This is a genomic window from Streptomyces sp. NPDC014870 (genome assembly GCF_043081505.1).
GTDB lineage: Bacteria > Actinomycetota > Actinomycetes > Streptomycetales > Streptomycetaceae > Streptomyces.
Window position 1 is genome coordinate 393070 of sequence record NZ_JBIBWQ010000005.1, and the last position, 57337, is coordinate 450406.

General features: G+C 71.0%; 49 protein-coding genes, 1 tRNA gene and 1 pseudogene (1 of these 51 cut by a window edge). 17 read left to right on the forward strand and 34 right to left on the reverse strand.

Features of this window, described 5'->3' with window-relative positions; genetic code table 11:
- Nucleotides 1-151: 151 nt before the first annotated feature.
- Nucleotides 152-1108, reverse strand: a complete 957-nt coding sequence (gene meaB / locus ACF09C_RS17355; protein ID WP_392092286.1) for a methylmalonyl Co-A mutase-associated GTPase MeaB — start codon at nucleotides 1106-1108, stop codon at nucleotides 152-154.
- Between the two features lie 35 nt (nucleotides 1109-1143).
- Entirely contained in the window at nucleotides 1144-2340 is a 1197-nt protein-coding gene (locus ACF09C_RS17360) for an acetyl-CoA C-acetyltransferase (RefSeq protein WP_392092287.1), read from the reverse strand.
- A gap of 137 nt (nucleotides 2341-2477) precedes the next feature.
- On the opposite strand from ACF09C_RS17360, the gene mce reads away from it, so the two are divergent.
- The 7 genes from mce (at nucleotide 2478) to ACF09C_RS17395 (ending at nucleotide 12489) form a co-directional block, all read left to right on the forward strand.
- Entirely contained in the window at nucleotides 2478-2930 is a 453-nt protein-coding gene (gene mce / locus ACF09C_RS17365) for a methylmalonyl-CoA epimerase (RefSeq protein WP_392092288.1), read from the forward strand.
- A gap of 213 nt (nucleotides 2931-3143) precedes the next feature.
- Nucleotides 3144-7424: a polarized growth protein Scy gene (gene scy, locus ACF09C_RS17370; protein WP_392092289.1), complete on the forward strand. Its 4281-nt coding sequence runs from the start codon at nucleotides 3144-3146 to the stop codon at nucleotides 7422-7424.
- Between the two features lie 114 nt (nucleotides 7425-7538).
- Complete coding sequence (locus ACF09C_RS17375) at nucleotides 7539-8477, forward strand: cellulose-binding protein (RefSeq protein ID WP_392092290.1); 939 nt, start codon at nucleotides 7539-7541, stop codon at nucleotides 8475-8477.
- A gap of 146 nt (nucleotides 8478-8623) precedes the next feature.
- Entirely contained in the window at nucleotides 8624-9589 is a 966-nt protein-coding gene (locus tag ACF09C_RS17380; protein WP_392092291.1) for an ABC transporter ATP-binding protein, read from the forward strand.
- 3 nt (nucleotides 9590-9592) lie between these two features.
- On the forward strand, nucleotides 9593-10372 hold the full coding sequence (locus ACF09C_RS17385; protein WP_392092292.1) for an ABC transporter permease subunit: 780 nt from the start codon (nucleotides 9593-9595) through the stop codon (nucleotides 10370-10372).
- A 132-nt stretch (nucleotides 10373-10504) separates the two neighbouring features.
- Complete coding sequence (locus ACF09C_RS17390; RefSeq protein WP_392092293.1) at nucleotides 10505-11638, forward strand: ATP-binding cassette domain-containing protein; 1134 nt, start codon at nucleotides 10505-10507, stop codon at nucleotides 11636-11638.
- Nucleotides 11635-12489 carry an ABC transporter permease gene (locus tag ACF09C_RS17395; RefSeq protein WP_392092294.1) on the forward strand — a complete coding sequence of 285 codons (855 nt, stop codon included), beginning with the start codon at nucleotides 11635-11637 and terminating at the stop codon, nucleotides 12487-12489. Before ACF09C_RS17390 ends, ACF09C_RS17395 begins: the two co-directional genes overlap by 4 nt.
- Before the next feature lie 18 nt (nucleotides 12490-12507).
- Here the strand turns inward: ACF09C_RS17395 and ACF09C_RS17400 are convergent, their stop codons facing one another.
- Complete coding sequence (locus tag ACF09C_RS17400) at nucleotides 12508-12834, reverse strand: ATP/GTP-binding protein (RefSeq protein WP_392092295.1); 327 nt, start codon at nucleotides 12832-12834, stop codon at nucleotides 12508-12510.
- 197 nt (nucleotides 12835-13031) lie between these two features.
- Here ACF09C_RS17400 and ACF09C_RS17405 point away from each other — a divergent pair, with 197 nt between their 5' ends.
- Entirely contained in the window at nucleotides 13032-14066 is a 1035-nt protein-coding gene (locus ACF09C_RS17405) for an LLM class flavin-dependent oxidoreductase (protein ID WP_392092296.1), read from the forward strand.
- A 134-nt stretch (nucleotides 14067-14200) separates the two neighbouring features.
- Here the strand turns inward: ACF09C_RS17405 and ACF09C_RS17410 are convergent, their stop codons facing one another.
- Nucleotides 14201-14593: an SCO5389 family protein gene (locus ACF09C_RS17410; protein ID WP_017236120.1), complete on the reverse strand. Its 393-nt coding sequence runs from the start codon at nucleotides 14591-14593 to the stop codon at nucleotides 14201-14203.
- Between the two features lie 228 nt (nucleotides 14594-14821).
- Here ACF09C_RS17410 and nucS point away from each other — a divergent pair, with 228 nt between their 5' ends.
- Nucleotides 14822-15493 carry an endonuclease NucS gene (gene nucS / locus ACF09C_RS17415; RefSeq protein ID WP_392092297.1) on the forward strand — a complete coding sequence of 224 codons (672 nt, stop codon included), beginning with the start codon at nucleotides 14822-14824 and terminating at the stop codon, nucleotides 15491-15493.
- Between the two features lie 72 nt (nucleotides 15494-15565).
- Here nucS and ACF09C_RS17420 read toward each other — a convergent pair whose 3' ends face one another.
- The 3 genes from ACF09C_RS17420 to ACF09C_RS17430 all read right to left on the reverse strand — a co-directional run bounded on the left by ACF09C_RS17420 (nucleotide 15566) and on the right by ACF09C_RS17430 (nucleotide 19689).
- Entirely contained in the window at nucleotides 15566-18139 is a 2574-nt protein-coding gene (locus ACF09C_RS17420) for an ATP-binding protein (protein WP_392092298.1), read from the reverse strand.
- A 251-nt stretch (nucleotides 18140-18390) separates the two neighbouring features.
- A complete protein-coding gene (locus ACF09C_RS17425) occupies nucleotides 18391-18714 on the reverse strand; it encodes an STAS domain-containing protein (protein ID WP_024761898.1) in 324 nt (107 codons plus the stop codon).
- A gap of 126 nt (nucleotides 18715-18840) precedes the next feature.
- On the reverse strand, nucleotides 18841-19689 hold the full coding sequence (locus tag ACF09C_RS17430) for a 3-hydroxyacyl-CoA dehydrogenase family protein (protein WP_392092299.1): 849 nt from the start codon (nucleotides 19687-19689) through the stop codon (nucleotides 18841-18843).
- A gap of 216 nt (nucleotides 19690-19905) precedes the next feature.
- Here ACF09C_RS17430 and ACF09C_RS17435 point away from each other — a divergent pair, with 216 nt between their 5' ends.
- Nucleotides 19906-20478: a cob(I)yrinic acid a,c-diamide adenosyltransferase gene (locus ACF09C_RS17435; protein WP_392092300.1), complete on the forward strand. Its 573-nt coding sequence runs from the start codon at nucleotides 19906-19908 to the stop codon at nucleotides 20476-20478.
- On the opposite strand, the gene ACF09C_RS17440 is transcribed toward ACF09C_RS17435, so the two are convergent.
- Nucleotides 20395-21039, reverse strand: a complete 645-nt coding sequence (locus ACF09C_RS17440; protein ID WP_392092301.1) for a hypothetical protein — start codon at nucleotides 21037-21039, stop codon at nucleotides 20395-20397. The two genes, ACF09C_RS17435 and ACF09C_RS17440, sit on opposite strands and share 84 nt — an antisense overlap.
- Nucleotides 21040-21195: 156 nt before the next feature.
- Here ACF09C_RS17440 and ACF09C_RS17445 point away from each other — a divergent pair, with 156 nt between their 5' ends.
- From ACF09C_RS17445 to ACF09C_RS17455, 3 genes are all read left to right on the forward strand, one after another.
- The gene (locus ACF09C_RS17445; protein ID WP_392092302.1) at nucleotides 21196-22413 is read left to right on the forward strand and encodes a sensor histidine kinase; all 1218 of its coding nucleotides are present in this window, start codon (nucleotides 21196-21198) and stop codon (nucleotides 22411-22413) included.
- On the forward strand, nucleotides 22401-23054 hold the full coding sequence (locus tag ACF09C_RS17450; protein ID WP_392092303.1) for a response regulator: 654 nt from the start codon (nucleotides 22401-22403) through the stop codon (nucleotides 23052-23054). The genes ACF09C_RS17445 and ACF09C_RS17450 overlap by 13 nt, the downstream gene beginning before the upstream one ends.
- Before the next feature lie 133 nt (nucleotides 23055-23187).
- The gene (locus tag ACF09C_RS17455) at nucleotides 23188-25035 is read left to right on the forward strand and encodes a glycosyl hydrolase family 18 protein (RefSeq protein WP_392092304.1); all 1848 of its coding nucleotides are present in this window, start codon (nucleotides 23188-23190) and stop codon (nucleotides 25033-25035) included.
- A gap of 114 nt (nucleotides 25036-25149) precedes the next feature.
- Here the strand turns inward: ACF09C_RS17455 and ACF09C_RS17460 are convergent, their stop codons facing one another.
- The 25 genes and pseudogenes from ACF09C_RS17460 to ACF09C_RS17580 form a co-directional block, all read right to left on the reverse strand.
- On the reverse strand, nucleotides 25150-25596 hold the full coding sequence (locus ACF09C_RS17460) for a DUF2550 domain-containing protein (protein WP_362003797.1): 447 nt from the start codon (nucleotides 25594-25596) through the stop codon (nucleotides 25150-25152).
- A gap of 144 nt (nucleotides 25597-25740) precedes the next feature.
- The gene (locus ACF09C_RS17465) at nucleotides 25741-26115 is read right to left on the reverse strand and encodes a F0F1 ATP synthase subunit epsilon (RefSeq protein ID WP_362419437.1); all 375 of its coding nucleotides are present in this window, start codon (nucleotides 26113-26115) and stop codon (nucleotides 25741-25743) included.
- 124 nt (nucleotides 26116-26239) lie between these two features.
- Complete coding sequence (atpD, locus tag ACF09C_RS17470; RefSeq protein ID WP_362358263.1) at nucleotides 26240-27682, reverse strand: F0F1 ATP synthase subunit beta; 1443 nt, start codon at nucleotides 27680-27682, stop codon at nucleotides 26240-26242.
- A complete protein-coding gene (locus ACF09C_RS17475; protein ID WP_362419434.1) occupies nucleotides 27682-28599 on the reverse strand; it encodes a F0F1 ATP synthase subunit gamma in 918 nt (305 codons plus the stop codon). Before ACF09C_RS17475 ends, atpD begins: the two co-directional genes overlap by 1 nt.
- Before the next feature lie 20 nt (nucleotides 28600-28619).
- Nucleotides 28620-30218 (reverse strand): F0F1 ATP synthase subunit alpha, encoded by a 1599-nt coding sequence (gene atpA, locus ACF09C_RS17480; RefSeq protein WP_362419431.1) that lies wholly within the window; start codon nucleotides 30216-30218, stop codon nucleotides 28620-28622.
- Between the two features lie 131 nt (nucleotides 30219-30349).
- Entirely contained in the window at nucleotides 30350-31165 is an 816-nt protein-coding gene (locus tag ACF09C_RS17485; RefSeq protein ID WP_392092305.1) for a F0F1 ATP synthase subunit delta, read from the reverse strand.
- On the reverse strand, nucleotides 31162-31704 hold the full coding sequence (locus tag ACF09C_RS17490) for a F0F1 ATP synthase subunit B (RefSeq protein WP_362419425.1): 543 nt from the start codon (nucleotides 31702-31704) through the stop codon (nucleotides 31162-31164). Before ACF09C_RS17490 ends, ACF09C_RS17485 begins: the two co-directional genes overlap by 4 nt.
- Before the next feature lie 41 nt (nucleotides 31705-31745).
- Nucleotides 31746-32012 carry an ATP synthase F0 subunit C gene (gene atpE / locus ACF09C_RS17495; RefSeq protein ID WP_024761915.1) on the reverse strand — a complete coding sequence of 89 codons (267 nt, stop codon included), beginning with the start codon at nucleotides 32010-32012 and terminating at the stop codon, nucleotides 31746-31748.
- Between the two features lie 96 nt (nucleotides 32013-32108).
- Nucleotides 32109-32918 (reverse strand): F0F1 ATP synthase subunit A, encoded by an 810-nt coding sequence (gene atpB / locus ACF09C_RS17500; RefSeq protein WP_362419421.1) that lies wholly within the window; start codon nucleotides 32916-32918, stop codon nucleotides 32109-32111.
- 225 nt (nucleotides 32919-33143) lie between these two features.
- The gene (locus ACF09C_RS17505) at nucleotides 33144-33560 is read right to left on the reverse strand and encodes a hypothetical protein (RefSeq protein ID WP_362419418.1); all 417 of its coding nucleotides are present in this window, start codon (nucleotides 33558-33560) and stop codon (nucleotides 33144-33146) included.
- Between the two features lie 263 nt (nucleotides 33561-33823).
- Nucleotides 33824-35161 carry an MraY family glycosyltransferase gene (locus ACF09C_RS17510; RefSeq protein WP_392092306.1) on the reverse strand — a complete coding sequence of 446 codons (1338 nt, stop codon included), beginning with the start codon at nucleotides 35159-35161 and terminating at the stop codon, nucleotides 33824-33826.
- Between the two features lie 106 nt (nucleotides 35162-35267).
- The gene (gene glyA / locus ACF09C_RS17515; RefSeq protein ID WP_392092307.1) at nucleotides 35268-36515 is read right to left on the reverse strand and encodes a serine hydroxymethyltransferase; all 1248 of its coding nucleotides are present in this window, start codon (nucleotides 36513-36515) and stop codon (nucleotides 35268-35270) included.
- 115 nt (nucleotides 36516-36630) lie between these two features.
- Nucleotides 36631-37275 (reverse strand): protein-tyrosine-phosphatase, encoded by a 645-nt coding sequence (locus ACF09C_RS17520; protein ID WP_392092308.1) that lies wholly within the window; start codon nucleotides 37273-37275, stop codon nucleotides 36631-36633.
- Nucleotides 37272-37919: an L-threonylcarbamoyladenylate synthase gene (locus ACF09C_RS17525; RefSeq protein WP_362419406.1), complete on the reverse strand. Its 648-nt coding sequence runs from the start codon at nucleotides 37917-37919 to the stop codon at nucleotides 37272-37274. Before ACF09C_RS17525 ends, ACF09C_RS17520 begins: the two co-directional genes overlap by 4 nt.
- Nucleotides 37920-37968: 49 nt before the next feature.
- Complete coding sequence (prmC, locus tag ACF09C_RS17530) at nucleotides 37969-38814, reverse strand: peptide chain release factor N(5)-glutamine methyltransferase (RefSeq protein WP_392092309.1); 846 nt, start codon at nucleotides 38812-38814, stop codon at nucleotides 37969-37971.
- 38 nt (nucleotides 38815-38852) lie between these two features.
- The gene (gene prfA / locus ACF09C_RS17535) at nucleotides 38853-39929 is read right to left on the reverse strand and encodes a peptide chain release factor 1 (protein WP_392092310.1); all 1077 of its coding nucleotides are present in this window, start codon (nucleotides 39927-39929) and stop codon (nucleotides 38853-38855) included.
- Between the two features lie 99 nt (nucleotides 39930-40028).
- On the reverse strand, nucleotides 40029-40247 hold the full coding sequence (gene rpmE / locus ACF09C_RS17540; protein WP_046909139.1) for a 50S ribosomal protein L31: 219 nt from the start codon (nucleotides 40245-40247) through the stop codon (nucleotides 40029-40031).
- A 155-nt stretch (nucleotides 40248-40402) separates the two neighbouring features.
- Nucleotides 40403-41494 carry an LCP family protein gene (locus ACF09C_RS17545; protein WP_392092311.1) on the reverse strand — a complete coding sequence of 364 codons (1092 nt, stop codon included), beginning with the start codon at nucleotides 41492-41494 and terminating at the stop codon, nucleotides 40403-40405.
- A 202-nt stretch (nucleotides 41495-41696) separates the two neighbouring features.
- On the reverse strand, nucleotides 41697-43736 hold the full coding sequence (rho, locus tag ACF09C_RS17550) for a transcription termination factor Rho (protein ID WP_392092312.1): 2040 nt from the start codon (nucleotides 43734-43736) through the stop codon (nucleotides 41697-41699).
- Nucleotides 43737-44121: 385 nt separating this feature from the next.
- Nucleotides 44122-45039 (reverse strand): homoserine kinase, encoded by a 918-nt coding sequence (gene thrB / locus ACF09C_RS17555; protein ID WP_362419392.1) that lies wholly within the window; start codon nucleotides 45037-45039, stop codon nucleotides 44122-44124.
- A gap of 270 nt (nucleotides 45040-45309) precedes the next feature.
- Entirely contained in the window at nucleotides 45310-46380 is a 1071-nt protein-coding gene (gene thrC / locus ACF09C_RS17560) for a threonine synthase (protein WP_361672536.1), read from the reverse strand.
- A 6-nt stretch (nucleotides 46381-46386) separates the two neighbouring features.
- Entirely contained in the window at nucleotides 46387-47685 is a 1299-nt protein-coding gene (locus ACF09C_RS17565) for a homoserine dehydrogenase (protein WP_362004041.1), read from the reverse strand.
- A 140-nt stretch (nucleotides 47686-47825) separates the two neighbouring features.
- Nucleotides 47826-49217, reverse strand: a complete 1392-nt coding sequence (lysA, locus tag ACF09C_RS17570; RefSeq protein ID WP_392092313.1) for a diaminopimelate decarboxylase — start codon at nucleotides 49215-49217, stop codon at nucleotides 47826-47828.
- A gap of 10 nt (nucleotides 49218-49227) precedes the next feature.
- Complete coding sequence (gene nrtL / locus ACF09C_RS17575; RefSeq protein ID WP_392092314.1) at nucleotides 49228-50277, reverse strand: ArgS-related anticodon-binding protein NrtL; 1050 nt, start codon at nucleotides 50275-50277, stop codon at nucleotides 49228-49230.
- 394 nt (nucleotides 50278-50671) lie between these two features.
- A pseudogene (locus tag ACF09C_RS17580) lies at nucleotides 50672-51106 on the reverse strand (response regulator); the annotation flags it as partial.
- Nucleotides 51107-51274: 168 nt separating this feature from the next.
- Between ACF09C_RS17580 and ACF09C_RS17585 the strand changes: the two are divergent.
- From ACF09C_RS17585 to ACF09C_RS17595, 3 genes are all read left to right on the forward strand, one after another.
- Nucleotides 51275-51346: transfer RNA gene (locus ACF09C_RS17585), tRNA-Arg, on the forward strand.
- Between the two features lie 260 nt (nucleotides 51347-51606).
- Nucleotides 51607-52395 carry an alpha/beta fold hydrolase gene (locus ACF09C_RS17590; protein ID WP_392092315.1) on the forward strand — a complete coding sequence of 263 codons (789 nt, stop codon included), beginning with the start codon at nucleotides 51607-51609 and terminating at the stop codon, nucleotides 52393-52395.
- A gap of 198 nt (nucleotides 52396-52593) precedes the next feature.
- Entirely contained in the window at nucleotides 52594-54138 is a 1545-nt protein-coding gene (locus tag ACF09C_RS17595; RefSeq protein ID WP_392092316.1) for a right-handed parallel beta-helix repeat-containing protein, read from the forward strand.
- A 30-nt stretch (nucleotides 54139-54168) separates the two neighbouring features.
- Here the strand turns inward: ACF09C_RS17595 and ACF09C_RS17600 are convergent, their stop codons facing one another.
- Nucleotides 54169-56778, reverse strand: a complete 2610-nt coding sequence (locus tag ACF09C_RS17600) for a DUF262 domain-containing protein (protein ID WP_392092317.1) — start codon at nucleotides 56776-56778, stop codon at nucleotides 54169-54171.
- A 158-nt stretch (nucleotides 56779-56936) separates the two neighbouring features.
- Between ACF09C_RS17600 and ACF09C_RS17605 the strand changes: the two genes are divergently transcribed.
- On the forward strand, nucleotides 56937-57337 hold the start of the coding sequence (locus tag ACF09C_RS17605; protein ID WP_392092318.1) for a DUF5954 family protein. It continues 610 nt past the right edge of the window; only the first 401 of its 1011 coding nucleotides appear in the window; its start codon is at nucleotides 56937-56939; the stop codon falls past the right edge of the window.

The following is a 57337-nucleotide window of genomic DNA, read 5'->3' on the forward strand; positions in this document are numbered from 1 at the left end:
GGGCCGCCCCCCCCCCCCCCCCCCCCCCCGCCGCGCCGCCCCCCCCCCCCCCCCCCCCGCCGGCCCCCCCCGGGGGGGGGGCCCCCCCCCCCCCGGGGGGGGCCGGGGGGGCCCCCCCCCCCCCGGGGGCCCCCGTCCTTCGTTGCTCGCGTCAGGCGCGGGTCAGGTCCGCCACGAGCTGGTCGGCCGCCGCGTACGGATCCAGTTCGCCGGCCACGATGCGCTCCGCCAGGGCGTCCAGACGGCGGTCGCCGTGCAGGTCGCCGATGCGCTCGCGCAGCGCCGTGACCGCGATCGTCTCGACCTCGCGCGCCGAGCGCGCCCGGCGGCGCTCGGCCAGGACGCCGTGCTCCTCCATCCACGCCCGGTGCTTCTCCAGCGCCTCGACGACCTCGTCGATGCCCTCGCCGCGCGCCGCGACCGTCTTCACGATCGGCGGCCGCCAGTCGCCGGGACCACGCGCCTCGCCCAGGCCCAGCATGTGGTTCAGCTCGCGGGCCGTCGCGTCCGCGCCGTCCCGGTCCGCCTTGTTCACCACGTACAGGTCGCCGATCTCCAGGATGCCCGCCTTCGCGGCCTGGATCCCGTCGCCCATGCCGGGCGCGAGGAGCACCACCGACGTGTCGGCCTGGGAGGCGATCTCCACCTCCGACTGACCGACTCCGACGGTCTCCACGAGGATCACGTCGCAGCCCGCCGCGTCCAGGACGCGGATCGCCTGCGGCGCCGACCAGGCGAGCCCGCCCAGGTGCCCGCGGGTGGCCATCGAGCGGATGTAGACGCCCGGGTCCGAGGCGTGCTCCGACATCCGGACCCGGTCACCGAGCAGCGCTCCCCCGCTGAACGGGGAGGAGGGGTCGACCGCGAGCACGCCGACCCGCTTGCCCGCCCGCCGGTAGGCCGCGACCAGCGCCGACGTCGAAGTGGACTTGCCCACGCCGGGCGAACCCGTCAGGCCCACCACGTACGCGCCGCCCGTCAGCGGGGCCAGCGCCGCCATCACCTCGCGCAGTTGCGGGGACGCCCCCTCCACGAGCGAGATCAGCCGGGCCACCGCACGCGGCCGGCCCTCCCGTGCCTGGGCGACCAGTTCGGGGACGTCCACCATGTGCCGTAACTCCTTACTCGCCGGAACGCGTGTGCCTACGGAACGCGGATGATCAGAGCGTCGCCCTGACCGCCGCCGCCGCACAGCGCCGCCACGCCGGTCCCGCCGCCGCGCCGCTTCAGCTCCAGCGCCAGGTGCAGCACCACACGGGCGCCGGACATGCCGATGGGGTGGCCGAGCGCGATCGCACCGCCGTTGACGTTCACCTTTTCCGGGGTCACGCCGAGGTCCTTCATTGACTGCACGGCGACCGCGGCGAACGCCTCGTTGATCTCGATCAGGTCGAGGTCCTCGACGCCCAGGCCCGCCTTCTTCAGGGCGTGCTGGATCGCGTTGGAGGGCTGCGACTGCAGCGAGTTGTCCGGTCCCGCCACGTTGCCGTGGGCGCCGATCTCGGCGATCCACTCCAGGCCCAGCTCCTCGGCCTTCGCCTTGCTCATCACGACGACGGCGGCGGCGCCGTCGGAGATCTGCGAGGAGGTGCCGGCGGTGATGGTGCCGTCCTTGGCGAAGGCCGGACGGAGCTTGCCGAGCGACTCGACGGTGGTCTCCGGGCGGATGCCCTCGTCCTTCGAGAAGACGACCGGGTCGCCCTTGCGCTGCGGGATCTCGACCGGGGTGATCTCGGCCTCGAAGACGCCGTTCTTCTGCGCGGCGGCGGCCCGCTGGTGCGAGAGCGCGGCGATCTCGTCCTGCTCGGGGCGCTGGATGCCCAGGCGGGTGTTGTGCTTCTCGGTCGACTCGCCCATGGCGATCTTCTCGAAGGGGTCGGTCAGACCGTCGTACGCCATCGCGTCGAGCATCTCGATCGCGCCGTACTTGAAGCCCTCGCGGGACTTCGGCAGGACGTGCGGGGCGTTGGTCATCGACTCCTGGCCACCGGCGACGACGACGTCGAACTCGCCCGCGCGGATCAGCTGGTCGGCCAGCGCGATGGCGTCGAGACCGGACAGGCAGACCTTGTTGATGGTCAGCGCCGGCACGTTCATCGGGATGCCGGCCTTGACCGCCGCCTGACGCGCCGGGATCTGACCGGCGCCCGCCTGGAGCACCTGGCCCATGATCACGTACTGCACCTGGTCGCCGCCGATGCCGGCCCGGTCGAGCGCGGCCTTGATGGCGAAGCCGCCCAGGTCGGCGCCGGAGAAGGAGGAGAGGGAGCCGAGCAGGCGGCCCATGGGCGTGCGGGCGCCCGCGACGATCACTGAGGTGGTACCGGTCGTTCCAGACATGAGGCACGGCCCCTAGGGATGAGGAGTGAACGAGGGTTTACCTTCAATGTACTGAGCGGTCACGCACACGGTCACCGGCCAGTCGGTGTGACGGCGCGCACGTTGCGTAACCAACCCCGTGGCGCTGCACTGGAGGAATGCTGACGCGAATCGACCACATCGGGATCGCCTGCTTCGACCTCGACAAGACCATCGAGTTCTACCGCGCGACCTACGGTTTCGAGGTGTTCCACTCCGAGGAGAACGAGGAGCAGGGCGTCCGCGAGGCCATGCTCAAGATCAACGACACCTCCGACGGCGGCGCCTCGTACCTCCAGCTCCTGGAGCCCACCCGGGAGGACTCCGCGGTGGGCAAATGGCTGGCCAAGAACGGTGAGGGCGTGCACCACATCGCCTTCGGCACCGCCGATGTCGACGGCGACGCCGAGGCCATCGGCTCCAAGGGCATCCGGGTCCTCTACGACGAGCCCAGGATCGGCTCCATGGGCTCCCGCATCACCTTCCTGCACCCCAAGGACTGCCACGGCGTCCTGACCGAACTGGTCACCTCCGCCGAGCCGTCGGACGACCACTCCTCAGCGGAGCACTGACCTCCGGATTCCTGGCCCGGTAGAGTGGGCGACTCCGGGCCGGGGCCGGTCGGGGCCGCATGCCATGCGGCGTCGAAGTCGGGGTATCCGATCTGCCACGATTCCCGGGGGGCCGTTCTCCGGTGAACGGTGCTCGTTGGAGTGTTGCGACCAGGGTTGGGGTCCTCCCCTGCTCGACCGGGTCGAGAGCTCGGGGAAGGATGGGACCGCGCAGTGCGGGGCTACGAACGCCAGGAGAGCCACCGAGCTGAAGACGACCATCTCTCGCGGTTCGAAGCCGAGATGGACCGGCTGAAGACCGAGCGGGAGAAGGCCGTCCAGCACGCCGAGGACCTCGGTTACCAGGTCGAGGTGTTGCGCGCCAAGCTCCACGAGGCGCGCCGCACCATCGCGTCCCGTCCCGCGTACGACAGCGCGGACATCGGCTACCAGGCCGAGCAGATGCTGCGCAACGCGCAGGTCCAGGCCGACCAGCTGCGCCAGGACGCCGAGCGCGAGCTGCGCGACGCCCGCGCCCAGACCCAGCGCATCCTGCAGGAGCACGCCGAGCACCAGGCCCGGCTCCAGGCCGAGCTGCACGCGGAGGCCGTCCAGCGCCGGCAGCGCCTCGACCAGGAGCTCGCCGAGCGCCGGCAGACCGTCGAGGCACACGTCAACGAGAACGTGGCCTGGGCCGAGCAGCTGCGCGCCCGCACCGAGTCGCAGGCCCGCCGCCTCATGGAGGAGTCCCGCGCCGAGGCCGAGCAGTCGCTCGCCGGCGCCCGCGCCGAGGCCACCCGGCTCGCCGAGGAGACCCGCCACCGGGTGGGCACCGAGGCAGAGGCGGCCCGTGCCGAGGCCGAAGCGATTCTGCTGCGCGCCCGCAAGGACGCCGAGCGGCTCCTGAACGCCGCGTCCACGCAGGCCCAGGAGGCCACCAGCCACGCCGAGCAGCTGCGTTCCTCCACCACCGCCGAGACCGAGCAGGCCCGTCAGCAGGCCGCCGAGCTGTCCCGCGCCGCCGAGCAGCGGATGCAGGAGGCCGAGGCCCGGCTCCGCGAGGCCCGCGCGGAGGCCGAGAAGGCGCTCACCGAGGCCAAGGAGGCGGCGGCCAAGCAGCTGTCGTCCGCGGAGTCCGTCAACGAGCAGCGCACCCGTACGGCGAAGGCGGAGATCGCCCGGCTCGTCTCCGAGGCGACCAAGGAGGCCGAGACCCTCAAGGGGGCGGCCGAGGAGAAGCTCCGCGAGGCCACCGCCGCGGCCGAGAAGGTGCTCTCGGAGGCGTCCGACAAGGCCCGTACGGTCGCGGCCGAGGACTCCGCCGCCGCGCTCGCCAAGGCCGCGCGGACCGCCGAGGAGGTCCTGACCAAGGCCTCCGAGGACGCCCAGGAGACCACCCGCAAGGCCTCCGAGGAGGCCGAGCGGATCCGCCGCGAGGCCGAGACCGAGGCCGACCGGACGCGGACGCAGGCCGAGGAGCAGGCCGACGAGCTGCTCGGTTCGGCCAAGGACGACACCAAGGAGTACCGCGCCAAGACCGTCGAGCTCCAGGAGGAGGCGCGCCGGCTGCGCGGCGAGGCCGAGGGGCTGCGGGCCGAGGCGATCGCCGAGGGCGAGAAGATCCGCGGCGAGGCCCGGCGCGAGGCCGTCGGCCAGATCGAGGAGGCGGCCGGCGCCGCCGAGGAGCTGCTGACCAAGGCCCGTACGGACGCCGAGGAGATGCGCGCGAGCGCGGGCGCCGAGGGCGAGCGGGTGCGGGCCGAGGCGATGGAGCGCGCGCAGACGCTGCGTACGCAGGCCGAGGAGACCCTGGAGCGCACCCGCGCCGAGGCCGAGCGGATGCGGACGGAGGCCGAGGAGCAGGCCGACTCCGTCAAGGAGGCGGCCGAGCGCGCCGCGACCGAGCTGCGCGAGGAGGCCGAGCGGGCCGCCGCCGCCCGCCGCGAGGAGGCGGCCGAGGAGCTCACCCGGCTGCACACCGAGGCCGAGACCCGGGTGGAATCCGCCGAGCAGGCGCTGACCGACGCCCGCGCCGAGAGCGAGCGGCTGCGCCGCGAGGCCGCCGAGGAGACCGACCGGCTCCGCACCGAGGCCGCCGAGCGCATCCGTACGCTCCAGGCGCAGGCCGAGCAGGAGGCCGAGCGGCTGCGCACGGAGGCGGCGTCGGACGCGTCGGCCTCGCGCGCCGAGGCGGAGGCCGTGGCCGTACGGCTGCGTACGGAGGCGTCGACGGAGGCCGAGCGGCTGAAGTCGGAGGCCCAGGAGACCGCCGACCGCGTGCGGGCCGAGGCCGCGGCCGCCGCCGAGCGGGTGGCCACCGAGGCCGCCGAGGCGCTGGCCGCCGCGCAGGAGGAGGCCAACCGGCGGCGCCGGGAGGCCGAGGAGACGCTGGAGTCGGCCCGTTCCGAGGCCGACCGTGAGCGCGAGCACGCCCGCGAGCAGTCCGAGGAGCTGCTCGCCTCCGCCCGCAGGCGGGTGGAGGAGGCGCAGACCGAGGCGCAGCGCCTGGTCGAGGAGGCGGACCGGCGGGCGACCGAGATGGTCTCCGCAGCCGAGCAGACCGCCAAGGAGGTCCGCGACGCCGTGGCCGGCCTGCACGAGCAGGCCGAGGAGGAGATCTCCGGGCTGCGCAGCGCGGCCGAGCACGCGGCGGAGCGCACCCGCACCGAGGCGCAGGAGGAGGCGGACCGGGTCCGCGCCGACGCGTACGAGGAGCGGGAGCGGGCGACCGAGGACGCGAACCGGGTCAGGGCGCGCGCCCAGGAGGAGACCGAGGCCGCGAAGTCGCTGGCCGAGCGGACGGTCGCGGACGCGCTCGCCGAGTCGGAGAAGCTGCGCGCGGACACCGCCGAGTACGCCCAGCGGGTACGGACGGAGGCGTCGGACGCGCTCGGCTCGGCCGAGCAGGACGCGGCCCGTACGCGTGCCGACGCCCGCGAGGACGCCAACCGGATCCGTTCCGAGGCGGCCGCCGAGTCCGAGCGGCTCACCGCCGAGGCGGAGGAGCTGGTCACGCTCGCCCGCACGGAGGGCGAGCAGATCCTGGACGAGGCCCGCAAGTCGGCCGACAAGCGGCGCGCGGACGCCGCCGAGCAGGCGGACACCCTCATCACGGAGGCCTCGGGCGAGGCCGAGCGGCTCACCACCGAGGCGGAGGCGCTGCGTGCCGAGGGCGAGCAGCTGAGGACGGACGGCGAGGCGCACGCCCAGGCGCTGCGGGTCGCCGCGCTCGCCGACGCCGAGCGGGTCCTCGACGACGCGCGCAAGGCCGCCGACAAGCGGCGTTCGGACGCCGCCGAGCAGGCCGACGCGATCACCGCGGAGGCGGTGGCGCTCCTGGAGTCCACCGAGCAGGACGCGCAGCGGCTGCGCGCCGAGGCCGAGCAGGTCAAGGCGGCGGGCGAGGCCGAGGCGGAGGCCCTGCGGGCCGCCGCCCGCGCGGACGGCGAGCAGGTCCTCGACGAGGCCCGCAAGGCCGCCGACAAGCGGCGCGCGGACGCGGCCGAGCAGGCGGACTCGCTGATCACGGAGGCCGCCGGCGAGGCGGAGCGGATCACCGGCGAGGCCGGCGACGAGGCGGAGCGGCTGCGCGCCGAGGGCGCGGAGAACGTGCTCCAGGCCCAGCAGGCCGCCGAGCGGATCCGGGCGGAGGCCGAGCGGGTCAAGGCGGACGCCGAGGCGGCCGCCGAGCAGATGCGCTCCGAGGCCCGCGAGGAGGCCGACCGTACGCTCGACGAGGCGCGCGAGGCCGGTGCCAAGCGCCGCTCGGACGCGGCCGAGCAGGCCGACCAGCTGATGGCGAAGGCCCAGGAGGAGGCGCTGCGCGCCACCACCGAGGCCGAGTCGCAGGCCGACACGATGGTCGGCGCGGCCCGCAAGGAGGCCGACCGGATCGTGGCCGAGGCGACCGTCGAGGGCAACTCGCTGGTGGAGAAGGCCCGTACGGACGCGGACGAGCTCCTGGTGGGCGCGCGCAGCGACGCGACGGCCATAAGGGAGCGGGCGGAGGAGCTGCGGGCCCGGATCGAGGGCGAGATCGAGGAGCTGCACGAGCGGGCGCGGCGCGAGACGGCCGAGCAGATGAAGACGGCCGGCGAGCGGGTCGACAAGCTGGTGAAGGCCGCCGAGGAGCAGTCGGCCGAGGCCGCGGAGAAGGCCAAGGAGCTGCTCTCCGACGCGAGTTCGGAGGCGAGCAAGGTCCGGATCGCCGCGGTGAAGAAGGCCGAGGCGCTTCTGAAGGAGGCCGAGCAGAAGAAGGCCTCGCTGGTCGCGGAGGCGGAGAAGGTCAGGTCGGAGGCCGAGCAGGAGGCCGAGACGATGATCTCCGAGGGCAAGCGCGAGCTGGATGTGCTGGTGCGCCGTCGCGAGGACATCAACGCCGAGATCTCCCGTGTCCAGGACGTCCTCGAAGCGTTGGAGTCTTTCGAGGCGCCGACCGCTGGCACGAAGGATGGCGTGAAGGCGGGTGTTCCGGCGGGGGCAACACGTTCGAGTGGCAAGTCGTCAGACGGCTAGCCACTCAAAAGGCTGGACATTCTCCATATCAAACGGGCATCCGCTCGATGACACGCCGCTTCGGCCCCTAGGATTCCCCCTAACACCTCACCGGTCTCATTCGACAGGAACCCCATGAGCGACACTTCCTCCCCCTTCGGCTTCGAGCTCGTGCGGCGTGGTTACGACCGCGGTCAGGTGGACGACCGCATTACCAAGCTCGTCGCCGACCGTGACAGTGCTCTAGGACGCATCACCTCTCTGGAAAAGCGCATCGAGGAGCTCCACCTCGAGACGCAGAACGCCCAGGCCCAGGTCACCGACGCCGAGCCGTCGTACGCCGGCCTCGGCGCGCGTGTCGAGAAGATCCTCCGCCTCGCCGAGGAGGAGGCGAAGGACCTGCGCGAGGAGGCCCGTCGCGCCGCCGAGCAGCACCGCGAGCTGGCCGAGTCGGCCGCCCAGCAGGTGCGCAACGACGCCGAGTCGTTCTCCGCGGAGCGCAAGGCGAAGGCCGAGGACGAGGGCGTCCGGATCGTCGAGAAGGCGCAGGGCGAGGCCAACTCGCTGCGTGCCGAGGCGCAGAAGGACGCGCAGTCCAAGCGCGAGGAGGCGGACGCCCTCTTCGAGGAGACCCGCGCCAAGGCCGCCCAGGCCGCCGCGGACTTCGAGACCAACCTGGCCAAGCGCCGGGAGCAGTCGGAGCGCGACCTGGCCTCGCGTCAGGCCAAGGCCGAGAAGCGCCTCGCCGAGATCGAGCACCGCGCCGAGCAGCTCCGTCTGGAGGCCGAGAAGCTGCGTACGGACGCGGAGCGCCGGGCGCGTCAGACGGTGGAGACCGCGCAGCGCCAGGCCGAGGACATCGTGGCCGACGCGAACGCCAAGGCCGACCGGATCCGCTCGGAATCGGAGCGCGAGCTCGCGGCGCTGACGAACCGCCGCGACTCGATCAACGCCCAGCTGACCAACGTCCGCGAGATGCTGGCCACGCTGACCGGTGCCGCCGTGGCGGCCGCCGGCTCGCCGATCGACGACGAGCCCGCCACCCGTGGTGTCCCGGCCCAGCAGACCCGCTGAGCCGCGCTGAGCAGACTCTGACGGTCCGCCGGGCGGGCGGGCTCGCACCCCCGTGACGAGCCCGCCCGGTGACGCGCCGGAGAAGTGCCCGAAAACCCTCTGTCATTCCGGTGGCGGAGGGTTTTTCGCGCCCGTAGGTTGTACGCATGATCGAGCTCGAGGGCCTGACGAAACGGTTCGGATCGAAGATCGCGGTCGACCATCTCTCCTTCCAGGTGCGTCCCGGCGTGGTGACCGGCTTCCTGGGGCCCAACGGCGCGGGCAAGTCGACGACCATGCGGATGATGCTCGATCTGGACAACCCGACGAGCGGAACGGTCCGGATCGACGGCAAGCACTACCGGGAGCTCCAGGAGCCGCTGAAGTACATCGGGGCGCTCCTGGACGCGAAGGCGATGCACGGCGGCCGGTCGGCGTACAACAATCTGCTCTGCCTCGCGCAGTCGAACCGTATTCCGGCGAGCCGGGTCGGTGAGGTCCTCGACCTGGTCGGGCTGACCTCGGTGGCGAAGAAGAAGTCGAAGGGCTTCTCGCTCGGCATGGGCCAGCGGCTCGGAATCGCGTCGGCGCTGCTCGGTGATCCCGAGATCCTGATGTTCGACGAACCCGTCAATGGTCTGGACCCCGAGGGAATTCACTGGATCCGCAATCTGATGAAGGCGCTCGCCGCCGAGGGCCGGACGATCTTCGTTTCCAGTCATCTGATGAGCGAAATGGCCCTGACGGCCGATCATCTCATCGTCATCGGGCAGGGAAAGCTGCTGGCCGACACGTCGATGGCGGATTTCATCCACCAGAATTCGCGGAGTTACGTACGGCTGCGCTCGCCGCAGCAGGAGCGGCTGCGGGACGTCCTGCGCGAGGCCGGCTTCACGCCCGTCGAGGCGGGCAACGGCACGCTGGAGGTGGACGGCGCGACGACCGAGAAGCTCGGTGAGCTGGCGGCCGAGCACCGGCTCGTCCTGCACGAGCTGAGCGCGCAGCGCGCCTCCCTCGAAGAGGCGTTCATGCAGATGACGGCCGGCGCGGTGGAGTACCACGCGCACGGCACGGACGTACACGCGGCGGACGCGCCGGGCCCCCGCTGGGGCGAGACCACCAAGGGAGCCTGAACGATGGCAGCGGTTTCGGCGGTCCTCCAGTCGGAGTGGACCAAGATCCGGACGGTCTCGTCGACGGTCTGGACCCTGGCGAGCGCGCTGCTGGTGACGGTGGCGATGGGCGCCGCCATCTCGGCGCTGGTGAAGGCGACCTTCAGCGATCTGAACGAGGCCGAGCAGGCGACCTTCGACCCGACCTTCGTCAGCTTCTCCGGGATGGTCCTCGGCCAGCTGGCGATGGTGGTCTTCGGCGTCCTCGTGGTCGGCACCGAGTACAGCTCGGGCATGATCCGCACCTCGCTCGCCGCCGTCCCGCAGCGGGCGACCTTCCTCTTCTCCAAGATCGCGGTGGCCGGGGCGCTCGCGCTCGGCGTCGGTCTGGTGACCAGCTTCCTGTCGTTCTTCCTCGGGCAGGGCCTCCTCGGCGAGCACCGGACGACCCTGGGCGCGGACAACGTGCTGCGCGCCGTGGTCGGCGCCGGGCTCTACATGGGCCTGATCGCGCTCTTCTCGATGGGCGTGGCGACGATGCTGCGCTCGTCGATCCTGTCGCTCGGCATCCTGGTGCCGTTCCTCCTCCTGGTCTCGAACATCCTCTCGGCGGTCCCGAAGGCCAAGGAGGTCGCCCAGTACTTCCCCGACCAGGCGGGCTCCAAGATCATGCAGGTCGTTCCCGACGCCCTGAACACGGAGGAGGCGCCGTACGGCCCCTGGGGCGGCCTGGGGATCATGGTGCTCTGGGTGGCGGCCGCGTTGCTCGGCGGCTATCTGGTCATGAAGAAGCGGGACGCGTAGCACGGCACGGTCTCTTGGTCACGATTTCGACTTGGCCGGAACCGTCAACCCCTGGATAAGCTCCTAGCTCATACGGGGGCCCCGGCCGTCGGCCACGGCCCCGACGACCTGACCTGTCGATGGGGCTGGAGAATGATCGAGGCAGTCGGCCTGACGAAGCGCTACGGCGCCAAGACAGCCGTGTACAACCTTTCCTTCCAGGTGCGGCCGGGGACCGTCACCGGCTTCCTCGGCCCCAACGGCTCCGGCAAGTCGACCACGATGCGCATGATCCTCGGGCTCGACCGGCCCACCTCGGGGCATGTCACGATCGGCGGCCACCCCTTCCGGCAGCTGCCGAACGCGCCCCGCCAGGTCGGCGCGCTGCTCGACGCCAAGGCCGTGCACGGCGGCCGGAGCGCCCGCAACCATCTGCTGTCGCTCGCGCAGCTCGCCGGCATCCCGGCGCAGCGCGTCGACGAGGTGCTCGGGGTCGTCGGCCTCCAGGACGTCGCCAAGCGGCGCTCGAAGGGCTTCTCGCTGGGCATGGGGCAGCGGCTCGGCATCGCCGCGGCGCTGCTCGGCGACCCGCAGGTGCTGCTCTTCGACGAGCCGGTCAACGGCCTCGACCCGGAGGGCATCCTCTGGGTCCGCAACCTCATGAAGAAGCTGGCCGCCGAGGGCCGGACCGTCTTCGTCTCCAGCCACCTCATGAGCGAGATGGCGCTGACCGCCGACCACCTCATCGTGATCGGCCGCGGCCAGCTGATGGCGGACATGAGCGTCAAGGACTTCATCTCGGCGAACTCCGCCGACTTCGCCCGGGTCCGCACCCCGCAGGCGGAGCCGCAGCAGCGGGAGAAGCTGACGGCGACGCTGATCGAGGCCGGCGGGCGGGTGATGTCCGAGCCGGACGGCGCGCTGCGGGTGACCGGTCTGCCGCTGCCCCGGATCAGCGACCTGGCGCACGACGCGGACGTCCGGCTCTGGGAGCTCTCCCCGCACCAGGCCTCGCTGGAGGAGGCGTACATGCGGATGACGCAGGGCGCCGTGGACTACCGCTCCACCGACGACCAGCTGGCCCACCTCCAGCAGCCGCAGCCGCCGCACCACTTCCAGCAGCAGGCCCAGCCGGTGGTGCCGGACGTGCCGCAGCAGGGCTGGTACGCACCGCCGCCGCCCGGCCAGAACCCGTACGCGACGCAGGGCGAGCCCGCTCCGAACGCCGCGCCCGCAGCGCCCGCCCAGCCCACCGGTGACGCCAAGAACGCCGAGGACGCCCGATGACCGCCCCCACCCCCTCCCCCGCGCCGGCTCCGGCCCCGGTTCCCGCGCCGTACGCGTACGTCTCCCCCATCCCGGTGCGCAAGGCGCACCTCGGGGACGCGCTGGCCTCGGAGTGGACGAAGATCCGTTCCCTGCGCTCCACGATGTGGACGCTGGGTGTGATGGTGCTGCTGATGCTGGTCATCGGCCTCGGCGTGGCCGCGGTCGTGTCCAACGCCGACGTGCCGGCCGATCAGGAGTCGGCGCTGGCGCTCGGCTTCTTCGGCGTGCTCCTCGGCTCGATCTGCGTGATCACGCTCGGCGTGCTGACGATCGCCTCCGAGTACGGCACCGGCATGATCCGTACGACCCTGACGGCCTGCCCGACCCGCGGCCGGGTCCTGGGGGCCAAGGCCGTCGTCTTCTTCCTGCTCGTCTTCACGATCACCACGGTCACGGCGGCGGTGGTGGGCGCGGTGCAGGTGGCGATGGTGCCCGGGGCCGCCGAGCCCACCTCGGCCGAGTGGCTGCGGGCGACGGTCGGTGTCGGCCTGTTCCTGGCGCTGCTCGGCCTGCTCTCGCTGGCCATCGGCGCGATCATCCGGCACTCGGCGGGCGCGATCACGATCATGATCGGGGTGCTGCTGCTGCCGCTGGTGGCGGCCATGTTCATGTTCTCGGAGTCGCTCGCCAAGGTCCAGGAGTTCCTGCTCGACTACGCGGTCCCGAGCCAGCTCATCGCGCTCTACGCGGGCAAGTCGACGATCGGCCAGTCCGGCCCCTCGGGCTGGGACCCGGTCTGGATCATGGCGGTCGTCACGGCCGCCGTGATGGGCGGCGCGTACGCCCTGCTGAACAGCCGGGACGTCTGAGACGTCGGCCGACGGGCCCTAGTACTTCGGCGCGTTACGGGACCGCTGCACCCTGGAGGTGCGGCGGTCCTTCGCGTTCCAGCAGGCCTTGTGCCAGTGGCGGCGGTCGTCGACGCCGCCGTACTCGGGCCAGGCCACCACGTGCGGGGCGCCGCCCGGGATCTCCTGGTCGCAGCCCGGGCAGCGGTAGCGCTTGCCGGGTGCGCTGGCGCCGGCCACGTGCCGGACGAACCACTCCTCGCCCTGCCAGCTCTCGCTGCGCTGCGCTCCGCCGTACCGGTCGCCGGATTCAGCCTGATGCTCGGGCTTCTCGCCGCCCTGCGGGCGGTTGCGACGCGGGGACACCTGATCACCTCACGGGTCCGGGGACACAGAACGTTCTCTCCAGCCTACGGGCCGCGACGGAGTGACCTTCCCACCCGCCAAGCCGAATCAGCGGAAAATCGCAACAACTTCATCGGAGGCCGTGCCTTTGGCACGTGTCAGACGTTGTTGCCAGTACGAGGGGGAGAACCGCGTCGGCCGCAAGGAGGCAGAAGGCGATGCGCGTGGGTACGTTTGTGCTGGCCGCCCAGTTCCCTGGGCAGGGCCAGGGCGAGGCACTGCACCGGGCGGTACGGACCGCCGAAGTGGCCGAGGAGGCGGGGCTCGACTCCGTCTGGCTCGCCGAACACCACTTCGTCCCGTACGGAGTCTGTCCGTCGGCCGTGACCCTGGCGGGGGTCCTGCTGGGCCGGACCCGCCGGCTGCGGGTCGGCACGGCCGTCAGCGTCCTGCCGACGGTCCATCCGGTCGCCCTGGGCGAGCAGGCCGCCCTGCTCCATCTGCTCTCCGGCGGCCGCTTCACGCTCGGCGTGGGCAGGGGCGGTCCGTGGATCGACCTGGAAGTGTTCGGCGCGGGCCTGGAGGCGTACGACAAGGGCTTCCCCGAATCCCTCGACCTGCTGCTGCGCTGGCTCACCGAGCCCCGGGTCTCCGCCGAGGGAGAACGATTCGCCTTCCGCGAGGTGGCCGTCGTCCCCCGCCCGGGCGAGCTGATCGGCGGGGACGCCTCGCCCGAGGTGGTCGTCGCCTGCACCTCCCCCAAGAGCGTCGAACTGGCCGCCCGGCGCGGGCTGCCGATGCTGCTGGGGATGCACTGCGGCGACGAGGAGAAGGCCGAGATGGTGGCCGCGTGGGAACGTTTCTCCCGGGACGCGGGCCGCACTCCGGACGAGATCGCGCGGATCGGCGCGCACCATGTCTCGGCGGGCGTCGCCCAGCTCGCCGACGGTACGCGCGAGGCGGCCGAGGCGCTCGTGAAGGCGATGCCCGGCTGGCTGAAGCAGGGGCTGGACGCGCATGTGACCGTGGACGGCAGGCACCGCGCGATGCGGGACCCCGTCGCGTACACCGAGTTGCTGTGCGGGCTGCACCCCGTGGGCACGCCACGGCTCGCGGCGGACCGGCTCGCGGCGACCTCGGAGCGCACCGGCATCACGCGCTTCGCGCTGCTCGCCGAAGGCACCGGCGACCTCGCGGCCACCGAGGAGAACGTACGACGGCTCGGCGCCGAGGTACTCCCCCAGCTGGTCTGAGTCCGGGGGCAGGGGTGCGACGTCATGGGCGGACAGGCCGCGGTCGCGCTGGGGCTCGGGGCGATGCCGCCGCTCCGGCACCTCTCGCATCGTTCACGTCTCCCGCGATGCGGAGCGGCGGCACCCGCCGTGCCTCAGCAGTCCCGCAGCTCCGGCGACTGGTTGAGCAGCTGACCCCGTACGGAGGTGAAGCGGGCGAGCCGCTCGTCGACCGCCGGGTCGAGCGGGAACACCGCGACGCGGTGGCAGTTCTGGAAGGCCAGACGCACCCCGAAGTGCCGCTGCAGCGCACCACGGATGGCATCACTCGCGAGTGCACGCAACAGCTGACCACGTGCCTGCTCGTTCGGCGGCGGCGTCTGGTTGTCGGCGAACTCGCCGCCGTCGACCTTCAGCTGAGCCACCAGAGAACTGATCATCTCCCATGCGTAGGGCAGGGAGGTCCGGACGCAGTCGACGAAGTCGGCTTCGTCGACCTCGCCTCGCTCGGCCTGTTCCAACAGCGCCGGTGAGACGTCGAGCGACATGGGTTCTCCTCTCGCGACCCCGACGGGCGGGGTCTTACGGGCAGGGATGAAGGACCCCCGTGCGACACGCTGCGTGCACGGACGGCGACCTCCTGCTTCCACGGTAAGCGCGCAGTCCGAAGCACACCAGGAGATTGGGAACACAACCGGCCAATAAGTGACCCTGGTCCAGCGGGCGTTAAGAGCCGAATCGCGCGGAAGAGCGTCCGTCTTGTAGCGTTGCCGACCATGCGTCTCGTCATCGCCCGCTGTTCCGTGGACTACGCGGGCCGGCTCACGGCCCACCTGCCCTCCGCTCCCCGTCTGATCCTGGTCAAGGCAGACGGCAGCGTCTCCATCCACGCGGACGACCGGGCGTACAAACCGCTCAACTGGATGTCGCCGCCGTGCACCCTCAAGGAGGGTGCCGACGGCGAGGCCGGCATCTGGACCGTGGTGAACAAAGCGGGCGAGAAACTGATCATCACGATGGAGGAGGTCCTCCACGACTCCTCGCACGAGCTGGGCGTGGACCCGGGCCTCATCAAGGACGGCGTGGAAGCGCACCTCCAGGAGCTGCTCGCGGACCGCATCGAGACCCTCGGCGAGGGCCACACGCTGATCCGCCGCGAGTACCCGACCGCGATCGGCCCGGTGGACATCCTGTGCCGGGACGCCGACGGGGCGACGGTGGCGGTGGAGATCAAGCGGCGCGGCGAGATCGACGGCGTGGAGCAGCTGACCCGCTATCTGGAGCTGCTCAACCGCGACCCGCACCTCGCGCCGGTGAAGGGCGTCTTCGCGGCGCAGGAGATCAAGCCCCAGGCGCGGGTCCTCGCGACGGACCGCGGGATCGACTGCGTGGTGCTCGACTACGACGCCCTGCGCGGCATCGAGGACGACAAGCTGCGGCTGTTCTGACCCTTCGTACGGACGTACACGTACGGCCCCGGGTGCGATGAGCGCACTCGGGGCCGTCGTGTGTTCCGGGGGTCAGGCGGGGTTTCCGGTCGGGGTGGTGTCGCCGGAGGCGGAGTTGCTGGCGGGCGGCGACGTGTCCGTGGGCGCCGTCGTCGGCGGCGTGGTGGGCGGGGTCGTCGGCGGGGTCGTCGACGGCGACGGGCTGGTCGTCGTCGGCGTCGGCCTGGTCGTCCGCGTCGGGCTCGTCGTCGGGCGCGGCGGTGTCGTCGTCGGCACCGGGGAGCCGGTCGCGGGCGGGGTCGTGCCCGGGGAGCCGGACGGCGCGCCGGACGGGGAGCCGGAGGCGGTGGGCGCGCCCGGGCTCGTCGAGCCGGACGGGGTGGGCGAGGCGCTGCCCGAGGGGCGGTCCGTCTCGCCCTCGGTCGGCTCGTCGGCGTCCAGGACGGTGTCGCCGGTCTCCTCGTCGGCCGTGCGGTCGGAGGTGACGCGCCCCGTGCCCGGGTCCTCGGTCTCGCCCGAGGTGGCCCCGATGGTCACGACGGTGCCGAGCACGGCGGCCAGGAGCGCTCCGGTGGAGACGGCGACCACGTTACGCCGGGCCCCGGCGAGGAGGCCGGCGCGGCGGCTCCGCTTCGTACCGGCGTCGCTGGTGAGGGTGTCCGGGCGGGTGATGAGCGTGGGGCCCTCGTCCACGAAGTCCGGGAAGGGCGGGACGACCGGGGCCGCCTTGGCCTTCGGGAAGGCCGGGGGCGGGGTGGCGGCCGGCCGGGAGGCCGCCGGGAGGGCCGCCTTCGGGACGCCGCGCGGCGGGGAGAGGGGGCCCTCGCGGTGCGCCGCGGCCGGCTCGTCGCCGTGCGGCGTCCCGGAGCGGTCGGCGACCAGGGCGAGCGCCCGGCGGCCCGCGACCGTGCCGCGCTTGTCGGCGAGGACGCCACGCATGCCGATGGAGGCCTCCAGCTCGGCGCGGGCCCGGTCCAGGTTCCCCGCGCAGAGCGCGAGGACGCCCAACTCGTGGTGGAAGTACGCCTCTTCGGCGACCTCGCCGGCCAGTCGGGCGGCCTCCTGGCCACCGCGCAGGACCCGCTCCCAGGCCCCCCAGTGGAGTCCGGCGGCGAAGGCGGGCGCGGCGCTGCGGGCGAGCAGGACGGCGGTGGCGGAGTGCTCGGGGCTCTCGCCGGGCACGAGCACGGCCAGGGCGGCCAGGACGGCGTCGGCCTCGGCGACGGCGCGGGCGGGCGTGACGGAGGGGTGTCCGGCCCACCAGGCGTAGTGCTGGGCGACGGTGTGGGCGCGGGCCGTGGCGTCCTCGCCGTAGCCGTGGGCGAGGAGCTGGGTGAGGATCCCGGCGGCGAGGCGGTAGCGGGTGCCGACCGGGGAGAGCAGGCCGCAGGCCATCAGCTCGCCGACGGCGGCGTCCGCGTGGGTGTCGCCGACGAGCGCGGGCAGGTGGGCCTGGTGCGGCACCTCGCCGCCGAGGGCGACGGCGAACCGCAGGGTGTCCTGGGCGGAGCGGCTGAGCCGGGAGGCGAGCAGGGCGGCGGGGGCGGCGCCCTCGCCGAGGCTCGGCAGCGGTATCTCGCGCAGCTCGATGTCGGCGGGGTCCGGCTGCGCCTCGGCGGCGGGGGCGACGGGGGCCTCTCCGGCCGGGCCGAAGGCCTCGTCGAGGGCGCCGAAGGCGTCGAACTCGGAGGGGACGGCGTCCTCCTGGCCGGCCGCCCCGAAGGCGTCGAACTCGGCCGGGGTGACCCGGAGCCGGTCGCGCTGCCGGAGCAGGGCGCCCGCCTGGACGAAGCGCAGCGGCAGGCCCTCGGACTCGAACCAGAGGTCGCCCGCCCAGTTGGCCTCGTCGTCGGTGAGCGGCCGGTCGACGGCGCGCTCCAGGAGTTCGAGGGAGGCGGCGCGACCGAGGCCGGCGAGCGGGACCTCGTCGAGGTGGGCGTCGGCCGAGGGGGCCTGGACGTCGGGGGTCGCGGCGAGCAGGAAGGCGCACTCGGGCGCGGCGGAGAGCAGCTCGTCCAGGGTCGCGCCGCCGCACTCCAGGTCGTCGACGAGGACGACGGCGCCGATGTCGCGGACCAGGGCGAGCAGGGCCGGGCGGTCGGGGCGCTGGTCGGGGGCGTGCTGGACGGCGCCGAGGAGCTCGTGCAGCAGCTCGGTGGGGGTCCGGTGGTGGCCGGAGAGGCGGACGACGCCGTCGGGCGCGAGGCCGGCGCAGTCGGCGGCGACCGCGTCCAGGAGGGCGGTGCGGCCGGAGCCGGCGGGGCCGGTGACGCGGACGGAGCGGCCGCGGGCGAGGAGCTGGACGAGGCGCTCGTGCTCCTCCTGCCGTTCGAGCAGGGGCAGCCGCGGGGCGGCGGGTCCGGCCGGCCGGGGCGGGGTGGCCGCGCGGGCGGCCTCGGCGCGCTCCTGGGCGGTGCGCCGGCGCGAGGGCTCGGGCTGCTCTCCGGGCGGGCAGGCCTCGATCTCGCTGCCGTCGACGGGGTTGACGGTGAGCAGCAGGTCGCCGGAGACCACGCGGGCGGTGCGGGCGCGGGTGGGTGCTGCGGCCGGTCCGCGGTCGGGGGCGGGAAGGCCGCGTCCGTCGCGGACGTCGTCGCCCTCGGTGTCGTGGCCGAAGTCTTCCGGCCCCCGGTTCATCGGGTCCATGGTCAAAGCCCCCCAAAAGCGGTTGCGTGCGGAAGCCCCTCCGGCCGATCTGCACGCTCGCTGTCGCTTCTGGTCCGGTGCCCGCCGGGTGGGTGCGTCAATGGGCGGGCGAGCCGAACCCTAGACCTTCTTCGAGTATCCGGGAACAGCCGGGGTGCCACCCCGACCAAGACGTCACGGTCCGTCGAGGATTGGGGCGGGTCGCCGGTTTCACACAGCGGCTTCACAACCGGGCCCGCCCGGGGGGCGGCTCAGACGCGGGGCAGCGACTCCGCGGCGAGCCCGCCCTCGATGGCGAGGATCCGGTGCAGCCGGGTGGCGACGAGCAGGCGCTGCATCTGGGGCGGCACCCCGCGCAGCACGAGCCGCCGGCCGCAGCGGCCCGCCCGTCGGTGCGCGCCCATGATGACCCCGAGTCCGGTGGCGTCCCAGGAGTCGAGACCGGTCAGGTCGAGCACGAGGTCGCCGACTCCGTCGTCGACGGCCGAGTGCAGGACCGTACGGGCGTCCGCCGCGCTCCGGACGTCGAGGCGGCCCCCGACGACCAGCTCGACATGGTCGCCCCTGATGTGCATATGCGCTCCCCGGGAGTGCTCCGTCTTTGCAACAACTGACTGCCGTCGGCGCAGAAGCGTTGCGCCTTGTAAGCGAACTGATACCGAATTCACCCGATGGGGTGCGGACCGAACATCCGTCGGTGATCAGTGCTCGTAGAACCCCTGCCCGCTCTTGCGGCCGATGTCACCGGCGTCCACCATCCGGCGCATCAGCTCCGGCGGCGCGAACTTCTCGTCCTGCGACTCCGTGTAGATGTTGGAGGTGGCGTTCACGAGGATGTCGATACCCGTGAGGTCCGCGGTGGCGAGCGGCCCCATGGCGTGACCGAAGCCCAGCTTGCAGGCGATGTCGATGTCCTCGGCGGAGGCGACGCCCGACTCGTAGAGCTTGGCCGCCTCGACGACCAGGGCCGAGATGAGGCGGGTGGTGACGAAGCCGGCGACGTCGCGGTTGACGACGATGCAGGTCTTGCCGACCGACTCGGCGAACTCCCGCGCGGCGGCGAGGGTGGCGTCGCTGGTCTTGTAGCCGCGGACGAGCTCGCAGAGCTGCATCATCGGCACCGGCGAGAAGAAGTGGGTGCCGACGACGGCCTCCGGGCGCTCCGTGACCGCGGCGATCTTGGTGATCGGGATGGCGGAGGTGTTGGAGGCGAGGACCGCGCCGTCCTTGGCGATCTTGTCGAGGGAGCGGAAGATCTCGTGCTTGACCTCGAGCTTCTCGAAGACGGCCTCCACGACGACGTCGGCGTCGGCCACCGCTTCCAGCTCGGTGGTGGCGGTGATCCGGCCGAGGGCGGCTTCGGCGTCCTCCGCGGTCAGCTTGCCCTTGGCGACGAAACGGTCGTACGACGCCTTGATGCCGTCGGTGCCGCGGGTCAGCGCGGCGTCGGTGACGTCACGCAGGACGACGTCCCAGCCCGCCTGGGCCGAGACCTGCGCGATGCCCGACCCCATGAGACCGGCTCCGATGACAGCGAGCTTCCTGGCCACTTCTTCCACCCCTCCACGCCTGTTCCTGTCTGGCTTCTCCGGCGGAGATTAGCGGGCGGGGAGCGGGAAGTGACCGTGAAGTAACGCGCGTCACGCCCGGTTTGACGGACGTCACACTCACGACAGGGCGGCTACCCCCGTACGGCGTACGTCGGCCCGCCGTGACGGTCGGCACACGGGCGTACGGCACGGCCCGGCCGTCACTACGCTGGAGCCATGGTCAATCTGACGCGCATCTACACCCGTACCGGCGACCAGGGCACCACGGCCCTCGGCGACATGAGCCGGACCGCCAAGACGGATCTGCGGATCTCGGCGTACGCCGACGCCAACGAGGCCAACGCCGTCGTCGGCACGGCCATCGCCCTCGGGCAGCTGGACGACGAGGTCGTCACGGTCCTCGTCCGGGTCCAGAACGACCTGTTCGACGTGGGCGCCGACCTGTCCACCCCGGTGGTCGAGAACCCCAAGTACCCGCCGCTGCGGGTCGAGCAGAGCTACGTCGACAAGCTGGAGGCGGACTGCGACCGCTTCCTGGAGCGGCTCGACAAGCTGCGCTCCTTCATCCTGCCGGGCGGCACGCCCGGCGCGGCCCTGCTGCACCAGGCGTGCACGGTGGTCCGCCGCGCCGAGCGCTCCACGTGGGCGGCGATCGAGGTCCACGGCGAGACCATGAACCCGCTGACGGCGACCTACCTCAACCGTCTATCGGATCTGCTTTTCATCCTTGCCAGGACCGCCAACAAGGAGGTCGGGGACGTCCTCTGGGTCCCCGGCGGAGACCGCTGAGGTCTCGGCCGAGGCGTCGGCTCCGCCCTCCGGGCCCTTCTTCGGCCAGATCGCGTAGCTGAGCGCGATCAGGCCGTGGATGCCCGCCGCCCGCCAGGCGACGTAGATCCAGCTCTGCAGGGAGTCGGTGTTGCCGTCGTCTCCGACGTACCAGCTCGCGAGGAGCAGCAGCCCGGACGCCACGGCCGCGGCCGTCACCGAGCCGAGCCAGACCTTGCCCTCGTGGCGGGCGCGCGCCATGCCGTAGCGGGGCGGCTTCACCGGCGGCGGCCCGCCGCCGAGGCGGTGGGCGGCATGGCCGTCGAGCCACTTCACGGTGCGGTGGCCGTGGCCGACGGTGTAGCCGATGTACACGGCGGCGAGCCCGTGGCGCCAGCTCGGCTCGGCCCCGTCCTTGAGGTCGATCGCGGTGACGACGAGCAGCAGGACCTCCAGGAGCGGCTCGCACAGCAGCAGCGCGAGTCCGGTCCTGGGCATCTTCAGCAGATAGCGGGTGGCGAGACCGGCGGCCAGCAGGACCCAGAAGCCGACCTCGCAGATCACGATCAGCGTGACGATCACGGCGGTACTCCCCTTTCGTACGTCTCTCCCAGCGTCGCCCGCCGCCGGGCGCGGATCGTCGTCGCCAGTGACGAAGTGCGCCTACATCCTTCGACGGAGGGGCGGATCGGCCCGGACGTCGAGGCCCGGCGGCCTCCTCACGTGTTGGATGGACACGTGACACTCCCCCGCCCGCACCGCCACGACCTGCTGATCGCCGCCGGCGGCCTCGCCATAGGCCTGCTGATGTGGGCCTTCGGTCTGCACGTCCAGAACGAACGGCTGATCGGGGACCGATGGGCGACCCTCATCCCGCTGTTCGTCATGGCCGCCATGGAGACCGTGCGCCGCGCGCTGCCGCAGACCGCTCTGATCGTCGGCACGCTCGCCCTCGTGGCGGACCAGTTCACCTACGGCAGCCTCGTCACCGCGCTGATGTTCACGGACGTGGTCTACGCGGCGGTGGTCTACGGATCACCGGCCGCCGCCCGCCGCATCCCGTACACGACCGGGCTGATCACGATCGGTGTGACGATCGGCTTCCTCGTCTGGTGGCAGAACGCCGTCGCGATCCTGGTCGGCGTGATCACGGGCATGGTGTCGTTCCTGCCCGCGGTGACGGGAGCGGTGGTACGCAACCACCGCCAGGCGGCCGACGCCGCGCGGCTGCGCGCCGAACAGACCGCGCTGCTCGCGGAGATGGACCGGACGCACGCGGTGGTGGCCGAGCGGGCCCGGATGGCGCGCGAGCTGCACGACATGGTCGCCAACCACCTCTCCGCCATCGCGATCCACTCCACGGCCGCGCTGTCCCTGGACGACGCGGCCACCACCCGGCAGGCGCTGACCGTGATCCGGGAGAACAGCGTGGAGGGTCTCGCGGAGATGCGCCGGCTGATCGGGCTGCTCCGGGACAGCAGCGGGGACGCCGAACCGGCGGCCGCGCCGACCCTCGACGGCCTGGACGCCCTGGTGGGCCAGGCCTCGGCCAGTGGGGAGCCGAGCGGGCTCACGTTCACTCTCGACGACGCCCGTCCACCGAAGGGCGCGCCGCTGCCGGCGCCGGTCGAGCTGGCCGCGTACCGGATCGTGCAGGAGTCGCTGACCAACGCCCTCAAGCACGCGGCGCCGGGCGAGGTACGGGTGGAGCTCGGCCGCCGCGCGGACGGGGCGCTGACCGTCCTGGTGACCAGTGCGCTCGGCGGGGAGCGGCCCGGGCCGCGCGCGCCCGGCTCGGGGGCGGGTCTGGTGGGGATGGAGGAACGGGTGGCGCTGCTCGCCGGGGAGTTCGAGTCCGGCCCGGTGACGGCGGAGGACGGCCGGAAAGAATGGCGGGTACGGGCGGCCCTGCCCGTACGGACGAGCGACAAGGAGCCGACGGCATGGTTCGGGTGATCGTGGCCGAGGACCAGAGCGCGGTCAGGGCGGGACTGGTCCTGATCCTGGGCAGCGCACCGGACATCGAGGTGGTCGGGGAGGCGGCGGACGGCGAGCGCGCGGTGGAGCTGGCGCGTGAGCTGCGTCCTGACCTGGTCCTGATGGATGTTCAGATGCCGCGGATGGACGGGGTGACGGCGACCCGGCACGTGGTGTCCGAGGGGCTCGCCGACGTCCTCGTACTGACCACCTTCGACCTGGACGAGTACGTCTTCGGCGCCCTGCGGGCCGGGGCGGCGGGGTTCCTGCTGAAGAACACCGAGGCCAAGGACCTGATCGAGGCGGTACGGACGGTGGCGCGCGGCGAGGGCCTGATCGCCCCGGCCGTGACCCGGCGGCTGATCGCCGAGTTCGCTTCACCGCGACGCGGCCCCGAGCGCGCGCCGGGCGGCGCGGACCCGTCCGTACTGGACGGGTTGACGCCGCGCGAGCGGGAGGTGTTGGGGGCGTTGGCGCAGGGTCTGTCGAACGCGGAGATCGCGGGGCGGCTCGACATGGCGGAGGCGACGGTGAAGACGCACGTCTCCAAGGTGCTGGGGAAGCTCAAAGTCCGCAGCAGAGCCCAAGCTGCGGTGCTGGCACGGGAGTTGGGTGTCTGAACCACACACCACCAACGTTGGTCTGGACCTCTTGACGATTGGTCCAGACCTTCCTACGCTCGCGGGGCGCGCGCACGTTCACGGACCACCCCCCTCATCTCTCGTTCGTCCGTCCGCAACTTGAGGAGCACCGTTGAGCACTCAAGCACCGACGCGCAGAACAGGGTTCAGACACCGGGCCGCCGCCGGTCTGACCGCCCTGATCCTGCCCCTGGCCGCCATGGTCGGCCTCGCAGCACCCGCGGAGGCCGCCGAGTCGGCCACCGCCACGTACACCAAGGTCTCCGACTGGGGCACCGGCTTCGAGGGCAAGTGGACGGTGAAGAACACCGGCACCACCACGCTCTCCTCCTGGACCGTCGAGTGGGACTACCCCGCCGGCACCGCGGTCACCTCCGCCTGGGACGCCACCGTCACCAGCTCCGGCACCCACTGGACCGCGAAGAACGTCGGCTGGAACGGCACCCTCGCCCCCGGCGCCACCATCTCCTTCGGCTTCAACGGCACCGGCTCCGGCGCCCCGACCGGCTGCAAGGTCAACGGCGGCTCCTGCGACGGCACCACCCAGCCCGGCGACAACGCGCCCTCCGCCCCCGGCACCCCGGTCGCCTCCGACATCACCAACACCTCGGTGAAGCTGACCTGGACCGCCGCGACCGACGACAAGGGCATCAAGAACTACGACGTCAAGCGGAACGGCGCCACGATCGCCACGGTCACCGGCCTGACGTACACCAACACCGGTCTCACCGCGGGCACCGACTACAGCTACACGGTCGTCGCCCGCGACACCATCGACCAGACCGGCCCCGCCAGCGGCGCCGCGAACGTCCGCACCACGGGCGGTGACCCGCCGCCGCCTCCCGGCAACACGGTGAAGCTCGGCTACTTCACCAACTGGGGCGTCTACGGCCGGAACTACCACGTCAAGAACATCGTGACGTCGGGCTCCGCGTCCAAGATCACCCACATCAACTACGCCTTCGGCAACGTCCAGGGCGGCCGGTGCACCATCGGCGACGCCTACGCCGACTACGACAAGGCGTACACCGCCGACCAGTCCGTCGACGGCAAGGCCGACACCTGGGACCAGCCGCTGCGCGGCAACTTCAACCAGCTGCGCAAGCTGAAGGCCCAGTACCCGCACATCAAGGTGCTGTGGTCGTTCGGCGGCTGGACCTGGTCCGGCGGCTTCGGCCAGGCCGTGCAGAACCCGACCGCCTTCGCGCAGTCCTGCTACGACCTGGTGGAGGACCCGCGCTGGGCCGATGTCTTCGACGGCATCGACCTGGACTGGGAGTACCCGAACGCCTGCGGTCTGTCCTGCGACACCAGCGGCCCGGCCTCCTTCAAGAACATGATGCAGGCCATGCGCGCCAAGTTCGGCAGCAACAACCTGGTCACCGCGGCCGTCACGGCCGACGCCTCCAGCGGCGGCAAGATCGACGCCGCCGACTACGCGGGCGCCGCGCAGTACATGAACTGGTTCAACGTGATGACGTACGACTTCTTCGGCGCCTGGGCGGCGCAGGGCCCGACGGCCCCGCACTCCCCGCTCACCTCGTACGCCGGCATCCCGCAGGCGGGCTTCAACTCCGCCGAGGCGATCGCCAAGTTCAAGGCGAAGGGCGTCCCGGCCAACAAGCTGCTGCTCGGCATCGGCTTCTACGGCCGCGGCTGGACCGGCGTCACCCAGTCCGCCCCCGGCGGCACGGCGACGGGCCCGGCGACCGGCACGTACGAGCAGGGCATCGAGGACTACAAGGTCCTGAAGAACTCCTGCCCGGCCAACGGCACGATCGCCGGTACGGCGTACGCGCACTGCGGCTCCAACTGGTGGAGCTACGACACCCCGGCCACGGTCACGTCCAAGATGAGCTGGGCGAAGAACCAGGGCCTGGGCGGCGCGTTCTTCTGGGAGTTCAGCGGCGACAGCGGCAACGGCGAGCTGGTCGGCGCGATCAACAGCGGTCTGAACTGACGATCTGAACCGAGGATCTGAACTGAGGATCTGAACCGAGGATCTGAGCAGGCCAGGAACGAAACAGCGGCGGGGACGGTGCAGCACACCGTCCCCGCCGTCGTACGCGTTCCGTCACGCCACGTTGACCCTCTGCCCGGGGGGCGCCGCCTCCAGCCACGCGAGAAAGCCGGTGAGAGCGTCCTCGCTCATCGCCAGCTCCAATCGGACCCCCCGGTGCATACAGCCCTGGATCACGGCGTCGGAGAGCAGCGCGAGCTCCTCCTCGCCCTCGGGCATCCGGCGCTCCAGGACCTCGATGGCCGAGCGCTCCAGGACGCGGCGGGGGCGCGGGGCGTACGAGAAGACCCGGAACCAGGCGATCTCGTCACCGCTGTAGCGGGCGACGCCGTACACCCAGCCCTTGCCGGACGGGTCCGGCTCCTCGGGCACGTTCCAGCGCAGGGAACAGTCGAAGGTGCCGCCGGCGCGCTGGATCAGCCTGCGTCGCAAGCCGAAGACGAAGAGCCCGATCACCACCAGTGCGACGACCAGGCCGCTCAGGAGCAGAGCGAGGAACATCTTCACCGACCTCCTCGCTGCGTCCCGTGACCGGCTTCGCCGGCGTAACCGAATACGACCTGCATCTGCATCGCCTCAGCCGCGACACGGTCTGGAAAATTCCAGCCGTGCCGCGGCTGAGGGCACAACTCTCGGCGCGGTCCGCTAGCGAACCGCTACCGCGCGCAACCGGACGTCGGCGCGGCGCTCGGCGCCGGCGTCCGAATCCGCCTTCGCGCGCTCCAGCGCACGCTCGGCGCGCTGGGCGTCGATCTCGTCCGCCAGCTCGGCGATCTCCGCGAGCAGAGACAGCTTGTCGTCGGCGAACGAGATGAATCCACCGTGGACGGCGGCGACGACGGTCGCGCCCTCACTGGTACGGATGGTCACCGGGCCCGACTCCAGCACACCGAGCAGCGGCTGGTGGCCGGGCATGACGCCGATGTCGCCGGAGGTGGTACGCGCGATGACCAGGGTGGCCTCGCCGGACCAGACACTCCGGTCCGCGGCGACCAGCTCGACGTGCAGCTCAGCAGCCAAGGGTGGCTCCTCGGGTCACCACCCGGCGGTACTGCCGGGTGTTGGGGTCAATTCTAGTAGGCGTGGAGAGAGGGGCGGGACCGGCCCGCGCGGGGCTGCCCCGCCCCTCTCATGAGCACGGGGCTCAGGAGACGCCGAGCTCCTTGGCGTTCTTCTTGAGGTCCTCGAGACCACCACACATGAAGAAGGCCTGCTCCGGGAAGTGGTCGTACTCACCGTCGCAGATCGCGTTGAACGCGGCGATCGACTCGTCGAGCGGAACGTCCGAACCGTCCACACCGGTGAACTGCTTCGCCGCGTGGGTGTTCTGGGACAGGAAGCGCTCGACACGGCGGGCGCGGTGGACAACGAGCTTGTCCTCCTCGCTCAGCTCGTCGATACCGAGGATCGCGATGATGTCCTGGAGGTCCTTGTACTTCTGCAGGATTCCCTTGACGCGCGTGGCGGCGTCGTAGTGGTCCTGCGCGATGTAGCGCGGGTCCAGGATCCGGGACGTGGAGTCCAGCGGGTCCACGGCCGGGTAGATGCCCTTCTCGGAGATCGGACGGGAGAGAACCGTCGTCGCGTCGAGGTGGGCGAAGGTGGTGGCCGGGGCCGGGTCGGTCAGGTCGTCCGCGGGGACGTAGATCGCCTGCATCGAGGTGATCGAGTGACCACGGGTCGACGTGATGCGCTCCTGGAGGAGACCCATCTCGTCGGCCAGGTTCGGCTGGTAACCCACCGCGGAGGGCATACGGCCGAGCAGCGTGGAGACCTCGGAACCGGCCTGGGTGAAGCGGAAGATGTTGTCGATGAAGAACAGCACGTCCTGCTTCTGCACATCGCGGAAGTACTCCGCCATGGTCAGACCGGCCAGGGCCACGCGCAGACGCGTGCCCGGCGGCTCGTCCATCTGGCCGAAGACCAGCGCGGTCTTGTCCAGAACGCCGGCCTCCTCCATCTCCACCATGAGGTCGTTGCCCTCACGGGTGCGCTCGCCGACGCCCGCGAAGACCGACACACCGTCGTGCAGCTTGGCCACACGGACGATCATTTCCTGGATCAGAACGGTCTTGCCGACACCGGCGCCACCGAACAGACCGATCTTTCCACCCTTGACGTACGGGGTGAGAAGGTCGACGACCTTCAGGCCGGTCTCGAACATCTCGGTCTTCGACTCGAGCTGGTCGAACGCGGGGGCCTTGCGGTGGATCGCCCAGCGCGGGGCGTCGGCCACCGTGGAGGCCTCGGCGTTCAGCACCTGACCGAGCGTGTTGAACACGCGGCCCTTGGTGACATCGCCGACCGGCACCGTGATGCCGTCGCCGGTGTCGACCACCGGGGCCTGGCGGACCAGACCGTCGGTGGGCTGCATGGAGATGGTGCGGACGAGGCCGTCACCGAGGTGCTGGGCGACCTCGAGGGTCAGCGTCTTGGTCGCGCCCTCCTCGGCCGGGTCCGGAACCTCGACGTTCAGCGCGTTGTAGATCTCCGGCATCGCGTCGACGGGGAACTCCACGTCGACGACCGGGCCGATGACCCGGGCGACGCGGCCCGTGGCGGCGGCCGTCTCAACAGTGGTCGTCATTACTTGTCACTCCCCGCGGTCGCGTCGGCCAGGGCTGCGGTGCCACCGACGATCTCGCTGATTTCCTGGGTGATTTCGGCCTGGCGGGCCGCGTTGGCAAGTCGGGAGAGGTTGTTGATCAAGTCTCCCGCGTTGTCGGTCGCCGACTTCATCGCACGGCGCGTGGCGGCGTGCTTGGAGGCAGCCGACTGGAGCAGCGCGTTGTAGATACGGCTCTCGACGTAGCGCGGCAGCAGGGCGTCGAGGACGTCCTCCGCCGACGGCTCGAAGTCGTACAGCGGACGGAGCGTCTCCTGCTCGCCCGCCTCCTTCGCCACCTCGTCGAGGCTGAGGGGCAGCAGCCGGGCCTCGACCGCCGTCTGCGTCATCATCGAGACGAACTCGGTGTAGACGATGTGGAGCTCGTCCACACCACCGTCGGCCGTGTCCTTCTCGATCGCCTCGATCAGCGGAGCCGCGATCTTCTTGGCGTCCGCGTACTCCGGCTGGTCCGTGAAGCCGGTCCACGAGTCGGCCAGCTTGCGCTCACGGAAGTTGTAGTGCGCGATGCCACGACGGCCGACGACATAGATGTCGACCTCGCGTCCCTCGCTCTCCAGCTTCCTCGTGAGCGCTTCCGCCGCCTTGATGGCGTTGGAGTTGAAGGCGCCGGCCAGACCACGGTCGCTCGACAGGAGCAGGACCGCGGCGCGGGTCGGGTTCTCCACCTCGGTGGTCAGCGAGTGCTTGTCGTTCGCACCCGTGGCGACCGCGGTGACCGCGCGGGTCAGCTCGGTCGCGTACGGGGTCGACGCCTGCACCTTGCGCTGCGCCTTGACGACGCGCGAGGCGGCGATCATCTCCATCGCCTTGGTGATCTTCTTCGTCGCGGTGACGGATTTGATGCGACGCTTGTAGACCCGGAGCTGCGCTCCCATGAGTCAGGTCCCTTCCGTCGTCACTTCGAGACGTTGACGGCAGCGGAAGCGTCGTCGCCCAGCAGCTTCCCGTCAGAGGTCTCGAACTGCTTCTTGAACTCCGCGATGGCGTCGGCGACGGACTGCAGGGTGTCGTCCGACATCTTGCCGCCCTCACGGATGGAGGTCATGAGACCCGAGTGGCTCTGGCGGAGGTACGCCAGCATCTCGGCCTCGAAGCGACGGATGTCGGCCACCGGGACGTCGTCCATCTTGCCGGTGGTGCCGGCCCAGACCGAGACGACCTGGTTCTCCGTGGGCATCGGCTGGTACTGAGCCTGCTTGAGCAGCTCGACCATGCGCTGGCCACGCTCCAGCTGCGCCTTCGACGCGGCGTCCAGGTCGGAACCGAAGGCGGCGAACGCCTCCAGCTCACGGAACTGGGCCAGGTCGACACGGAGGCGACCGGAGATCTGCTTCATCGCCTTGTGCTGGGCGGAGCCACCGACACGGGAGACCGAGATACCGACGTTCAGGGCCGGACGCTGGCCGGCGTTGAACAGGTCGGACTCCAGGAAGCACTGGCCGTCGGTGATGGAGATGACGTTGGTCGGGATGAACGCCGAGACGTCGTTGGCCTTCGTCTCGACGATCGGCAGACCGGTCATCGAGCCCGCGCCCATCTCGTCCGAGAGCTTCGCGCAGCGCTCAAGGAGGCGGGAGTGCAGGTAGAAGACGTCACCCGGGTAGGCCTCACGGCCCGGCGGGCGGCGCAGCAGCAGGGACACGGCGCGGTAGGCGTCGGCCTGCTTCGACAGGTCGTCGAAGACGATCAGGACGTGCTTGCCCTGGTACATCCAGTGCTGACCGATGGCGGAGCCGGTGTACGGCGCCAGGTACTTGAAGCCGGCCGGGTCGGACGCCGGGGCGGCGACGATCGTCGTGTACTCGAGCGCACCGGCCTCCTCCAGCGCGCCGCGCACGGACGCGATGGTGGAGCCCTTCTGGCCGACGGCGACGTAGATGCAGCGGACCTGCTTGTTCACGTCGCCCGAGCGCCAGTTGTCACGCTGGTTGATGATCGTGTCGACGCACAGCGCGGTCTTGCCGGTCTGACGGTCGCCGATGATCAGCTGACGCTGGCCGCGGCCGACCGGGGTCATGGCGTCGACGGCCTTGTAGCCGGTCTCCATCGGCTCGTGGACCGACTTGCGCTGCATGACGCCGGGCGCCTGCAGCTCGAGGGCGCGGCGGCCCTCCGTCGCGATCTCGCCGAGGCCGTCGATCGGGTTGCCGAGCGGGTCGACAACGCGGCCGAGGTAGCCCTCGCCGACACCGACCGAGAGAACCTCACCGGTGCGCTGCACCGGCTGGCCCTCCTCGATGCCGCTGAACTCGCCGAGGACGATCGCACCGATCTCGCGCTCCTCGAGGTTGAGGGCGAGACCGAGGGTGCCGTCCTCGAACTTCAGCAGCTCGTTCGCCATGGCCGAGGGAAGACCCTCCACCTTGGCGATGCCGTCGCCGGCCAGGCTGACCGTTCCGACCTCCTCGCGCGAGGCCGCGTCCGGCTGGTACGACTGGACGAAGTTCTCCAGCGCGTCCCGGATCTCCTCCGGCCGGATCGTGAGCTCCGCCATCTGGGTTCCCTGCTCTCCTTGTTGGGCCCGAAGTTTTCTTGGGGGTCTGGGGGCCGACCCCCAGGAATCTTCTGCAATGTGCACGGCCCAACCGGGCCGCTGATCATGCTTGTGTGTGGTGGGCGCTGTCGTCAGCCGGCCAGTCGCCGGGTCGCCTCGTCGAGGCGCTCCGCGATGGTCCCGTTGATGACCTCGTCGCCGACCTGCACCGAGATCCCGCCGAGGACCGAGGGGTCCACGTCCAGGTTCAGGTGCATCTGGCGGCCGTACAGCTTGGCCAGTACGCCACCGAGGCGCTGCTTCTGCTGGTCGGACAGCGGCACCGCCGAGGTGACGACCGCGACCATCCGGTCCCGGCGCGCCGCGGCGAGCTTGGACAGGGACTCGAGTCCCGATTCCAGGCTACGTCCCCGGGGCTGGGTGACGAGACGGACGATCAGTCGCTCGGTGACCGCGTTGGCCTTGCCGCCGAGCAGGCCGCGCAGCAGCTCGCTCTTGGCGGACGTCGTGGCGGCCTTGTCCGTCAGCGCCGAGCGCAGCCCGGTGCTGGAGGAGACGATCCGGCCGAACCGGAACAGCTCGTCCTCGACGTCGTCCAGCGCGCCGGCCTGCTGCGCCGCGGTGAGGTCGGCGATGTTCGCCAGTTCCTCGACCGAGTCGACCAGGTCACGCAACTGGGACCAGCGGGACCGCACCATGCCCGAGATCAGGTCGACGGTCTCGCCGCCGACCTGTCCGCCGAGCAGACGCTGCGCGAGCTCGGCCTTGGCCTCGCCCGCCTGCGCCGGGTCGGTCAGGACCCGACGCAGCGAGACCTCGCGGTCGAGCAGCGCGGTGACGGAGGCCAGCTCGCCCGCGAGCTTCGCCGCGTCGACCGAGGTGTTGTCGGTCAGCGCGTCGAGCGACTCACGTGCGGCGGCCAGTGCTTCACGGCTCGCTCCGTTCATCGGACGGCCTCGGCCTTCTCCTCGAGCTCGTCGAGGAAGCGGTCGATCGTGCGGCTCTGGCGGGCGTGGTCCTCGAGGGACTCGCCGACCAGCTTGCCGGCCAGGTCGGTGGCGAGCTTGCCCACGTCCTGGCGCAGCGAGGTCGCCGCGGCCTTGCGGTCGGCCTCGATCTGCGTGTGACCGGCCGCGATGATCTCCTCGCGCTGGCGCTGGCCTTCCGCCTTCATCTCCTGGATGATCGCGGTGCCCTGCTCCGTCGCCTCCTGGCGAAGACGCGCGGCCTCGTGGCGGGCCTCGGCGAGCTGGGCCTTGTACTGCTCCAGCACACTCTGGGCCTCGACCTGGGCCGCGTCGGCCTTCTCGATGCCACCCTCGATGGCCGCCCGACGCTCGTCCAGAACCTTGTTGATGTTCGGGAGGAGCTTCTTGGCGAGGAAGCCGAAGACGATGACGAAGGCGATCAGGCCGATGACGAGCTCGTCAAGATGCGGGAGAAGAGGAGGCTGGGGCTCCTCCGCCGCAAGAAGCAGAGCGTTCACATCAGTGCCTTCCGTAAAAAGGTGTGGGCTGTCGGTCCGGCTTACTGGTAGACGAAGCCCATGACGATGCCGATGAGGGCGAGCGCCTCACAGAAGGCGAAGCCCATGATCTGGTTGGTGCGGATCAGACCGGCGGCCTCGGGCTGGCGGGCGAGGGCCTGCGTACCGTTACCGAAGATGATGCCGACGCCGACGCCGGGGCCGATCGCGGCGAGGCCGTAGCCGATCGAGGCGACGTTGCCGACGACGTTGGTCTTGGCGCTGCCACCTTCGGCGGCAAGGTTGATCATGTCGAGAGCAGCGGACATGCCGTTACTTCCTTCTCTGTTCAATGACCCGATGGGGGTTGGCCACCGGACGACTGATGGTTTGGGGGTCTAGCTGGATCCCTGGGCGGGGGTGGCTCAGTGGTGCTCGGCGAGCGCGCCCTGGATGTAGCTGCAGGCCAGGAGGACGAAGACGTACGCCTGGACGGCCTGGATGAAGAGCTCGAAGGCCGTCATCACGAGGACCATGACGAACGAGGCGCCGGCGTAGACGAAGCCGATTCCGTTCATCAGGTACCAGGTGGCCAGCGAGAACATCACGATCAGCAGGTGACCGGCGAACATGTTCGCGAACAGTCGGACCGCGTGCGTGAAGGGCCGGATGATGAGGTTCGAGAAGAACTCGAGGACGACGACCATCGGGAGGATCGCGCCGAGGGACTTGTCGTAACCGACGATGTTCTTCCAGCCGCCGACGAAGCCGTGCTTCTTGAAGGTCAGCGAGATCCACATGACGTAGACGATCAGCGCGAGACCGGCCGGGAAGGCGATCAGCGACGTGACCGGGAACTGGGCGAGCGGAATGATCGACCAGAGGTTCATGATCCAGACGAAGAAGAACAGCGACACCATGAAGGGGACGTACTTCTCGCCGTCCTTCTTGCCGATGATCTCGTAGACGATGCCGCGGCGGACGAAGTCGTAACCGGCCTCGCCGACCATCTGCATCTTGCCGGGGATCAGCTTGGGCTTGTTGAAGGCGGCCCAGAAGAACCCGACGACCACGATGGAGCCGAGGACGGCGAGCAGCATCGGCTTGGTGATCTCGATGCCGCCCACCGTGGCGATGGGCTCGTACATGAACGTGTGCAGGCCCGGCGCCGGGAAGCCGCATCCACTGAAGATGTGGCAATCCGGGTCGAAGGCAAGCGTCTGGTCAGCACTCACCGCGGGCTCCTTCAGCGTGGCGCATAGGTACGGCAACCTCGTTGTGTCGGCGCGGCACGCAGCCGCGGGTCGGCACTGGACTGGTCTTACGGATAAGGGGGCGGCGGTTCGGCGTCGAGCCTCGCGCTGGGACAGGCGTCAGCTCGGATGCCCGCGCCCGCAGTGCCGCAGTTGGCACCGGACGATAGCAGGAAGCCGAACGCGCCTTTATCCCGGCCCTACCCCTCACGTCGAAGACCCCGGCTTCTTGGGGTCGTCGATGTACATGATCTTGGCCTTCGCGTACGCGCGCGCCTGCGCGGCGATCCAGACGATGGTCACCGCGAGCAGGGTGAAGGCGAACGTCTTGAAATCGAAGAACGTCGTCTTCTTGAACAGCACGATCAAGAGGAAGAGGAACAGGATCTGGGTCGTGTAGAGCAACAGCCCCATGGCCTGGAACAGGTGCGGGTACGACTTCGCCGTCCGCTGGAGCACCACGAGCCCGATCCCCATGAAAGCGAGGACGAGGGCGCAGCCGATGACGGCGCCGAGCGCTCCCTTGCCGCCGGCGACCACGCCGCTGATGACCGCGGCGATGGCGCCGGTGGCCGCAGCGGGAATGGCGGCGGACAGAAGGATGCGTGCGTCGTTGGACGGCATGGCGGTGTCTCCGCTTGTTGCTGGGGGGCGATGGTGTCGTCAGGGACGAGCGTAAGCCCGGTCCGAGGTGTGTCTCGGGGCCAACGAACCGTCGCACTACGGTCCTTCGGCTCTGTCGCCGGGTCTCGTGAACGGTATCACAAACTATTTGAGTAGTTCTTTACCCGTGAAGTGTGCTGACTGTCACACATGAGTGTGACCGTGCGCGTGTGTGCGCGACGCGGGGTCGACTTGTCTGGTAATGCCCGCCGATGCGCGGTTCGTCAACTCGGCGTTCCGGCCTTCCGCCGGTCGGTGAAGCGCGAACGATGGCCGATGGCGGTGGCTCCGTTGACTCCGGCCGGCACCGGAACGCGCTCTTCCGTCGGCTCCTCCTCGGACTCGGCGGCCGGAGCCACCGATTCCGTCACCGGAAGTTCCACGACCGGACGCTTACGGCGCCGGTAGCGCGGCGGCACGAAGGACTGCGCCCACCGCGGTGCCCGCGGCGTGAAGCGCGGCAGCAGGAGCAGCACCAGGCCGATCGCGCTGAGCACCACCACCACGAGCACGATCCACATGGACGTCGAGTGCACCGAGTACGCCAGCGTCCCGAACGCGATCAGCGCCGACCAGAAGTACATGATCAGGACGGCCCGGCTGTGCGAGTGCCCGATCTCCAGGAGCCGGTGGTGCAGGTGCCCGCGGTCCGCCGCGAACGGCGACTGGCCGTTCCAGGTACGGCGCACGATCGCCAGGACCAGGTCGGCCATCGGGATCGCGATGATCGTCAGTGGCAGCAGCAGCGGGATGAAGACCGGCAGGGCGGCGTGGGTGGCCTCACGGGTCGAGCCCTCGAAGATCCGCAGCACGTCCGCGTCGACCTGGCCGGTGATCGAGATCGCCGAGGCGGCCAGGATCAGACCGATCAGCATCGATCCCGAGTCGCCCATGAAGATCCTGGCCGGATGCATGTTGTGGGGCAGGAACCCCAGGCACATGCCCATGAGGATGGCGGCGAACAGCGTCGCGGGGGACGCGGCCTCGATGCCGTAGCCGTACCAGAGCCGGTAGGCGTACAGGAAGAAGGCGGCGGCCGCGATGCAGACCATGCCGGCGGCCAGGCCGTCCAGGCCGTCGACGAAGTTGACCGCGTTGATCGTGAGGACGACGAGCGCCACCGTCAGCAGCGTGCCCTGGCCCTTGGTGAGCGCCACCACCCCCACACCGGGGATCGGCAGCCACAGGATCGTCAGACCCTGGATCACCATCACACCGGCCGAGATCATCTGCGCGCCCAGCTTGATCAGCGCGTCCAGCTCGAACTTGTCGTCCAGCACACCGATCAGCCAGATCAGCGCGGCACCGGAGAGCAGCGCGCGGGGCTCGTTGGAGAGCTCGAAGACGCTGTTGAGGTTCTGCAGATGGTCCGCGACCAGCAGGCCCGTGCACAGGCCGAAGAACATGGCGATGCCACCGAGCCGCGGAGTCGGTTCTCGGTGTACGTCGCGGGCACGGATCTCCGGCATCGCCCCGGTCGCGATGGCGAACTTCCGCACCGGACCGGTCAGCAGATAGGTCACCGCGGCCGTGACACAGAGCGTCAGCAGGTAATCACGCACGGGCTGCCCCACAGGAATCGCTGGCCATCTCAGCCCCACACCCTAGCCGTGCTGTCCATGTGCTTGAGGACATACGGGCGCCCCGGATGGTTGCGGTCCGGATTCTTCAGGGGCCGTACGGGGGAAATCGACCGGCCAGATCACGCACTTCCACCCGTACCCGGGCGGTCTCCTCCGGGTCGTCCCGCAGCGCGATCGTGAACAGCGCGGCGATCCGCGCCATCTCCGCGGGACCCATCCCCTGGGTGGTGACGGCGGCGGTGCCGAGCCGGATGCCGCGCCCGTCCCCGTACGGCAGGGCGCAGGTGTCCAGGACCATCCCGGCGGCGGCGAGCCGGGTCCGCGCGGTGCGGCCGTCGACACCGAGCGGAGCCGGGTCGGCCGTGATCAGGTGGGTGTCGGTGCCGCCCGTGGTGATCGCGAAGCCCTCCGCGTCGAGCGCCTCGGCGAGGATCCGGGCGTGCGCGACCACCCGATGGGTGTACGAGGCGAAGGCCGGCGTCGCCGCCTCGCCGAAGGCGACGGCCTTGGCGGCGATCGTGTGCATCTGGGCGCCGCCCTGGGTGAACGGGAAGACGGCCCGGTCGACGCGGTCCGCGAGCTCGGCGCCGCACAGGATCAGTCCGCCGCGCGGCCCCCGCAACACCTTGTGCGTGGTGGCGCAGACGACATCGGCGTACGGGACGGGGTTCGGGGCCGCTCCCCCGGCGACGAGGCCGATGGGGTGCGCGGCGTCGGCGATCAGATAGGCGCCGGCCTCGTCGGCGATGGATCGGAAGATCGCGTAGTCGAGGTGGCGGGGGTAGGAGATCGAGCCGCAGACGATCGCCTTGGGGCGGTGGTGCCGGGCGAGTGCGGCGACCTGCTCGTAGTCGACGAGCCCGGTCTCGGCGTCGACGCCGTACGGCACGAAGTCGAACCAGCGGCCGGAGAAGTTGGCGGGCGACCCGTGGGTGAGGTGGCCGCCGTGGGCGAGACCCATGGCCAGGACGGTGTCCCCGGGCCTCAGGAGCGCCGCGTAGGCGGCCAGGACGGCCGAGGAGCCCGAGTGGGCCTGGACGTTCGCGTGCTCGGCTCCGAAGAGCGCGGTGGCCCGCTCCACGGCGATCCGCTCGGCGGCGTCGGCAAACTCGCAGCCGCCGTGGTGGCGGGCGCCGGGGTAGCCCTCGGCGTACTTGTTGGCGAGCGGGGAGCCGAGGGCGGCCAGGACGGCGGGCGAGGTGAAGTTCTCGGCGGCGATCAGCTGCAGGCTGTCGCTCTGCCGGCGCGCCTCGCCGAGCAGCACGTCGGCGATCTGCGGGTCCTGCCGGCGCAGGACGTCGAGTTCCGATTCGGGTGGAGCGGTGACCGGCATGGTGGCTCCCGGCGCGAGGGGCAGGCCTTCAGCTCCAATGTAGGCGCGCGGGAAGCGGTTTGCCTGATGTTCACCGACACCCTGAGCCGACTGGCGGTACAGCGCGACGAGCCCCTCAGCGCCGGGCCGAGACCCCCGTCAGCGCCGTCACCACGGGGTCGAGCGCGGTGTTGATCTCCTCGCCGATGGAGCGGAAGAACGTGATCGGGGCGCCGTACGGGTCGTTGACCTCGTCGGCCTCCGCGTTCGGGGCCAGGAGCCACCCGCGTAGAGCCGCCGCGGCGCGGACCAGGGCACGCGCGCGTTCGACCATGCCCTCGCCCAGCGGGTCCGGCAGCGTCGCGGGGTCTATGGCCCTCACGAGCCGGGTGAACTCCTTCAGGGTGAAGGTCCGCAGGCCCGCCGAGTGGCCCATCGAGATGACCTGGGCCCGGTGGTCGCGGGTCGCCGTCAGGACCAGGTCCGCGCGGATGACGTGCTCGTCGAGGAGCTCGCGGCCGACGAAGCCGCTGTAGTCCGCGCCGAAGTCCGCGAGGACCAGCTCCGCGTTGGCCTCCATCGGGGCGCCCTCGTGCCCCCAAGTGCCCGCGCTCTCCACGATCAGGCCGCCGCCCCGGGGGTCGCCCAGGCGGTCGCTCAGGGCATGGCGGGTCAGCCGCTCGGTGATGGGCGAGCGGCAGACGTTGCCGGTGCTGACGTGGAGGATGCGGAAGGTACTGCTCTCGTGCCCCGCTATGCCACGCCCCTCAGGGGCGGTCAATTGGCCACCTCGAGGTCGGGTACGACCTTCCGGAGCTCCTCGGCGGAGAGCGCGCCCTGGCGCAGCAGGACCGGCACCTTGCCGGTGACGTCCACGATCGAGGACGGCACGATGCCGGGGGTCGGGCCGCCGTCGAGGTACACGGAGACGGAGTCGCCGAGCATGCCCTGGGCCGCGTCGCAGTCCTCCGGCGAGGGGTGGCCGGTGAGGTTGGCGGAGGAGACCGCCATCGGGCCGACCTCGGTCAGCAGCTCGATCGCGACCGGGTGCAGCGGCATCCGGATCGCCACCGTCCCCCGGGTGTCGCCGAGGTCCCACTGGAGCGAGGGCTGGTGCTTGGCGACCAGCGTGAGCGCGCCCGGCCAGAACGCGTCGACGAGCTCCCAGGCCTGCTCGGAGAAGTCCGTGACGAGCCCGTGCAGGGTGTTCGGGGAGCCGATGAGGACGGGCGTGGGCATGTTGCGGCCCCGGCCCTTGGCGTCGAGCAGGTCCGCGACCGCCTCGGAGCTGAAGGCGTCCGCACCGATGCCGTAGACGGTGTCGGTGGGCAGCACGACCAGCTCGCCGCGGCGCACGGCGGACGCGGCCTCGCGCAGACCGGTCACACGGTCGGTCGCCTCGTTGCAGTCGTATCGCCGAGCCATCAGCGGGCCTCCTCGTACACAGGGTGGGTCAGGGCAGCAGCGGCGCGGATCACGGCATCGCCTTGCGGGCGGTCGCGAAGCGCGGGCGCTTGTTCAGGTCCGGGTGGTCGGCGGCGTCGGACCAGCCGGCCTCCTCGTTGAAGATCCACGGCACCTGGCCGCCCTGGGTGTCCGCGTGCTCGATCACGACCAGGCCGCCGGGGCGCAGCAGCCGGTGTGCCGTGCGCTCGATGCCGCGGATGGTGTCGAGGCCGTCCTCGCCGGAGAAGAGGGCCATCTCCGGGTCGTGGTCGCGGGCCTCGGGCGCGACGTACTCCCACTCGGTGAGCGGGATGTACGGCGGGTTGGAGATGACCAGGTCGACCTGGCCGTCGAGCTCCGGGAGCGCGGTCAGCGCGTCGCCCTGGTGGACGGTGACCCGCGAGCCCTCCGCGTTCTTACGGGTCCACACCAGCGCGTCGTCGGAGAGCTCCACGGCGTGCACCCGCGAGCGCGGGACCTCCTGCGCCATGGCGAGCGCGATGGCGCCCGAGCCGGTGCACAGGTCGACGATCAGCGGCTCGACGACGTCCATGGCGCGTACCGCGTCTATGGCCCAGCCGACCACGGACTCCGTCTCGGGCCTGGGCACGAAGACGCCCGGCCCGACCTGGAGCTCCAGATAGCGGAAGAACGCCCGCCCGGTGATGTGCTGGAGCGGCTCGCGCGCCTCGCGGCGGGCGATCGCCTCCCAGTAGCGGGCGTCGAAGTCCGCGTCCTTGACGTTGTGCAGCTCCCCCCGCTTGACGCCGTGCACGAACGCGGCGAGCTCCTCCGCGTCGAAACGCGGCGAGGGAACGCCGGCGTCGGCCAGCCGCTGGGTGGCCTGGGCCACCTCGGCAAGCAGCAGGTTCACGCTGGTCCTCCGTGGTACGGGGTGGGGCTACGGGGAACTTACGCCGCGGCGAGCTTGGCGGCCGAGTCGGCGTCGACGCAGGCCTGGATCATGGCGTCCAGGTCGCCGTCGAGGACCTGGTCCAAGTTGTACGCCTTGAAGCCGACGCGGTGGTCCGAGATCCGGTTTTCCGGGAAGTTGTACGTCCGGATCTTCTCGGACCGGTCGACGGTGCGGACCTGGCTGCGGCGGGCGTCGGCGGCCTTGGACTCGGCCTCCTCCTGGGCGGCGGCGAGCAGCCGGGACCGCAGGATGCGCATGGCCTGCTCCTTGTTCTGGAGCTGGCTCTTCTCGTTCTGGCAGGAGGCGACGATGCCGGTCGGCAGGTGCGTGATGCGGACCGCGGAGTCGGTGGTGTTGACGGACTGGCCGCCGGGACCGGAGGAGCGGTACACGTCGATGCGCAGGTCGTTGGCGTGGATCTCGACGTCGATCTCCTCGGCCTCGGGGGTCACGAGGACACCGGCGGCGGAGGTGTGGATCCGGCCGGCCGACTCGGTGGCGGGCACGCGCTGCACGCGGTGCACCCCGCCCTCGTACTTCAGCCGCGCCCAGACGCCCTGACCGGGCTCGGTCGCGCCGTTGCCGCCCTTGGTCTTGACCGCGACCTGGACGTCCTTGTAGCCGCCGAGCTCGGACTCGGTGGAGTCGATGATCTCGGTCTTCCAGCCGACGCGCTCGGCGTAGCGCAGGTACATGCGGAGCAGGTCGCCGGCGAACAGGGCGGACTCGTCGCCGCCCGCGCCGGCCTTGATCTCCAGGATGACGTCCTTGTCGTCGCTGGGGTCGCGCGGGACGAGCAGCAGCCGCAGCTTGTCGGTCAGCTCCTCGCGCTGCTTCTCCAGCTCCTTGACCTCGGCCGCGAAGTCGGGGTCGTCGTGCATCAGCTCGCGGGCGGTCTCGATGTCGTCACCGTTCTGCTTCCACGAACGGTAGACGGCGACGATCGGGGTCAGCTCGGCGTAACGCTTGTTCAGCTTGCGCGCGTTGGCCTGGTCCGCGTGGACCGAAGGGTCAGCGAGCTTCTTCTCGAGATCGGCTTGCTCACCGATCAGTTCCTCGACCGCCTCGAACATCGGGGGCTCCTGGTTTTCGTACGAACGGACTGCGGGGACGGCAAAGCGCCGGTCCGGTGCTCCGTTGCGGGAGCGACCAAGGACCGGCGCAGTGACGTGCTACTTCTTGGCCGCAGCCTTGCCGAAGCGGGCCTCGAAGCGGGCGACGCGGCCGCCGGTGTCGAGGATCTTCTGCTTGCCCGTGTAGAACGGGTGGCACTCGGAGCAGACCTCGGCACGGATGGTGCCCTCGGTCAGGGTGCTACGGGTGGTGAACGACGCGCCACAGGTGCAGCTGACCTGGGTCTCGACGTACTCGGGGTGGATCTCGCGCTTCAAGGTGTCTCCTAGTTTCGGGAGGGCGCCGGGTCGCCGTGCGGATTGCACCTGCGTGAACCGGGGCCGACGTACCAGTCTGCCAGGACCGGCCGTATCTCCCAAAACCGGGTCCCTGGTGAAACTATTCCGGGCTGCCCGACGGGCTGCCCGACCGGCTACCTGACGAGGCCCTCGGCCTTGCCGGTGGCGGAGTCCTCGGTCGCCGAGGCGGGGATCGGCTTGTCGCCCTTGAGCGCCTGCCAGACCTGCCGGGCCTTGGCTTCCAGGGGGATGACCCGGTTCGGGTCGGCGGGGTCGTACACGACCGGCATGGTGACCATGTGGACGTCGTCGGCGCCGAGCCCGGCGAGCCCCTGGGCGAAGCCCATCAGCTCGTTGACCGAGTCGAGCTCGGAGTCGGGGGTGATGGCCTTGGTGGCGGTGTCGGCGATGTCGAGGAGCTTCTTCGGGTTCGAGAGGACGCCGACGTCCTTGACCTGGTCGATGAAGGCCTTCATGAAGGCCTGCTGGAGCTGGATGCGGCCGAGGTCGCTGCCGTCGCCGACGCTCTTGCGGGTACGGACGAGGCCCAGGGACTGCTCGCCGTTCAGGGTGTGCGTGCCCGGGGCGAGGTTCAGATGGCTCTTGCTGTCCTTGATGGCCTCGGTGGTGGTGATCTCCACGCCGCCGAGCTTGTCGATCAGCTTCTTGAAACCGGTGAAGTCGACCTCGATGTAGTGGTCCATGCGGATGCCGGACATCGACTCGACGGTCTTCACGGCGCAGGCCGGCCCGCCGACCTCGTACGCGGTGTTGAACATGGCCCGCTTGGCGCCGGGGACGCGGGTGCCCCGCTCGTCGACGCACGCCGGGCGGTCGATCAGGGTGTCGCGGGGGATGGAGACGACACTGGCCTTCTTGTGGCCCTCGTAGACGTGGACGACCATCGCGGTGTCCGAGCGGGCGCCGCCCTCGTCCTTGCCGTAGGCGCCGTTGTCGCCGGAGCGGGAGTCGGAGCCGAGGACCAGGATGTCCATCGAGCCGTTGTCGACGTTCTTGGGGCGGTCGGTGCCGAGCTGGGCGTTGATGTCGACGCCCTGGAGGTTGCCGTCGAGCTTGAAGTAGACGTAGCCGAGTCCGGAGCCGCAGACCACGACGAGCGCGGCCGCGGTCCACGCGGCGACGGTCACCGCCCGGCGGCCCTTGGCGGGCTGCTTGCGGCGGCGGCCATTGCCCCGTATTCGGCCACTCTTACTCTGCTCGGTCATTTCCTACCTCAGGTCCTAGTTTCACCTTCTGTGACGGAGATGCACCCGAAAGGGTTGCACCCGAACCTGTGAGGTTTCGCAGAGCGACGGGCCGCAACGCACCGCGCCCACCGTGCGAGGCACGGTGGGCGCGGTGTTCGTGCAGGTCACGGGGAGGTCACGGCCGCGAGACCGCTCCTCTCCGTGTGACGGAGGTCATGCCTCAGTCGTTGTTGCCGGCTCCAGGGGTCGTCTTCTGGATCTGGAGCAGGAACTCGGCGTTCGACTTCGTCTGCTTGAGCTTGTCGAGCAGCAGCTCGATCGCCTGCTGCTGGTCGAGCGCGTGCAGCACGCGACGCAGCTTCCAGGTGATCGCCAGCTCGTCGCTGCCGAGGAGGATCTCCTCCTTGCGCGTACCCGAGGCGTCGACGTCGACGGCCGGGAAGATGCGCTTGTCGGCGAGCTTCCGGTCGAGCTTGAGCTCCATGTTGCCGGTGCCCTTGAACTCCTCGAAGATCACCTCGTCCATGCGCGAGCCGGTGTCGACCAGCGCGGTGGCCAGGATGGTCAGCGAGCCGCCGTCCTCGATGTTGCGCGCGGCACCGAAGAAGCGCTTCGGCGGGTAGAGCGCGGTCGAGTCGACACCACCGGACAGGATGCGGCCGGAGGCCGGGGCGGCGAGGTTGTACGCGCGGCCCAGGCGGGTGATCGAGTCGAGCAGGACGACCACGTCGTGACCAAGCTCCACGAGACGCTTGGCGCGCTCGATGGCCAGCTCGGCGACCGTGGTGTGGTCCTCGGCCGGGCGGTCGAAGGTCGAGGAGATGACCTCGCCCTTGACCGACCGCTGCATGTCGGTGACCTCTTCCGGACGCTCGTCGACCAGGACGACCATCAGGTGGCACTCGGGGTTGTTGTGGGTGATCGCGTTGGCGATCGCCTGCATGATCATGGTCTTGCCGGTCTTCGGCGGGGCCACGATCAGGCCTCGCTGGCCCTTGCCGATCGGCGACACGAGGTCGATGATCCGCGTGGTCAGCACACCCGGGTCGGTCTCCAGACGGAGCCGGTCCTGCGGGTACAGCGGGGTCAGCTTGTTGAACTCGGGGCGGCCGCGGCCGGAGTCGGCGGCCATGCCGTTCGAGGAGTCCAGGCGCACCAGCGCGTTGAACTTCTCGCGGCGCTCGCCCTCCTTCGGCTGACGCACGGCGCCGGTGACGTGGTCACCCTTGCGCAGGCCGTTCTTACGGACCTGGGCGAGGGAGACGTACACGTCGTTCGGGCCGGGCAGGTAGCCGGAGGTCCGGATGAACGCGTAGTTGTCGAGGATGTCCAGGATGCCCGCGACGGGGATCAGGACGTCGTCGTCGGAGACCTGCGGCTCGCCGGCCTGGAACTCGTCACGGCCACGACGGCCACGACGGTCGCGGTAGCGGCCGCGACGGCCACGGCGGCCGCCCTCGTCGTCGAAGTCGTCCTGCGGGCCGCTCTGCTGACCCTGCTGGCCGCCCTGACGCTGCTGGCGCTGGCCGCCCTGGCCACCGCCCTGCTGGTCCTCGCCCTTGCCGCGGTCACGGCGGTCGCGCTGACGGTCGCCGCGGTCACGGCGCTCGCCACGCTCGCCGCGGTCGCGGCGGCCGCGGCCCTCGGCGGTGTCGACGGCGGTCTCGGCCTTGGCCTCGGCGGACGTCTCCGTACGGGACTCGGTTCGGGAGTCCGTCCGGGTGTCGGCCTTGGTCTCGGTCTTGACGGCCTGCGCGGACTCGGCCCTGGCCTCGCCCTCCGGGCTGCCGGCGGGCGCGGTGGCCCGACGGCGGCGGCGCTCGCCGGCCGGCTGGTCGTCGGAGGCGGGCTGGCCCGGGATGTCGATCTGCTGCTGGGCGACGGCCTGCTCGGCCTTCTCGGCCTTGGGCGCGGCGGTCTCGGCGGCGGCCGTGTCGGCCGTACGGGCCCGGGAGGTGGCGCGGCGCTTCGGCTTGGTCTCGGCCGTGTCGGCGGCGGCCTTGGCGGGGGCGGAGGAGCCGCCACCGGCCTGCGCCTCCTTGATGACCTCGATCAGCTGGCTCTTGCGCATCCGCGCGGTGCCCCTGATGCCGAGGCCGGACGCGACCTGCTGCAGCTCGGCCAGGACCATGCCCTCAAGGCCGGTGCCGGAGCGGCGGCGCCGTGCGGTGGTGCCAGAGGTGGCAGCACCTGCGGCGGGCGCGGAAGTGTCGACCGTGTTGTCGGCAGTCACGCCCATCAGATCGGTGGTGTCGCTCACGAAGGGTCCTTCCCTGGAGCGGACGTCGGCCATCTGGCTCGGCGACCGGTTGTGCTGTCCGACAACGGCCCTGGCTTGTGGACCGTGTCGGGGCGGTGGTCCCGCCGGGATACGGCGGAAGAGAAAAAACGTGCTTGGGTCCGGCCCGAGGTCCCCTGTCTCGGCCCTCACACGGGAAGAGCGAGGGGTGTCGTGCCGGTTCCGGAGCGTGCTCGAAACTGCTCAGGCAGGCTGCTCAGGCAGTTGGGGAGGCTCCCGGAAGAATCGGTGGTCCCTGATGGGGACACTCAGCACCGCGCCACAAAGGCGCCGGGTGCTGACTTGAGGTTAACACTACCGGCTCCAACAAACATTCCCCCTCTCCCTCACCGGCAATCACGTGTCCCTACGGCGCGAGCGGCAGGACACTCGCTCCGGACACATCGAGGTCGAGCCGGTTCGCGGCCCATCCCTCGCCCGCCAGTCGGGCGACCTTGTCGGCCGTCCCGTGTTCGGCCAGCGCGAGCACCGTGGGGCCCGCGCCGGAGATGACCGCGGGGACGCCGTCCGCCCGCAGCCGGTTCACAAGGGCGATGCTCTCCGGCATCGCGGGGGCCCGGTACTCCTGGTGCAGCCGGTCCTCGGTGGCCGAGAGCAGCAGCTCGGGGCGGCGGGTGAGCGCCTCGACGAGGAGCGCGGCGCGGCCGGCGTTGGCCGCGGCGTCGACGTGCGGGACGGTGCGCGGCAGCAGACCGCGGGCGGTCTCGGTGAGTACGGGCTTTCCGGGCACGAAAACCACCGGAACGATGGAATCGGCGGGGTCCATTCTGATCGCCCGCGCGGCACCGGACTCGGTCCAGGCGAGCGTGAAGCCGCCGAGCAGACAGGCGGCGACGTTGTCGGGGTGCCCCTCGATCTCGGTGGCGAGTTCGAGCAGCGCCGCCTCGTCGAGGCGGCTGTCGCCGCCTATGGTCACGGCGCGGGCGGCGACGATACCGGCGCAGATGGCGGCGGAGGAGGAGCCGAGGCCCCGGCCGTGCGGGATGCGGTTGGCGCAGACGACCTCGAGGCCGCGCGGCTGCCCGCCGAGCAGGTCGAAGGCGGTACGCAGGGAGCGTACGAGCAGGTGGCTCTCGTCGCGCGGGAGCGTGTCGGCGCCCTCACCGGCGATGTCGATGTGCAGCCCGGAGTCGGCGACCCGGACGACGACGTCGTCGTAGAGCCCCAGCGACAGGCCGAAGGCGTCGAAGCCCGGGCCGAGGTTGGCGCTGGTGGCGGGAACGCGCACCCGTACGGCGGCGGCGCGGAACGCGGGACCGGCCATCGCTCGATGACTCTCCTTGACTTGCGACTACGGGATTTCAAGAGAAGTACACGGAAACCCGGGGGCCGCTTCTGCCTCGGGGGGCGACAACGGCAACGACACCGCGCATATGCAACGGGGCGGGTTCGGTACAGCCTATCGAAGGAAGGTTCTGTGGCGACATAGGGCGCACAGGAGGCGCACGATGCGTGTCGCAAGCCTTCCTGTGCGCCTATGTACGTTCCTGATCGGGTTTCACCCCGAACGGAACCCCCGGGCGAGGGGGTCGGATCAGGCCAGGCCGAGGCGCTCGGCGGCCGCGGCGGCGTCGACCGGGACGGTGACCGGCTGGGGCGCGCCGGCGACGGCCCAGTCGGGGTCCTTCAGGCCGTTGCCGGTGACGGTGCAGACGATCCGCTGCCCCGGGTCGACCTTGCCCTGCTCGGCGGCCTTCAGCAGACCGGCGACGGACGCGGCGGAGGCGGGCTCGACGAAGACGCCCTCCTGCGAGGCCAACAGCCGGTAGGCGCGCAGGATCTCACGGTCCGTCACCTCGTCGATGAAGCCGCCCGACTCGTCCCGCGCGGCGATCGCGTAGTCCCACGAGGCGGGGTTGCCGATACGGATCGCGGTGGCGATGGTCGACGGGTCCTTGACCACCTCGCCGCGCACGAGCGGCGCGGAGCCGGAGGCCTGGAAGCCCCACATGCGCGGGGTGTGCGTCGCCAGACCGTCGGCGGCGTACTCCCGGTACCCCTTCCAGTACGCCGTGATGTTACCGGCGTTACCCACGGGCAGGACGTGGATGTCGGGGGCGTCGCCCAGCATGTCCACGATCTCGAAGGCGGCCGTCTTCTGGCCCTCGATACGGACCGGGTTGACGGAATTGACCAGCGCGACCGGGTAGTTGTCGGAGAGCGCGCGGGCGAGGTCGAGGCAGTCGTCGAAGTTGCCGTCGACCTGGAGGATCTTCGCGCCGTGCACGAGGGCCTGGCCCATCTTGCCGAGCGCGATCTTGCCCTGCGGCACGAGGACGGCGGACACCATGCCGGCGCGGACCGCGTAAGCCGCCGCGGACGCCGAGGTGTTGCCGGTGGAGGCGCAGATGACGGCCTGCGCGCCCTCCTCCTTGGCCTTCGAGATGGCCATGGTCATGCCGCGGTCCTTGAAGGAACCGGTGGGGTTGGCGCCCTCGACCTTGAGGTGCACCTCGCAGCCCGTGCGCTCGGAGAGGACCTGAGCGGGAACGAGCGGCGTACCGCCCTCACGGAGCGTGACGACCGGCGTCGTGTCCGTGACCGGAAGGCGGTCCCGGTACTCCTCGATGATGCCGCGCCACTGGTGGGTGCCCTTGCTGGTCATGGGTCCTTACTCCCCTTCAACACGCATGATGCTGGCGACACCGCGCACGGTGTCGAGCTTGCGCAGCGCCTCGACCGTCCCGGAGAGGGCGGCGTCGGCGGCGCGGTGGGTGACGACGACGAGGGAGGCCTCGCCGCTGCCGTCCTGTCGTCCTTGCTGACGTACGGTGTCGATCGACACGCCGTGCTCGGCGAAGACCGTCGCGACCTGGGCGAGGACACCCGGCTTGTCGGCCACGTCGAGGCTGATGTGGTACCGCGTCACCACGTCGCCCATGGGGCTCACGGGCAGCTGGGTGTACGCGGACTCCCCGGGGCCGGTGGCCCCGTCGAGCTTGTTGCGGCACACGGCGACCAGGTCGCCGAGGACGGCCGAGGCGGTCGGAGCGCCGCCGGCGCCGGGGCCGTAGAACATGAGCCGCCCGGCGGCCTCGGCCTCGACGAAGACCGCGTTGTAGGCCTCGCGGACGGAGGCGAGCGGGTGGCTCAGCGGGATCATCGCCGGGTGCACGCGCGCGGTGACGGACTCGCCGTCGGCGGCCCGCTCGCAGATCGCGAGCAGCTTGATGGTGCAGCCCATCTGCTTGGCGGAGGCGAAGTCGGCGGCGGTGACCTCGGTCATGCCCTCGCGGTAGACGTCGTCGAGCCGTACGCGGGTGTGGAAGGCGATCCCGGCGAGGATGGCGGCCTTGGCGGCGGCGTCGAAGCCCTCGACGTCGGCGGTGGGGTCGGCCTCCGCGTACCCGAGCGCGGTGGCCTCGTCGAGCGCCTCGCTGTACCCGGCACCGGACGTGTCCATCTTGTCGAGGATGAAGTTCGTCGTGCCGTTGACGATGCCCATGACGCGGTTGATCTTGTCACCGGCGAGGGACTCGCGCAGCGGCCGGATCAGCGGGATGGCGCCGGCGACGGCGGCCTCGTAGTACAGGTCCTCGCCGTGCTCCTCGGCCGAGGCGTAGAGGCTCGCGCCGTCCTGGGCGAGGAGCGCCTTGTTGGCCGAGACGACGGAGGCGCCGTGCTCGAAGGCGGTGGTGATCAGCGTGCGGGCGGGCTCGACACCGCCGATGACCTCGACGACGACGTCGATGTCGCCCCGTTTGACCAGGGCGGTCGCGTCGGTGGTGATCAGCTCGGCGGGGATGCCGGCCCGGACCTTGTCGGGGCGGCGGACCGCGACGCCGGCGAGCTCGACCGGGGCGCCGATGCGCGCGGCGAGGTCGTCGGCGTGCGTCGTCATGATGCGCGCCACCTCTGAGCCGACCACTCCACAGCCCAGCAGCGCCACCTTCAGCGGACGCGTACGCATCATCCGACCTCGTTTCCTTCGTACTACTTCGTATCTCTACGGTTGGACCAGTCTCACTCACCGGACGAGGGTTTCCGCCCCTCGTCCGGATCCTGAGACACTTTTTGGGCGTTTGGGGGTATTCCCCAAGGAAAACAGCATCACCCGACGTCGAGACGCAGGAGATCTTCCTCCGTCTCACGCCGGACGATCACACGTGCCTCGCCGTCGCGGACGGCGACGACGGGCGGGCGGAGCGCGTGGTTGTAGTTGCTGGCCATGGACCGGCAGTAGGCCCCGGTGGCGGGCACGGCGAGCAGGTCACCCGGCGCGACGTCGGCGGGCAGGAAGGCGTCCCGTACGACGATGTCGCCGCTCTCGCAGTGCTTGCCGACGACACGGACGAGCATGGGCTCGGCGTCACTGGTCCGCGAGACGAGGGAGACGCTGTACTCGGCGTCGTACAGGGCGGTGCGGATGTTGTCCGACATGCCGCCGTCGACGGAGACGTACGTCCGCAGCCCTTCGAGCGGCTTGACGGTGCCGACCTCGTACAGCGTGAAGGCGGTGGGCCCGACGATGGCGCGACCGGGCTCGACGGAGATGCGCGGAGTGGCGAGCCGGGCGGCCTCGCACTCGCGGGTGACGATCTCCTTCAGCGCCTTGGCGATGTCGTGCGGCTCGCGGGGATCGTCGGCGGACGTGTACGCGATGCCCAGGCCGCCGCCCAGGTCGATCTCGGGAAGCTCGACCCCGTGCTCGTCCCGCACCTCGGCGAGAAGCTGGACGACGCGCCGCGCGGAGACCTCGAAGCCGGCCATGTCGAAGATCTGGGACCCGATGTGCGAGTGGATCCCGATGAGCTCGAGCCCGTCGAGGGAGAGCGCCCGGCGCACGGCCTCGGCGGCCTGCCCCCCGGCGAGGGCGATGCCGAACTTCTGGTCCTCGTGGGCGGTGGCGATGAACTCGTGGGTGTGCGCCTCGACGCCGACGGTCACCCGGATCTGGACGCGCTGCCGCTTGCCGAGGGACTGGGCGATGTGGGCGACGCGGACGATCTCCTGGAAGGAGTCGAGCACGATGCGCCCGACACCGACGGAGACGGCGCGCTCGATTTCCTCGTGGGACTTGTTGTTCCCATGGAAGGCGATGCGCTCGGCGGGCATCCCGGCGGAGAGCGCGGTGGACAGCTCTCCCCCGGAACACACATCAAGATTCAACCCCTCCTCGTCAAGCCACCGCACGACGGCGCGGGAGAGGAAGGCCTTGCCGGCGTAGAAGACGTCGGCGTCACGGCCGAAGGCGTCGGCCCAGGCGCGGCAGCGGGCGCGGAAGTCGTCCTCGTCGAGGAAGTAGGCGGGGGTGCCGAACTCCTCGGCGAGCCGGGCGACACCGATCCCCCCGACGGTCGCCTGCCCCTGCTCGTCACGGCGCACGGTCCGCGCCCAGACCTTGGGGTCGAGGACGTTGAGGTCGGCGGGCGGAGCGGTGTAGTGCCCCTCGGGCAGCACGTCGGCGTGGCGGGGCCCGGCGGGGTGGGCGGAACGGCTCATGTCTGCTCTTTCAGATGTGTTCGGGCGCGGAGATGCCGAGCAGGGCGAGGCCACCGGCGAGCACCGTCCCGGCGGCTTCGGCGAGCGCGAGCCGGGAACGGTGGGCGGCCGAGGGTTTCTCGTCGCCGAGGGGCAGGACGGTGTGCTGGAAGTCGAGCAGCGCGTCGGCGACGACTTCGAGATGCCGGGCGACCCGGTCGGGGGCGCGATGGCGGGCGGCGGCCGCGAGAACGGCGGGGTGGTCGCCGAGGGCGCGGGTGAGGGCGGGGGCGGGGGCGGGGGCGGTGTCGACCGCTTGGCTGTGGAACCCGAGCTGTGCGGCGCTCCGGGTCAGGGCGCGGGCACGTGAGTGGGCGTACCGGACGCGGAAGAGCGGGTTGTCCTCGTGCTGCCGCAGGAGGGAGGGGCCGACGGGGGCGCGGTCGTGGCCGGCGGAGGCGAGGAGCCCCCAGCGGGCGGCGTCGGGCCCGAGGGTGTCGAGCAGCTCGCGGGGGGTGTGGCGTACCGGGAGGGGGGCGATGTCGGTGGGCAGGTGCCCCCGGGCCCCCTGCGCCTCGATCCGTACGCCGAGCTCGGCCCAGTCGGGGTCGGCGGCGTCCTCGCAGGCGGTGCGGACGAGGTACCCCTGGGAGACGAGGATCCGCCGCACGGCGTCGGCGGTGACGGCGGCCCGGACATCGGCGCGGTACACGGGCTGGGCGACCTGACCGCTGGGCTCCATATGCCCGTAGCTGAGCCCGCTCCGCAGCACGTCCCGCACGAGGTCCTGCTGGGCAGTGTCGTCGAGACGGAAGTTGAGGAAGCCGGGCCCGGTGATCTCGACGGCCGCGATCCCGGGGCTGCGGTGGAGCCGCTCACGGAGAATGGCCGCGACGTCGAGGGGCGGGCGGCGGGCGGCGCGGGCGAGGGTGAGAGCGACGTTGCTGGCGTAGTCACCACGGCCGCCGGGCCGGGGCCGCTCGACGGCGACGCGCGGGGGGACCTCCACCTGGAGCGCACCGTCGTCGACCGCACGGCGCACGGCGTGCAGCACGGTGAGGGAGAGGTCCGCGGGGGTCACGGGACAAGCGTATGGGAGAAGGGGGGGCGGAACGCGAACCGGTTTCGCGATGCGGTCACTGGCACTGCGGGCTCCGGGACCTGGAACCCGAGAGGGTTGGCGGCGCGGCGACGGGGAGCTGGGACAACGAACTGGCTTCGCGGCGCGGCGACGGGGATCGACGATCCGCCGTCGGGGCGTGCGACCGAGCCCACTACGGACAACTGCTACCGGCGCACCCGAGCCCGCGGCGCCCCGTGTCCTGCCGCTCGCCGACGACTCGCGTGTCGGTCCGGTTGTCGGCTCGCTCGTCGACGCGGTTACCGGTCCAGTCGTCGGGCGCGTCGGTGCGACGGTCGGGGTGATGTCCGTCGACGGACTCGGGCTGGACGTTTCTTCCGTCGACAACTCGATCCCCGCCGCGTCTTCCATCGACCCCCGACGGCCCCTCCTGTCCGCCACGCCGCTGTCCGGGCTCCCGCCCGTCACGGTGCATGAGCTTGCGTACGACGCGCACAAGCTCGGCGGGTTCGAAGGGCTTGGCGAGGAAGGCGTCGACGCCGACGGCGACACCGCTGTCCATCTCGTACTGCGTGCAGGCACTGACGATGGCGACCGGCAGATGACTGGTACGCGGATCGGACCGCAGTCTCTCGGCGGTACGCAGCCCGTCCAACCGGGGCATCACGACGTCGAGGGTGACGACATCAGGCTGCACCTGATGCACGACATCCAGACACTCGGCACCATCGGCCGCGGTCACGACCTCGAAGCCCTCAAGCTCGAGATTGACCCTGATCAACTGCCGGATCACCCGGTTGTCATCGACAACGAGCACCCGACCGGACATGCCTGACACACGACGAGAGTAGGTCGCCGGAAGTGGCTGCGTCCGGGTTTTGCCCACTTCCGACCCGTGAGGGGGAACGGGGGGTCGGTGACTCGACGGAAATACCTGTTCACAGGCACCGCTCGGATGCTGGTAGGGTTCTACCCGTCGCCGCCGAACGCGGCGGACGCCCCCGTAGCTCAGGGGATAGAGCAACGGCCTCCGGAGCCGTGTGCGCAGGTTCGAATCCTGCCGGGGGCACTTCGCAGGAAGTGCCTAAAGACCCCGCCATCAGTGGAAACGCTGAGGACGGGGTCTTGTTGTATGTGCGGGCGCCTCAAATCGGCGAGGCAGGCGGGGTGGACGATGCCGTTGGGCAGGACGCTCGGGCCGTCGACCGGATCGGTCTCCAGCTCGTAGCCGTGCCGGGAGCCGGCCGCTGCATCCCGGTATGCGAGTGGGTCGGCCGGCCAGGGGTTCGATCGGTCGTGGACCTGGGCGGTGGGGCCTAGCCTGGGGGTATGGGTGTGGTGCGGGTCGGTGGGGTCGACGTCGCTTATGTGCGGGTGGGGCAGGGGCCGGTCGTGGTGCTTGTTCATGGGGCCGCGGTCGATGGGCGGATGTGGCAGCCGCAAATCGAGGCGTTGGCGGACGAGTTCACGGTCGTTGCCTGGGACGAGCCGGGGTCCGGGCGGTCCGGCGCGCTGCCGGCGGGGTTCGGGCTGGAGGACTACGCGCGCGCCCTTCCCGCCGTGATCGAGGACGTGGGGCTCGGGCCTGCGCAGGTCGGGGGGCTCTCCTGGGGCGGGACGGTGGTCCTGGAGCTGTACCGGTGGCGGCCGGACCTGGTGCGGTCGCTGCTGATGGTGGACACGTACGCCGACTGGAAGGGCTCGCTGCCGCCGGAGGAGGTCGCGGCGCGCGTCGAGGGGGCACGGCGGATGCTCGCGGCGCCTGCGGATGAGTTCGATCCGACGCTGCCCGGGCTCTACGCCGACGGTCCACCGGCTCGCTTCGCGGCGATGCTGGACGCCATGAGCCGGGAGGTTCGGCCGGAGACCCTGGCCAGGCAGCTCTCCCTGATGGCCGAGGCCGACGAGACGGACCTGCTGCCCCGGATCACGGTGCCGACCCTACTGTTGTGGGGCGAGCTGGACGCCCGCTCCCCGCTGTACGTCGCCCACGCCTTCCGAGACGCCATCCCGCATGCCGAGCTCGTGACGATCCCCGCAGTGGGCCATATGAGCAACCTGGAGGCGCCGGAGGCCTTCACGGCAGCGGTACGCGCCTTCTGTCGCGCGCACGCCTAGTCCGTCGCGCCCGTGGCTGGCGGTCGAGGCCCTGTTCGCCTCTCATCGCGGCTCTCTCGCGCGGGGACGACGGGCCACCGCGACGAAAACACAAGTGCTCGTCGATCCGTGCATGGACTGGGTCGGAAAGGGCGTGGAACCGTTCGTTCCTGTCATCGACGGTGACGTGGCGACCGACAAGACAGGGAGAACCAGCCCATGCGGATGGCCAGTTGGGGCGCGCGAGTGGTGCTTGCCGTGGTGGTGGCGGCAGCGGGGGCGGTGGGCGGGTTGCCCGCGCATGCCGGGGAGCGGCACGGGGGTGTGACGTATTTCGTCGACTGTGGGGGCGGTTCGGAGGGCGGGTCGGGGACCTCGCCGGGGTCCGCCTGGAACTCGTTGGAGAAGGCGAGCGGGCAGGAGTACGGGCCCGGTGACCGGGTTCTGTTCCGGCGCGGCAGTACCTGTGTCGGGGTGTTCGCGCCGAGCGGGTCCGGGGCCGCGGGGGCGCCGGTGCGGGTGGACGCGTACGGGAAGGGTGCGAAGCCCCGTATCCAGGGAGGCGGCGCGCGGGCGGCCGTGTTGCTGGAGAACGTCGAGCAGTGGGAGCTGCGGAATCTCGACGTCTCCAACAAGGGCGCCGCGCCCGGGCCGCAGGAGCGGCGGGCCGGCATCCTGTTCCGGCTCACGGACTTCGGCACCGGCACGCACTACGTCGTCGACGACGTGGACGTGCACGACGTCAACGGCTCCGACCACAAGGATCCCGATCCGTCGGGCGGGATCCTCTTCGTCGTGCGGGGTACGGCGACGCCGACGCGCTTCGACGGGATCACCGTTTCCGACTCGACCGTCAAGCACGTCGACCGGACCGGCATCTCCACCGCCTCCAGTTGGGGCAAGCGGCCCGAGCATCCGCTCAGCGGTGCGCCCGGCTGGGCGCCCAACACCGACATCACGATCCGGGGCAACGAGGTGGTGGATGTCGGCGGTGACGGCATCGTGCTCCAGCACGGGCACCACGCGCTCGTCGAGGACAACTACGTCGACGGGTTCAACATGCGCTCGGCCGGCTACAACGTCGGCATCTGGGCGTGGAACTTCGACGACGCCGTGTACCAGTACAACGAGGTCACCGGCGGCCATGGAACGCTCGACTCCCAGGCCTTCGACTTCGACGGCGGGAACAACCGCAACGTCTACCAGTACAACTACAGCCACGACAACGAAGGCGGCTTCCTGCTCGTCTGCAACGCCACCGGCATGACGTCGGCCGACAACGTCTTCCGGTACAACGTGAGCATCAACGACCGGAACACCTGGAGCCCGCCGTACGGCGTGATCTCCGTCGTCTGCCCCGCCGCCACGACCGACACCCAGGTCTACAACAACACCGTCGTGACCGACCAGGCGGGCACGGCCATGGTGAGCGACGACGGCAAGGGCGGGGTCACCTTCCGGAACAACATCTTCGTCAGCAGCGCCGAGGGCGGCTCGCCCATCCTCGACACGCTGAACACGTACGACCACAACCTGTACGTGGGTGTGGGTGCCGTGCCCGCGAGGGACGCCCATGCCGTCACCGCCGATCCGGAGTTCCTCGACGGTACGCCGGACAGGCCTGGCGATCTGCGGCTGCGGCCCGGCTCCCCTGCGCTCGGGGCCGGCGTGACCATCCAGAACGCCGGTCCGCACGACTACTTCGGCAACCGGTTGGACGGGGCGACCGATATCGGCGCGTATCAGCGGCCGGGGCTGCGGTAGCCGACCCCGGCCTGCGCCTCCCCTTCCCGGTCAGTCGGCCTTCGGGGGCCTCGCCGTGTCGATGAACCACTGCAGGACCGCGCGGAGTTCCTCTCCCTGCTCGGCGAAGGCCTCCAGGGAGAACGAGGGGCGCAGGTCCAGTTTCGACGCGGCGAGGTCGATGCCCTCCACCCGGTTCAGGCGTGCCATCAGCTCGCGCCGCAGCAGCTCGTCGTCGAAGGGCGGCCTGCGCTTCAGGTGCTGGAAGACCACCTCTGCGGTGCCCGTCACCGGGTACAGGGCCAGGGGCCACAGTGAACGGGCCCGGGCGCCGTCCGGGGACGAGGACGGGGACGGGTTCGGGGACAGGGACGGGGACGGGGACGGGGACAGCATGGGGAAGCAGCTGGTCTCGCTCTTCTTGCCGTAGTCGAGCGAACCGCCCAGCTCCTGCCAGAAGCGAAGGGACGCGAGCACCCCCTCCGCCGTGTCCGGCGTCTGATGGGCGTGGAGGAGCGACTCGAAGCGGGCGGCGGCGGTCTCTCCGTCGCCGCCGGGGCTCTGCGCGGGTGCCCCGTTCTCGAAGTCGTCCTTGCCCACCAGGGTGGCCAGGTCCGCCGCCGTCAGCCGGTGCGAGCGACGGGCCCGGCCCCACTCGTCGAACGGCACGCCCTCGGACTCCAGGACCTCCCGAGGCTCGGCCGCCACCTCCTGCCCCTCCGGCCAGCTGAAGCCGGGCGAGACCTTGCCGTCGGCCAGCAGGACGCGATAGGCGCCGTGCAGCGCGGGCCTGCTGCTCACATGGCTGCCCACGGCGACGGCCGAGGTGCCGATGAGCGCGGCGAGATCGCCGTACGTCGTCCAGGTACCCGCCGGCATGTTGAGCAGCGCCTGCCGCAGTTCGCCCCAACCCACCCATTCGGCGTCGGCGTGGACCAGGCCGTCGACCGGCCCCGGCCACAACTCCACCGCCCGGTCGCCCAGTTCCTCGGCGCGCTCGAGGATCTCGGTCCTCCCCCAGCGCTCCTGGGCCGCGATCCGCTGGTTCATCCGCAGGGCGCTGGAGTCCAGGATCTGCTGCTTGCGGTGGAAGGGGTGGTTCGACAGGCGCGCGTTGTCGCCGGAGAGCGTGAGGTTGCCCAGAGTGTGGACAAGGCGCGTGTGCAGCTCCTCCGGGGTCCCCTTCCCGTCGGTCTCCTCCGCGAGGAGGTCGAACCACTGCTGGGCCGGCTGCTGGGGCAGTACGTGCTCCACGGTGAGCTGCGCCTTGGCGTAGTCGACCGGCTCGCTGGCGGCGTAGCTCTCCTCGAATCGGCGCATGATCTCGTAGCGCTGGTGGGAGCGCCCGGATTTGTAGAAGGGGCGGTCGCGGATGGAGTCGCGGGTCTGCGTGTCGGACGGCCAGAGGCGCGTCCCCGTCTTCGCCGACAGGGCGTGGCGGACGGCGTCCGCGAGTGAGCGGCCGTTGTCCAGTTCCCGCTCCACCTCCTTGGGCAGCTCCATGAAGGTGCGGTTGTTCCCCGTGGTGGAGCTGCCGGCGAACAGGCGCCGCACCAGGTAGCTCTCGGCGTACGTGAGGGCGGTGGCGACCTCCTTGGCGTCGCAGCCGCCGTCGTCCAGCCGGTCGAGGAGGAGGAGCGCGAGCGGGTAGTGGGTCTGACCGCCCCAGCGGGCGAGCCGTTCCAGGACCTCGCGCAGGCCCGGGTCGTTCTCCCGCCGCGGCTCGACGATCCGCATGAGGCGACCGGCCCGCACGTGCAGCCGGGAGACCTCCGTCTGCAGCGCCTCCTCGTCCGAGCTCAGCGGTTCGAGGCGCCTCTTCTGGTCCCGGTAGATCTCGCTCTGCTTGGCCCGGTAGTCGCCTCCGACGACCAGGTCGAGCCAGACGAGCAGCTCCAGTCTGGCCGGGCCCAGCAGCTCCTGCATCGGCAGCCACAGGGTGCGGTAGACGGTCTCGCCCCGCTTGGGCAGGCACATGAAGAGGTAGTTGCGCAGCAGATCGCTCTGGCTGAGGCCGACACCCGTGTTGTTGATGGACTCGAAGATCCGGTACACGTTGTCGCCCTCGGCGGCGGTGATCGACACGATGGAGAGGTAGTCCCTCAGTACGGACTCCACGGTGTCGACCCAGTCCTCGCCGGAGTTCTCCTCGCCCTCGGTCAGGGCGGCGAGGAAGAACCGATACGCGCCGCCGATGTTGCCGGGGCCGCCCGCGGTGGGGAGGGACTCCACGCAGGCGGTGAACGCCCCACGGTCGGCCTGCGTCGGCAGCAGGCGGTAGTGGTCGTTCCCGTCCTGGTAGCCGTTGACCAGGACGAGGTCGTGGATGCGCGCCGCCTTCTTGTCCCGCCCGCGGGCCCGGTGGCTGTCGCGCAGCGCGGTGAAGGCGAGCATGAGCGTGGTCAGCCGCTGCTGGCCGTCCACGACGAGCCAGCGCTGCATCCCACCCGCCGCCACGCGCTCCGGCGCGAGTACGACCGATCCGAGGAAGTGCGCCGCCGGTTCCCGGCCCTCCCGTCTGTCCTCGACGAGTTCGAGCACGTCGTCCCACAACTGGCGCAGTTCGTCGCGCTGCCAGGTGTACGTGCGCTGGTACAGCGGGACCTGGAACTGCGTCTCGCCGTGGACCAGCTTGGTGAACGTCGTCTCCTGCGCGTGCACGCGCGTCCCCTCCCCGAGCCTTGCCCCGTCGGCCCGCCATTCTGCCGCACGCAGGGGGGCGGGGGCCGGTGATCGTCGGGGGCGGGATCGATCCCAACAGGTGTGAGTGTTGGGATGATTCGGTCGCGGTCGGTGCGGCGGGTCGCCACCATGTGTGTATGGCTGATGACTGGAAGCAACGACGGCTCGATCGGATTCACCAGGAGCTGGTTCGTGGTGGGGACCCCGTCGCGTGGGTGCGGGAGGCGGACGGGGTGGAGGCGTCGCTGCTGTATCCGCAGCTCGCTCTGCGGGGGCCGCTGTTCGGGGTGGCGGTCGAGCGGGAGCACGGGTGGGAGGTGGTGCGGGAGGTGGGGGCCGGGATGCCGCAGGAGGCCCGGGACAGTCTGAACTCGCTGCTGTGGTTCCGCGCCAAGGACGACACCGACGACCGGGACGTGCGGCGGGATCTCCTGGCGGCCGTGGCGATCCTGGAGAAGGAGCCCGTCAACGAGATCGTGGCGGTCGGCGAGCGGTACCGGATCGTGCGCGCGGACGAGTTCGCGCGGAGCGGGGAGAG

Bases quoted from the DNA above. Each gene is read 5' to 3' on its own strand.
- ACF09C_RS17360 (WP_392092287.1), bottom strand. From the start codon at position 2,340: ATGTCTGGAACGACCGGTACCACCTCAGTGATCGTCGCGGGCGCCCGC.
- ACF09C_RS17420 (WP_392092298.1), bottom strand. From the start codon at position 18,139: ATGGACCCGATGAACCGGGGGCCGGAAGACTTCGGCCACGACACCGAG.
- ACF09C_RS17380 (WP_392092291.1), top strand. From the start codon at position 8,624: ATGATCGAGCTCGAGGGCCTGACGAAACGGTTCGGATCGAAGATCGCG.
- ACF09C_RS17395 (WP_392092294.1), top strand. From the start codon at position 11,635: ATGACCGCCCCCACCCCCTCCCCCGCGCCGGCTCCGGCCCCGGTTCCC.
- ACF09C_RS17590 (WP_392092315.1), top strand. From the start codon at position 51,607: ATGGGTGTGGTGCGGGTCGGTGGGGTCGACGTCGCTTATGTGCGGGTG.
- mce (WP_392092288.1), top strand. From the start codon at position 2,478: ATGCTGACGCGAATCGACCACATCGGGATCGCCTGCTTCGACCTCGAC.
- ACF09C_RS17390 (WP_392092293.1), top strand. From the start codon at position 10,505: ATGATCGAGGCAGTCGGCCTGACGAAGCGCTACGGCGCCAAGACAGCC.
- thrB (WP_362419392.1), bottom strand. From the start codon at position 45,039: ATGGCCGGTCCCGCGTTCCGCGCCGCCGCCGTACGGGTGCGCGTTCCC.
- lysA (WP_392092313.1), bottom strand. From the start codon at position 49,217: ATGAGCCGTTCCGCCCACCCCGCCGGGCCCCGCCACGCCGACGTGCTG.
- ACF09C_RS17425 (WP_024761898.1), bottom strand. From the start codon at position 18,714: ATGCACATCAGGGGCGACCATGTCGAGCTGGTCGTCGGGGGCCGCCTC.
- ACF09C_RS17410 (WP_017236120.1), bottom strand. From the start codon at position 14,593: ATGTCGCTCGACGTCTCACCGGCGCTGTTGGAACAGGCCGAGCGAGGC.
- ACF09C_RS17485 (WP_392092305.1), bottom strand. From the start codon at position 31,165: ATGAACGGAGCGAGCCGTGAAGCACTGGCCGCCGCACGTGAGTCGCTC.
- atpD (WP_362358263.1), bottom strand. From the start codon at position 27,682: ATGACGACCACTGTTGAGACGGCCGCCGCCACGGGCCGCGTCGCCCGG.
- ACF09C_RS17505 (WP_362419418.1), bottom strand. From the start codon at position 33,560: ATGCCGTCCAACGACGCACGCATCCTTCTGTCCGCCGCCATTCCCGCT.
- atpE (WP_024761915.1), bottom strand. From the start codon at position 32,012: ATGTCCGCTGCTCTCGACATGATCAACCTTGCCGCCGAAGGTGGCAGC.
- nucS (WP_392092297.1), top strand. From the start codon at position 14,822: ATGCGTCTCGTCATCGCCCGCTGTTCCGTGGACTACGCGGGCCGGCTC.
- ACF09C_RS17565 (WP_362004041.1), bottom strand. From the start codon at position 47,685: ATGCGTACGCGTCCGCTGAAGGTGGCGCTGCTGGGCTGTGGAGTGGTC.
- ACF09C_RS17525 (WP_362419406.1), bottom strand. From the start codon at position 37,919: ATGGCTCGGCGATACGACTGCAACGAGGCGACCGACCGTGTGACCGGT.
- ACF09C_RS17450 (WP_392092303.1), top strand. From the start codon at position 22,401: ATGGTTCGGGTGATCGTGGCCGAGGACCAGAGCGCGGTCAGGGCGGGA.
- meaB (WP_392092286.1), bottom strand. From the start codon at position 1,108: ATGGTGGACGTCCCCGAACTGGTCGCCCAGGCACGGGAGGGCCGGCCG.
- ACF09C_RS17435 (WP_392092300.1), top strand. From the start codon at position 19,906: ATGGTCAATCTGACGCGCATCTACACCCGTACCGGCGACCAGGGCACC.
- ACF09C_RS17375 (WP_392092290.1), top strand. From the start codon at position 7,539: ATGAGCGACACTTCCTCCCCCTTCGGCTTCGAGCTCGTGCGGCGTGGT.
- ACF09C_RS17405 (WP_392092296.1), top strand. From the start codon at position 13,032: ATGCGCGTGGGTACGTTTGTGCTGGCCGCCCAGTTCCCTGGGCAGGGC.
- ACF09C_RS17595 (WP_392092316.1), top strand. From the start codon at position 52,594: ATGCGGATGGCCAGTTGGGGCGCGCGAGTGGTGCTTGCCGTGGTGGTG.
- atpA (WP_362419431.1), bottom strand. From the start codon at position 30,218: ATGGCGGAGCTCACGATCCGGCCGGAGGAGATCCGGGACGCGCTGGAG.
- glyA (WP_392092307.1), bottom strand. From the start codon at position 36,515: ATGCCGGTCACCGCTCCACCCGAATCGGAACTCGACGTCCTGCGCCGG.
- ACF09C_RS17475 (WP_362419434.1), bottom strand. From the start codon at position 28,599: ATGGGAGCGCAGCTCCGGGTCTACAAGCGTCGCATCAAATCCGTCACC.
- ACF09C_RS17545 (WP_392092311.1), bottom strand. From the start codon at position 41,494: ATGACCGAGCAGAGTAAGAGTGGCCGAATACGGGGCAATGGCCGCCGC.
- ACF09C_RS17460 (WP_362003797.1), bottom strand. From the start codon at position 25,596: ATGTTCCTCGCTCTGCTCCTGAGCGGCCTGGTCGTCGCACTGGTGGTG.
- thrC (WP_361672536.1), bottom strand. From the start codon at position 46,380: ATGACCAGCAAGGGCACCCACCAGTGGCGCGGCATCATCGAGGAGTAC.
- ACF09C_RS17385 (WP_392092292.1), top strand. From the start codon at position 9,593: ATGGCAGCGGTTTCGGCGGTCCTCCAGTCGGAGTGGACCAAGATCCGG.
- prfA (WP_392092310.1), bottom strand. From the start codon at position 39,929: ATGTTCGAGGCGGTCGAGGAACTGATCGGTGAGCAAGCCGATCTCGAG.